A 48641-nucleotide genomic window follows, 5' to 3' on the forward strand; every position below is an offset into this window, starting at 1 on the left:
ATCCAGCTCACTTCAGCCTGCGTCAGCGTCTGCGGCGTTTGCCAGAACGGCACGATGGCGTTTTCCTTCAGCCATTCGGCCAGAAGCCTGGCGGGCGGCAGGGTGAAAGCCGGAAACAGCGTATTGGCAAGATCGCTCATCAACGCCTGCTGTTGCGGGTGGTCGCTCTTTCCTGAAATTTCCAGAAAAGGCAGCAGCAGGCGGCCGCATACCTCGCCGTGATGATAATCTTTTATCGCGCCCAGCTCACCGGCGATGCCGTGGATCACGCCCAGCCCGGCCATACTCAAACTCAGACCGCCAAGCCAGGATGCCATCATCATCTGCTCACGCGCGATGTCTCCGGCTTCGTCGTCGCTGTTCAGGCGGGGCCAGGCAGTGATAAACGACCGCATGCCGTTCAGCGCCATCTGGCGGGTGAACAGGTTGCCCTTCGCAGAAAGGTACGCTTCAAACAGATGGGTAAAGGCGTCGATGGCGCAGCAGGCCAGCACGTGGTCCGGCGCGCCGCGCAGCAGGTCGGGATCGAGGATCGCCACCTGTGGCACGAAGGCAGGATGACGCAGCGAGGCCTTTACCTTGTTATCCGTTTTATCGGTAACCACCGCGTTCTGCGTCACTTCGCTGCCGGTTCCGGCGGTGGTGGGAATGGCGATCAGCGGCAGCGTGGCGCCGGTTACCGCCGTATCGCCCACTTTTTCCAGATAACGCAGCGTGTTTAACGGATGCTGACTGAGGGCGGCAAAGGCCTTTGCCGCATCAAGCACGCTGCCTCCGCCGATGGCCACCACCCGTTGCACCCTGCCGCGCCAGCGGTCGACCCAGGCGTCGATTTCCACCGGCGACGCTTCGTGGCTGACAATCTCATGACCGACCAGCAGCGGCGTCAGGTCGTTTTCCAACGCGGCCCAGGCATCACCCGCTAAAAAAGACCTTCCGCAGAACAGCAGCGTTGGCTGCGGATCGGCGCTCAGCAACGGCAGCAGTTCGCGCAGGCTTCCACGGCCGAAAAAGGTGTGACGGTTGGCAATCATCTGACTGGCGCTCATGCTTATTATCCTTATTACGCAAACGTAAAAGAAAGGTTATAGCATAACGCCGTCGGCAAGCGCTTAAATCGCGCGGGAAGGGCAGGAGAAGACGATCATTTTGTCCTGCGGCGCGTTAATCACGCTGAAGCGCGTGTCGGAGAGGCGCTGCGCCAGCCAGCCTTCACGGGTTACGGCGGACGGGAAATAGCGTTCCCGGTCATTGCTTTGCAGCAGGCCGCTTTCCAGCGACAGTTCCGGCTCATCAACGTCAACGCTGAACGAGGTGAAGCGATCGGTGACCGTGCCTTCGATATTGCCGAGCGCCTGGCCGGTCAGCGTTTCCATTTTGCCCTGACAGGCCATACCCTTGTCGTCCGAGGCGCAGCCTGCCAACAGCAACAGCGTCAGCCCCACGCCAGCAGCGCGATATAGTGTGTTATCCAGCCTGCGCATAGCTCGTCCTGTCTGTGATCGGAGCGGTTAAGTATAGTCGCCGCTCGCAGCGTATGACATTCGCAAAACCTGCGCAATTGTGATCATTTTGTGGCATTTAACTGAATCAATTCAGCTATCGCATTAACATAACTTCGTAAAGCCGCGACTGAATGCTACAATCCGGCATCTTTTTGGCACGTACCTCCCGTTTAAGCGCTGATGACAGCCGTAAACCTGTTCTCCGGGCGGCCCGCTGGTTTTTCATAAAAACGACGGCGCGCGGGCAGGTTTTCAGAGTGGTTATATACTAATCTGCATGTGCGTGCCGCAGCCTGAACGCTGAGACGTTTTAAACCTTACTCATACCGAACCGATGCTGTGAACAACAAAACCTTCGCTTTTCTGATCGTCCCGATGTTACTGCCCGCCGTGGTCAGCTATGCGCAGGGCGATTCACTGATCGTTATTGGCCAGCCGCGTGGCCTTTCCGAACTGGACACGCCCGCTGCGGTCAGCGTGATCAACGGCGACGATCTGCGCCGGGATCGCGCGCAGGTAAATTTGTCGGAAGGGCTGAGCGGCGTACCCGGCTTGCAGATCCAGAATCGTCAAAACTACGCGCAGGACCTTCAGCTATCGGTACGCGGCTTCGGCAGCCGATCCATGTATGGCGTGCGCGGTGTGCGGGTCTACGTCGACGGTATTCCGGCGACCATGCCGGACGGGCAGGGGCAAACCTCCAACATTGATATCGGCTCCATCGATCACGTTGATGTCCTGCGCGGGCCGTACTCTGCGCTCTATGGCAACGCCTCCGGCGGCGTGGTCAATATCGACAGCGAAACCGGCAGCGCGCCGACAACCCTCAGCGCGGGCACCTGGTACGGCAGCAACGCGAGCTGGCGCAACAGCGTGAAAGCCAGCGGCGCCACCGGCGATGGCACTCACGTGGGCGACGTCAACTATCTGATCTCCGGTTCGCGCTTTACCACTCATGGTTTTCGCGACCACAGCGGCACGCAGAAAAGTCTGGGCAACGGCAAGCTCGGCGTGCGGATCGACGAGGTCAGCACCCTGACGCTGATGTTTAACAGCGTCTCCGTTGATGCCAACGATCCGGGCGGGCTGACGCGTGATGAGTGGCGGGAGAACCCGCGCCAGTCGCCGCGTGGCGATAGCTTCAACACCCGCAAAACCCTCGATCAAACCCAGCTTGGCCTGCGTTACGCGCGCGAGATGAGCGACAACGATCGGCTGACGCTGACCGCCTGGCACGGCGAACGTCATACCACGCAGTATCAGTCGATCCCGATGGCTCCTCAGTTACGTCCGGCGTATCCGGGCGGCGTTATTGTGCTTGAGCGCAAATACGCCGGCGTGGATACGCGCTGGCAACATGATGACCAGCTGGGCGATGTGCCCTTTTCTCTCACCGGCGGGCTGGATTATGAAACCATGACTGAACGGCGTCAGGGCTTCGAAAACTTTACCCTGCTGAACGACACGCCGCAGTATGGCGAAAAGGGCGGCCAGCGCCGCAACGAAAAGAACGTGATGTGGAACCTCGATCCCTACCTGCAAACCAGCTGGCGGCTGACGCCAAAATGGACGCTGGATGCCGGCGTGCGCTACAGCACCGTCAGTTTTGATGCGGAAGATTACTATATCGCGCCGGGGAATGGAGACGACAGCGGCAGTAAGCGCTATCACAAACTGCTGCCGATGGGCGCGCTCAACTATGCAGTGACCGATGCCTGGAACCTCTACTTCTCCGCCGGGCGCGGTTTTGAAACGCCCACCATCAACGAACTCTCTTATCGCTCGGTTGACGGTAGCCAGACCGGCCTGAACCTGGGGCTGAAGCCGTCCACCAGCGACACCTTCGAGTTAGGCAGCAAAACCCGCATCGGCTATGGCCTGCTCACCGCCGCGTTGTTTCAGACCAATACCGATAATGAACTGGTAGTGGCAGACAGCAGCAACGGCCGCTCCGTGTATAAAAATGCGGGCAAAACCCGTCGTCGCGGCGTTGAGCTCTCTTTTGATCAGCAGTTTGCAGAGAACTGGCGGATGCAGATGGCCTGGACCTGGCTGGACGCCACCTATCGCAATGAAACCTGCGACGACAGCGGTAACTGTACACCGGCGGGCAATCGTTTACCGGGTGTGTCGCGCAATATGGGCTATGCTTCGCTGGGATGGATGCCGGATGCGGGCTGGCACGCAGGTGTGGATATTCGCTATCTGAGCAGCATTCAGGCCAATGACGAAAACAATGCAAAAGCGCCGTCTTACACGGTAGCGGGCCTGAGCAGCGGCTACCGCTTTACGCAGGACAAGTGGTCGCTCGACCTGTCTGGCCGCGTTGATAATCTGTTTGATAAAACCTACGCGGGATCGGTGATCGTCAATGAAGGCAACGGTCGCTATTACGAACCCGCGCCGGGGCGTAACTACGGCGTCGGCGCCTCGCTCAGCTATACGTTTCAATAGAATTCATAACAGCCCCGACCGTGGTGCACGGCGAGGGTGTTTTAAGCGATTTGGCCTGTGCGCTAAATCGAAGGCGTTACATTTTGGTAAGGGAAAATATTATGTCTAAAACATCGGTTTCACGAGCGATCGTGGTACTGACGGCTGTCTTTGCCGCCATCAGCGGAGCGTATCTGCTCATTGGCGGCATCTGGCTGGCGAAACTGGGCGGCTCGGTGTATTACATCGCAGCCGGCGTGGTTGAGCTGATCGTTGCCTGGCTGCTGTTCCGTCGTCGTTCTTCCGCGCTGCTGCTGTACGCGTTGTTCCTGCTGGCTACTTTGATTTGGTCGCTGTGGGAAGTGGGCAGCGACTTTTGGGCGCTGACGCCGCGTCTCGACGTCACCTTCTTCCTCGGCCTGTGGCTGGTTCTGCCGTTTGTTTACCGGGGCCTCAGCGAAGGTAAAGCCGCACGCGGCGCGCTTGGCGCGGTGCTGGCGGTGACCGTGGTCGCGCTGGTCTACGCTGTGTTTAACGATCCGCAGGAGATCAACGGCTCGCTCAGCCCGGCGCAGGCTTCCAACGTTGCGAAATCAACGGACGGCATTGCCGCGGGCGACTGGCCCGCCTATGGTCGTACGCAGGGCGGCACGCGCTATTCACCCCTGACGCAGATCAACGACAAAAACGTCGGTCAGTTGAAAGAGGCCTGGACCTTCCGCACCGGCGACATGAAGCGCGCCACCGATCCGGGCGAACTGACCAACGAAGTCACCCCGATCAAAATGGGCAACTCACTTTACCTGTGTACGCCGCATCAGATCCTGTTTGCGCTTGATGCCGCAACCGGCAAGCAGAAGTGGAAGTTCGATCCGCAACTGAAGACCGATCCGTCGTTCCAGCACGTCACCTGTCGCGGCGTCTCTTACCACGAAACGCCTGAAGCGGCCGCCGTGCCTGCGGGCAGCCAGCCTGCGCTCTGCGCGCGCCGTATTATCCTGCCAGTCAACGACGGCAACCTGTATGCGCTGGACGCAGAAACCGGTGCGCCGTGCCCTGAATTTGGCGAAAATGGTAAGGTAAACCTGCAACAGAATATGCCGAACGCGCGCGCGGGAGCCTATGAGCCGACTTCGCCGCCGGTGATCACCGATACCACCATCGTGATAGCGGGCGCGGTAACCGATAACTACTCCACCCGCGAGCCGTCTGGCGTCATCCGTGGCTTTGATGTGAACACCGGTAAGCTGCTGTGGGCCTTCGATACCGGCGCGAAAGATCCTAACGTGCTGCCGGAAGGCGAGCAGCACTATGTGGCTAACTCACCTAACTCCTGGGCGCCCGCCGCCTACGATGCAAAACTGGATCTGGTCTATCTGCCGATTGGCGTGACCACGCCGGATATCTGGGGCGGCAACCGCACGCCGGAAATGGAGCGCTTCGCCAGCGGCATGCTGGCGCTGAATGCCACCACCGGCAAGCTTGCCTGGTTCTATCAGACCGTGCATCACGATCTCTGGGATATGGACGTACCGGCTCAGCCAACGCTGGCTGACATTACCGACAAGAGCGGCAATACCGTGCCGGTGATTTACGTTCCGGCGAAAACCGGCAATATTTTCGTGCTGGATCGCCGCACCGGTAAAACCGTGGTGCCCGCGCCGGAAACCCCGGTTCCACAGGGGCCGGCGAAGGGCGATCGCCTGTCGCCGACGCAGCCTTATTCGGAACTGACCTACCGTCCGAAGAAAAACCTCACCGGGGCGGATATGTGGGGCGCCACCATTTACGATCAGCTGATCTGCCGCGTGATGTTCCACAGCCTGCGCTACGAAGGCCCGTTCACGCCGCCGTCCGAGCAGGGCACGCTGGTGTTCCCTGGCAACCTCGGCATGTTCGAATGGGGCGGCATCTCGGTGGATACCGATCGTCAGATTGCGGTGACTAACCCGATGGCGCTGCCGTTCGTTTCTCGTCTGATCCCGCGCGGGCCGAATAATCCGCTGTGGCCGAATGAGAACGATAAAGGCGGCAGCGGCACGGAAACTGGCGTTCAGCCGCAGTACGGCGTGCCTTACGGCGTGACGCTGAATCCGTTCCTGGCGCCGACCGGTTTTCCGTGCAAGCAGCCCGCCTGGGGCTACGTTTCTGCGGTGGATCTGAAAACCAACCAGATCGCGTGGAAAAAACGTATTGGTACCGTCTACGACAGCTCGCCTCTGCCGCTGCCGTTCAGGATGGGTATGCCGATGCTTGGCGGGCCGATCTCTACGGCGGGTAACGTGATGTTCATCGCTGCGACGGCGGATAACTACCTGCGCGCCTTTAACGTCACCAACGGCGACAAGCTGTGGGAAGCGCGCCTGCCTGCGGGCGGCCAGGCAACGCCGATGACCTATGAGGTGAACGGCAAGCAGTATGTGCTGATCGCCGCTGGCGGACACGGTTCGTTTGGCACCAAACTGGGCGACTATATTGTTGCCTACGCGCTGCCGGACGACGCGAAGAAATAATTTTCAGTAAGATTGTTTAAGGGACAACATAACGTTGTCCCTTTTTTTGCTCTGGCAAAAAGAGAGGCGTAAACAAAGCCGATTGCGCTATTATCACGGCGACGATTTTTTCAGGACGAAATGATGTCGATTATCTCACCTTTGTTGGACGTGCGTGACGTGACCTGTTCTCAGGCAGGCCGCCAGCGTCTCGCCCCCGTCTCCTTTACGCTCAACGCCGGTGAACGGCTGCACGTTACCGGCCCTTCCGGCTGCGGTAAAAGCACGCTGTTGAAGATCCTTGCGTCGCTGCTTGAACCTGCCAGCGGCGCGATTTTCTTCAGCGGACGGCCCGTCAGCGAACTGAAGCCCGAAGCCTACCGTCAGCAGGTTTCCTGGTGCAGCCAGACGCCCGCGCTGTTTGGTGAAACGGTGTGGGATAACCTGGCGTTCCCCTGGCAGATCCGGCAAAAACGGCCCGAACGCGCCACGCTACAACGCTGGCTCCGCCGGGTGAATCTTGCCGACGATCTGCTCGACACGCCGGTGACGCAGCTTTCCGGCGGCGAAAAACAGCGGGTCGCACTGCTGCGCAACCTGCAATTTTTACCGCAGGTGCTGCTGTTGGATGAGGTAACCAGCGCGCTGGATGAGCAGAACAAACGGGTTATTCACCAGCTGATCGACGAGCTTATCAACCAGCACGGCATGGCGGCGGTTTGGGTCAGCCACGATCCATCGGAGATCGCGCAGGCCTCCCGCCTGTTAGCGCTCAGGCCCGTCGGGAGGCAGCATGAATCAGCCTGATATCACCACGCAGTCATTAGGAATGGCGTTGATGCTGGTGGCGATTGCGCTGGCGATCAGCGGAAAAGAGCGGCTTGGCCTGGGGCGCGATATTCTCTGGAGCGTGTTTCGCGCGGTCGTCCAGCTACTGATTGTCGGCGCGGTGCTGAAAATGCTTTTCGCGGTCAGCAACGTTACGCTGACGGTGGCGATGGTGCTGTTTATCTGCCTGAATGCCGCGCTGAATGCGCGCAAACGCAGTCAGCACAGCGATCGCGCCTTTGCCATCGCTTTTCTGGCGATTACCGCCAGCACCGTGACCACCCTGATGATTTTGACCTTAAGTCACGCGATCCATTTTGTGCCTATGCAGGTGATACCGCTTTCGGGGATGATTGCCGGTAACGCAATGGTGGCGGTTGGCCTGTGCTTCAGCAATCTGGATCGGCGTTTTTACAGCGACAAACAGCAGATTATGGAGAAGCTGGCGCTGGGCGCCTCAGTAAAACTGGCTTCGGCGGAGATTGTCCGTGACAGCATTCGCGCTGCGCTGATCCCAACCGTCGATGCCGCTAAAACCGTCGGGCTGGTCAGCCTGCCGGGCATGATGTCCGGACTCATTTTTGCCGGTATCGATCCCTTGCTGGCGATTAAATATCAGATTATGGTGACGTTCATGCTGTTAGGGACTGCCAGTCTCGCGACCGTGTTAACCGGCTATCTGACGTCTCGTCGCTTTTACACGCCGCGCGCGCAGCTCAGGATTGAGGAATAAAAAAAGGCCGACAGCGTCGGCCTTTTTACCAAAGCGGGGGACTGGCTTAGCGACGACCACCAAAGATCTTCGCAACCAGGAATCCAACGCCCGCGGCAAAGGCCAGCGCGGCGAAAGGGGAATCCTGGGTTTTGCTTTTCACGCAGTCCAGCGCGTCATCAACAGCGTAAGAGGCTTTTGCGGCGGTCTGGCGCGCTTTGCCTTTCAGCTCATGCTCTGGCGAATCGGAAGCTTTACCGAACTGCTCCTGGCCTTTACCCAGCGCTTCTTCAGCTTTATCGTTAGCTTTATCTAATAAACTCATACTTCCTCCTTCTTGATGGCATGATTTCCTCATGAACAGGATTAAGCATAGACCATCATGGCAATCTTACCGCTGCGGTAGTGTTTAAAATTATGACAGCAGTAAGAAGGAGTGACTGCGCTAGTGTGACTTCATGCCAGCGGCGGTCATCATCAGGCGAAACAGCGTAGCGACCACGCCGAGCGCCAGCACGCTGCCCGCATAGATAACCACCAGCCACATCAGGCGTTTCCAGAGTGGAGAAACCATATCACCTCCCGTCAGTGAATCAGTGATAACCCGCATCCGGCTTGATTTTCCCCCGGAAAACGTAGTAGCTCCAGAAGGTGTAAACCAGGATCACAGGAATGATAATCAGGCTGCCGACCAGCATAAAGCTCAGGCTCTGCGGCGGTGAGGCAGCCTGCCAGATGGTGATGGAGGGCGGAATGATATCGGGCCAGATGCTGATGCCGAGGCCGGTAAAACCCAGGAAGACCAGTGCCAGCGTCAGCAGGAAAGGCGCATAGTGCGCGTGGCGTCTGAGCGCGCGCAGCAGCAATACTGACACCAGCAGCACCAGCACCGGCACCGGCAGGAACCAGAACAGGTTCGGCAGGGTAAACCAGCGGTGCATGATGTCCGCGTGCTGAAGCGGCGTCCAGATGCTGACCACAACAATAATAGCCAGCAGCGCCAGCAGCAACGGACGCGTCAGCGCGGTCATTTTACGATGCAGTTCGCCTTCGGTTTTCATAATCAGCCAGCTGCTGCCGAGCAGCGCGTAGGCAACCACCAGGCCCAGCCCGCAGAACAGCGCAAACGGCGTCAGCCACAGCAGTTCAGGGCCGCTGTACGCGCGGCCGGTCACTTCAAAGCCGTTAATGAAGGAGCCGAGCACGACCCCCTGACTAAAGGTGGCTAAAAACGATCCGGCGATAAACGACTTATCCCAAAAAGGGCGGTGCTCTTCGGTGGCTTTGAAGCGGAATTCAAAGGCCACGCCGCGAAAAATCAACCCAATCAGCATCACCGTCAGCGGCACCGAAAGGGCGTCGATAATGACCGCATAGGCCAGCGGAAACGCCCCGTACAGGCCTGCGCCGCCGAGCACCAGCCAGGTTTCGTTGCCATCCCATACCGGCGCGACAGTGTTTACCATCATGTCGCGCTCGGTAGCATCTTTATTGAACGGAAAAAGAATGCCGATGCCCAGATCGAATCCGTCCATCACGATATACATCAGCGTGGAAAACACGATGATGGTAAACCAGATAATTGGGAGATCGATGCCCACGATTAGCGACCCTCTTCGTTAGTAAGTTTTTCTTTCGCTGCGGAGAGCGGACGTGCTGGCGTGTGCGTTGTGCCGGGCCCACCGTGATCGGTGCCGTCGCCTTCCCCTTGCTGCGGGCCTTTTTTGATCAGATTAAAAAGATAGATATAACCCACGCCGAACACCGATGAGTAAACCAGAATAAAGGCGAGCAGGCTCAGGCTCATATGTAGATCGCCATGCGCAGAGACCGCGTCGCGCGTGCGCATCAGGCCATAAACCACCCACGGCTGCCGGCCAATCTCGGTGGTAAACCAGCCGGCCAGAATGGCGATCAACCCGGACGGCCCCATCAGCAGCGCAAACCACAGAAACGGACGCGAGCTGTAAAGACGACCACGGATACGCAGCCACAGGCTGACCACGCCGAGCAGCACCATCAGCATGCCAAGTCCGGCCATAATGCGAAACGACCAGAAAATAATGGTGGAGTTGGGCCGATCCTCTTTCGGGAATGACTTCAGCGCCGGCACCTGCTTATCCAGACTGTGGGTCAGGATCAGGCTGCCGAGGTAAGGGATTTCCAGCGCATAGCGGGTCTTCTCCTGCTCCATATCCGGCAGGCCGAACAGGATCAACGGCGTTGCTTCGCCCGGCGGGTTTTCCCAGTGGCCTTCCATTGCGGCGATCTTCGCCGGCTGATGCTTAAGCGTGTTCAGGCCGTGCGCATCGCCGAGCATCGCCTGAATGGGCGCAACAATCAGCGCCATCCACAGCGCCATCGAGAGCATTTTGCGAATAGCGGGCGTATCATTTTTGCGCAGCAGATGCCACGCCGCCGACGCGCCGACAAAGAACGCGCTCGCCAGAAAAGCAGCGGTAGACATATGCAGCAGACGGTAGGGGAACGACGGGTTAAACACAATTTTGAACCAGTCAACCGGCACCACGATACCGTTTTCAATGGCAAAACCCTGCGGCGTTTGCATCCAGCTGTTTGATGCCAGGATCCAGAAGGTGGAGATCAGCGTGCCGAGCGCTACCATGCAGGTGGCAAAAAAGTGCAGGCCCGGGCCAACGCGGTTCCAGCCAAACAGCATCACGCCCAGAAATCCAGCCTCAAGGAAGAAGGCGGTCAGCACTTCATAGGTAAGCAGCGGGCCGGTAATGCTGCCGGCAAATTGTGAAAAGCCACTCCAGTTGGTGCCGAACTGGTAGGCCATCACCAGCCCGGAAACCACGCCCATGCCGAAGTTCACTGCGAAAATTTTTGACCAGAAGTGATAGAGATCGCGATAGTCGCGGTTATGGGTTTTCAGCCACAGCCCTTCAAGCACCGCCAGAAAACTGGCCAGCCCGATGGTGATGGCGGGAAAAATAATATGAAAGGAAACGGTGAAAGCGAACTGAATCCTTGCCAGATGAAACGCATCTACTCCAAACATGGCTTACCTCGAACTGACCTGTGCTGCTCTTTATTTTAATAACCTGCTGTTAACAAGCTGGCCGCATTTCATCGTTACAGACAGAAGAAACGCGGTAAATTAACGACGGGCGGAATAATAAGAAGGAGCGGTAACCATAACGTTATTCCGGTTCGACGGGATTTTGCCTTTGCGAAAAATTGTTTCACCGCCTCGGTAAATAATGTCTCTGTTTTGTTAAATTTAATTATCAGGGTGATAGTAATGTGTGAAATTAATGTATCCGTATGGTTTAAAAGAAGTTTGTTTTACAGCCCATAATTGTGATCATGATACCGTTTGACAGCCGGGATGCAGTTTTAAACCGTAGAAATTTTCTCTTATTGCACATACCTGACGATAAAAAATAATAAACCTTGTGGTTATGTAGCGAAAAATATTCATTTTTGCACGCGTTCCCACCTTTAACGCTCTGCCAGCCACGCAAACGTAACGGTTGCCCTGTGTTATGCCGTTTTCATAACGAACCACCGGCATAAATTGTTAAAAAATGACGGCCTGAAAACGTTTGTTTTGACATATTAAGTTACATTTAGTTGTGTTTATTAATCGGCATTCTTGTTTCATGTCAATAACCGGTTTTTCAAATAATGCTTACCAGGCGGCACGGGGGCGTCTGTTGAAAGTTTGATCCCCCTCGCAAAATGTAAATTCCGTCTCTTCAGTGCGTATCCGTTGAGCAGGGTTATCGTTAACATGTTCCCGGTAACAACTGAGCCCTGAAACTGCGTAGCCACGCTCAGGGCGAAAAATAATAGTGTGTCTGCGGCAGGCCGCAGAACATGCGCATCGGAGAAAACGTTATGCCTTTAGTCATCGTTGCGATTGGCGTGGTGCTGCTGCTACTGCTGATGATCCGCTTCAAGCTGAATGGATTTATTGCACTGATACTGGTCGCGCTGGCGGTGGGTATCATGCAGGGAATGCCGGTTACCAAAGTTATTGCCTCAATCAAAGCAGGCGTTGGCGGCACGCTGGGCAGTCTGGCGCTGATCATGGGCTTCGGCGCTATGCTCGGTAAGCTGCTGGCGGACTGCGGCGGCGCTCAGCGCATTGCCACCACGCTCATCAGCAAGTTTGGTGAGAAATACATTCAGTGGGCGGTGGTGCTTACCGGTTTTACCGTTGGTTTTGCGCTGTTCTACGAAGTGGGGTTTGTGCTGATGCTGCCGCTGGTGTTCACCATCGCCGCCGCGGCACGCGTACCGCTGCTCTTTATCGGTGTGCCAATGGCCGCTGCGCTGTCGGTAACGCACGGCTTTCTGCCGCCGCATCCCGGCCCGACCGCTATCGCTACGCTGTTCCATGCTGACATGGGCCGCACGCTGCTGTTCGGCACTATCCTGGCCATCCCCACCGTTATTCTCGCTGGCCCTGTCTATGCACGCTTCCTGAAAAAGATTGATAAACCGATCCCGGAAGGCATGTATAACTCGAAAAACTTTACCGAAGCGGAAATGCCTGGCTTTGCGGTCAGCGTCTGGACGTCGCTGGTGCCGGTGATCCTGATGGCGCTGCGCGCCGTGGCCGAAATGATATTGCCGAAAGGACATCCTCTGCTGGGCTGGGCGGAATTTTTCGGCGATCCGATCATGGCGACGCTGATTGCCGTGCTGATTGCGCTGTTCACCTTTGGCCTGAACCGCGGCCGCAGCATGGATGAGGTGATGCAAACCCTCACCGATTCCATCAAAATCATCGCCATGATGCTGCTGATTATTGGCGGCGGCGGGGCGTTCAAGCAGGTTCTGGTTGACGGCGGCGTGGATAAATATATCGCGGGCCTGATGCAGGGGAGTGCGATATCTCCGCTGCTGCTGGCCTGGTCCGTTGCTGCGGCGCTGCGTATCGCGCTGGGGTCGGCAACGGTCGCGGCGATCACCGCAGGCGGCATCGTGGCGCCGATTATCGCCACCACCGGCGTGAGCCCTGAGCTGATGGTGATTGCGGTGGGTTCCGGCAGCGTGATCTTCTCACACGTTAACGATCCGGGCTTCTGGCTGTTCAAAGAGTATTTCAACCTGACCATTGGCGAAACACTGCGCTCGTGGTCGGCGCTGGAAACCATCATCGCCGTGTGCGGGCTGGTGGGTTGCCTGGTACTACAGCAGTTTATCTGATCCTCTAAACCGGCGCCTGTTGCGCGCCGGTTCTCTCCCTTATCGCTCTCTTTATGCTTCCTTTCGCTGTGGCTATTGCGCTTAATAATGCATCGCAAGTATACTATCACCTTGAAAATGCTTGATTTTTTGACTAAAGCCAAATTTCTTATTCGATAAAAAAAACCTTTCATGGCACCAGAGGATCTTCTTCTGCCGGCCGTGGGCAACCTGTTGTTTTTCCTTAACGTCGTTCGGCGTTAGCGGTTTGAAATCCTTTATCTTTATATCTTGTTGATGGCAAGCGACTTTGGGGACATGCAGTATGGAAAGTGAACACAGCAGCGCGCCTGAGCTCTCTATGGAGGGGATCCCCCAGCCGATTCTGGCGCTGGGGAAACGGCTGGCCGATACCAAATTTCAGATCGATGTACTGGGCAAAAACGGCTGGGCCGACCTTACCGCCAATCTGCATGGCCTGGAAGCGAGCGGTGAGTGGAGCGGCCCGGACGATGCGCTGACTTTTTTCAGTAAAATTGTTCCGTTTGCCAGCCTGCCAGCACAGACGGAGCCGCTGGGCATTTTTCAGGTGCCCGTGGAGCGCGTAATCAGCCGCAGTGGTCAGTGGTGGCCTGAACACCTTAGCGCCAGCAGCGAAGCGCGACTGGTTGAGCATCTGCAAAGCCCTTCCGCCGCGGAAAGTACCTCCTACTATTTTATTCCGGCACTGGGCGTGCTGCTGGCCGCGCAGGGACAGAGCAGAGTGAACTACTGTCGCTATCGGCATATTCCTTTGCTCACCGCGCGCGTCACCCTGTTGACCTATCCACCGGCGGATCGTTTCCGGCTCTATCACGTCAGCCAGGGAGAAACACGTCAAAGCTGGGTGGTGCTGAACGATCGCTATCTCCAGCCGGTGCTCTGGCCCCGTATTACGCTGCCAGCGCTGACAACCTATGGCGTGCATGCCGGTAGCTGGCCGCTGACTTTTCCGCCGGTCAGTCGGGTTTTTGACGCGCTGCACGATCCCTCCGCCGAACAGGACTTTCTGCTGCGCAGTATTGATCTGCACGCAGTGGAACAAACCATGCGCAGCGAGCAGGAGGCTGCCAGAGAGGCGAGGCTGCCGGTAAAAATGGCGCTCAGCGATATGGATATCAGCAACATCTGGCCGATTGGCCTGACGCTGACATTCTTCTTTTTGCTGTCGATGGTGATTGCCGGCCTGACGGCGGGCACCGGCTGGGCTGGCCATATCAGCCTGCTGACCTGCGGCATGACGGGCAGCCTGCTGCTGTTTATGGCGCTGCCGGTTTTTCTTGCGAACCGACAGCTACGCCGCAGCGTGACTTTCGTTGAGGCGAAGACCCTCGGCGAGGAAAAAGAGCAGTAGCCCGCAGGCTACTGCACGAGATGATGGCTGATGGCGTACTTCACAATATCGGCATTGCTGGCGAACTGCATTTTGTCCATCATGCGCGATTTATAGGTGCTGACGGTTTTGTTGCTGATTGACAGCGCCTCGGCGATGGCATTGATGGTTTCGCCATGTGCCAGCATCAGCAGTATCTGCCGCTCGCGCGTGGTGAGCGTTTCATGCAGCGCACGATTCCCGTTCTGGTACTCGGCAAAGACAATTTCCTGCGCCAGATCGTGATCGATGTAGCGTGAACCGGATGCCACGCTGCGGATCGCGGTCAGCAGTGCGTCAGGATTTTTGTCTTTGGTAATGTAGCCCAGCGCGCCGCAGTTAAGCACGCGTCGCGCGATCTGCGGCTCATTAAACATACTGAGAACCAGAATCGGCAGATTTTCATACTGCGCATGAATGCGGTTGATTAAATCCTCGCCGCTGATGCCGGGCATGGAAATGTCCAGCAGCAGCAGATCGATGCCGCCCAGCCGCAGGCGCTCCAGCACTTCGCCGCCGTCCCCGGCCTCGCCGACCACGTCAATCATCTTGTCCAGTGCAAAAATCTGTTTCAATCCTTCACGCATTAACGCGTGATCGTCGGCAATGACTAACCGTATAACTTCACTCATCCTGTTTCCCGGTTCACTATTGCGACGGTAAAGTCACAGCATAGCAGTTCAGTGTGACGGATTGGCAACCAGCGGCAGCGTGAGTTCAAGCTGGGTGCCTTCGCCGGGTGTACTTGAGATGTTCACTTCACCCTTGAGCATGCCCACGCGCTCACGGATGCCGAGCAGGCCAAAAGCATCGTGACGCACCGACTGCATCTGAAAGCCGCGACCGTTATCACGGATCTGAATCACGATGGCGTCCCGCGTGGTCTGCACGATAATGGACACCCTGGTGGCCTGCGCATGTCGCGAAATATTGGTCAGCGACTCCTGTACGACCCGGAAAACCGCCGTCACCGCCTGATCGCCCAGCGTCACCGGTTTTTTATCGGGAACAATCAGCATACAGCTACAGCCGCTGTTCTTCACAAATTCATCGCGCAACCATTCCAGCGCGGGAACCAGCCCCATATTCAGCATATTTGGCCGCAGACGGGTAGAGACGTCGCGCACTACCTGAATGGTGCTGTCAATCAGCGTCATCAGGTAGTCAACCTGCTGGCTAACCTGCTGCGGATCGTGGGGCTGCATGCCGATGACCGACAGGCCGGCGCGCAGGCTGGTGAGATGCTGCCCCAGCTCGTCATGGATTTCACGCGCGATGTGTTTGCGCTCATCCTCGGTTTGCTGCTGCTGATTGCTGGCCAGCAGCCGCAGCTGTTGATGCGCGGCGCGAACCTGATTTTCCACGTCGCGCAGCCGGGTGATATCACGACCGACCGCCAGAATGGTGGTCACCTCGCCGTTCAGATTAAACTCGGGCACGCAGCGAACGTGCAGCACCATGGTGCGATCGTCATAATTCGCTTCCAGCTCAGCCTCGCTTTTTTCGCCGCTGGCCAGCGTGTTGGAAACCAGCCGGAAAAGACGCATGCCGGTTTCATCAAAAGGAATGGTATCGGTCAGATGCCAGCCATGCGCCTGCTCCGCCGTGCAGCCAACCAGCTCAAGCACCAGCGGATTCACGTACAGACACCGCAGATCGGTATCGAAACGGGCCATCAGATCAGGGGAGTTTTCAACCAGCGAGCGGAACTGCTGCTCCTGTTGCAGATAGCGCTCGGTACGCTGCTTAAGCTCGCGTACGTCACGCACCACGCACAGCACCATGTTTTGCTGCTGATGCACATAGGCGCTGGAGCTGACCTCGACCGGAATGATTTCGCCGCTTTTCATGCGGTGCTGAGAAGTGAAGCGGATACCTTCCGGGCGCTGGCTGAGTTTCCACCACAGCGCGGCCACGTCAGGATCCAGCAATTCCTCCTCCACGTTGGAATACGTAAGACGGATCAGTTCCCGGTATTTATAGCCTAACATTTCGCACGCTTTATTATTAATATAAGCAAGCCTGGCGTCAGGACCAACTAAATAGAGAGCATCATTAACTTTGTCAAGGGCAAAGTCGGGGAGGATTGAGCGGCCATCCTGTGAGTTTCTATTCACATTAAGGCTGAATATTTCAGGCGAATGCATTTTTCTCTCTGAAAACGGAAAAGTAAATTTACCATCTGTATTATTACCGCTTAGTGTGCCATTTGAAAACTGAACCATTAAGCGGTAATTACAGCAAATAATTTCCCTGATGACCATTAACATTCATCTGAAAATTGATCCAACCCTCAGATAAATATTTTCATCGAATTCAGACTAAAAAATTAGCTTAATTCAGCTAATCGTGCTTCTCAGCGACTCGCGTACGCGCGACAGACGAGATTTTACCGTGCCAAGCGGAATATCCAGCGTAGAAGCCACGTCCTGATAGCTGCCGTTGCGCTCTACAAGAATGGTCAGCATTTCGCGGGTGTCGTCAGGCAGTTTATCAATGGAGCTGGCCATAACGTTAAGCAACTGATCGTTGGCGATAATATCGCTGGGATCGCAATCCTGAACCAGCTCCAGCGGATTGTCCTCATTCAAACTGTCAAACAAAAAACGGTTGTGATGCGTTTTGTAGTAGTTACGGATCAGGTTGGCGGCAATGCCGAACAGCCAGGTTTCCGGACGTGACGCGCCGAGAAATTTATGACTGTTGCGCAACACTTCCACGCAGGTCATTTGTGCGATGTCTTCAACATCTTCACGGTTAGAAACGCGCTTGCGAATAAAATTATGTAGCTTACGATTTTGCTGACAAAGAATTTCCTGCCACAAAATAACCGTGGGTGCTTCAGGTGAAAATGACAATTCTACGGATGAAGTTAACATAGTAACGCTCCTGAAATTAATTAACAGCCTGCAAGGGTCATATAGCAAGGAGCGTGCCAGCCGATAAAAAATAGCGCGAGGCTGATTATTACTGGCTTTTATTTTTAACTTAAGAATCATCTGAGACAAAAAATGACCGCCGGGTCAGATTAACTGTGCAACTTTTTACACAAAAAGAATTGTCGCTTAAATCTGTCCTTTTAAATGCATCTTTAGTTTATTTTTATCCGGGAACTTATTGCTCTCTTTGTCCACGTAACATAACCACGAAAACAACGCAGAGGCCGCGATGATAAAAGTTCAGTCCTCCTTGCAGTTTCAGCAGGCCATGGCGAAAAGTCTGCTCAAACAGGACAGCCCGTTATCTACCGCTGCGGGAAACGAGACGCGTCCGCGTGCGGTCAATACCCAGTCGCCGGCGGGCATCCCGCTCGATTCACTGGAAGAACTCGGTTCGCTGTTCAGTGAAAAAATGGAGAAAAAAACCAAGGGACTGAACCGCCGACAAATCAACACGGCGCATTTGCGCAGCAATCGTAAGTCGGTAGAGCGAATCGAGAGCCTGATCGAGCTGTATCAGATGCTGGACGATCAGCAGCAGGATCGCCTGGAAGCGCGTCTGGGCGAGATGAGAAGCGCGCTGGGCAAGCCGGGCGAGCAGAGTGCGGATTCGCTGGTAGACGCCGCAGAAGGCGATCCGGCGCGCTGCGACCTGATGCTGCGCATGGCGCTGCGCGAGGCCGATCGTACGGGCGATCACCAGCTCGCGGCCGCGGCCAGCAGCGGGCTTGATAAGCTGCATGAAGCGTTCGGCGGCGAAGTCAAGGCCGGTCTGAATACCGCGAAAGCCATTGCCAGCTTCACCACCGATCCTGATGAAAAACAGTCAATTCGCAATCTCTATTATAAAGGCATCGTCAGGCAACAGTCCGCCGCCGCCATTTTCGACAGCCTGCTTGAGCGCTTTGGTTACGAGCAGATGGTGCCCGGCCTGCGAACGCTTCAGCGCGCGCTGTCGGAAGACATCGCCGCGTTTACGCCGTCGCTCAAGTCCAGTTCGCTGCGCCGCATCCACCTTGGGCTGGCCGAATCGAGACATGTCGGTCAGTTGATTACGCAGAGCACCGAGCTGCTCGACCGTCTGCGGTCGCGCGGCAAGATTCCCGTGGTCGCCGCAGGCGGCATCGATATGGCGCGGCGGGTGCTCTCCTTCGCGGCAAACGGCATGGAAGTGAATGATTTAAAAAATATTGGCAACGACTACGCTGGCCAGCATCCCGCCGCACAGATGATATTTTTCAACGGGCTGCTGCCGCTGGTGAATAAGCTTCCTCTGCCGCTCTGGAAAGACATCAAATGGCGCGGATCGGCACTGCAAAAACTGGGTGTCGCCATTGATGTGTTGGTGAAGAAAGAGAACAACGCGGCAGCGAAAAGCTAGCAGGAGACGGGTATGAACGGCATTTTTTTGATTCTAAATCGTATCGCGCTTGGCGCCATGCAGCGCTCCGAAATTATCGGCGCCATGTTTGCCATGGCGATCGTGTTTATGCTGATCATCCCGCTACCGCTGGGGCTGATCGATACGCTGATTGCCGTGAATATCTGTATCTCCTCGCTGCTGGTGGTACTGGCAATGTACCTGCCCAAGCCGCTGGCGTTCTCCACCTTCCCGGCGGTGCTGCTGCTGACCACCATGTTTCGCCTGGCGCTGTCGATTTCAACCACGCGTCAGATCCTCGTGCAGCAGGACGCCGGACACATCGTTGCCGCCTTCGGGACGTTCGTGGTAGGCGGTAATCTGGCCGTGGGGATGGTCATGTTTTTAATCCTCACCGTGGTGAACTTCCTGGTCATTACCAAAGGTTCGGAGAGGGTGGCGGAAGTGGCTGCGCGCTTCACGCTGGATGCGATGCCGGGCAAACAAATGTCCATTGACAGCGACCTGCGCGCCGGAATGATTGACGTAAATACGGCAAAACGCCGCCGTGTCGATCTGGCGAAAGAGAGCCAGCTGTTTGGCGCAATGGACGGCGCAATGAAATTTGTGAAAGGTGATGCCATCGCCGGACTGGTGATCCTGTTTATTAACCTGATTGGCGGTTTCAGCATCGGCGTAATGCAGTTGGGAATGCCCGCCGGCGACGCGATGCACACCTATTCGGTACTGACCATCGGCGATGGCCTGATTGCGCAAATTCCGGCGCTGCTTATCTCGCTTACGGCCGGCATGATCATCACCCGCGTCTCTTCGGATAGCGACCCAAACACCGTCGATAACAATATAGGCCGCGAAATCGCCGAACAGCTGACCAGCCAGCCGAAAGCCTGGATCCTTTCCTCCATTGGCATGTTTGGCTTCGCACTTCTGCCGGGCATGCCGACCGGCGTCTTTATCATTCTGGCGGTGCTGACGCTGGCCACCGGCAGTTTTCAGGTCTGGCGCGCCCGGCGTGAGCTGATTGCCGGTCAGCCGCAGATGGAAAATGAAGTGATTCCGCCAGAGCTGAACGGCACCGAAGATCTGCGCCAGTTCAATCCGACACGTCCTTATCTGTTGCAGTTTCACAGCAGCGCAAGGGGCACGGCGGAAACGCTGGATCTGGTGCAGGCGATTCGCCGGATGCGTAACAGCATCGTCTATAACTACGGCTTTACGCTGCCCGCATTTGATATTGAGTTCCAGGATCAGCTGCCCGCCGACGAGTTCCGCTACTCGGTTTATGAAATCCCCAGGGTAGTCGGCACCTTCAACGTGCCGCTTCAGGCGGTGAACCGCCGCGAATATGCCCACCTGGCAGAGGAAGAAGGCGTGGTGGAAGGCAGCGAAGCGCGCCGTGAAAGCGAACTGCTGTGGCTGCCGCCCGATCATACGCTGCTGCAAAACGAAGACGTGCCGCGTCAGAATTTCCACGATGTGCTGATGCAGCGGATGGAAAACGCCATTCACGCCAGCGCACCGCATTTTATCGGCCTACAGGAGACGCGGGCGCTGATGGGCTGGCTGGAAGCGGAGCAGCCGGAGCTGGCGCAGGAGCTTCAGCGCGTCATGCCTATCGCGCGCTTCTCCAGCGTGTTGCAAAACCTGGTATCAGAACGCATCCCGCTGCGCTCGGTGCGCGCGATAGCCGAAGCGTTGATTGAGCACGGTCAACATGAACGCGATATCAGCCTGCTGACCGATCTGGTGCGCATTTCGATGAAAGAACACATCTGCTACCAGTACAGCCAGGATGATGGTCTGCACGTCTGGCTGCTGACGCCGGAACTGGAAGAAGATCTGCGCGACGCGCTGCGGCAAACGCAGAGCGAAGTCTTTTTTGCCCTCACGCAGGAGCAGAACATGGCCATTCTGGCGCACCTGCGTAACGCTTTTGCCCCTGGCAATCCGGCTTTTGCCGTGCTGCTGGTGGCGCAGGATCTGCGCAGTCCGCTGCGTGGCCTGATTCAGGATGAGTTCCATCAGGTACCGGTACTGTCGTTCGCTGAACTACAGTCGAACCTGTCGATAAATGTGGTGGGTCGACTCGATCTGGAAGATTCAGCCGAATCCTTTGATGCTTAGGGAGCTGATTATGTTTGAGTTACGCGTGCTTACGGGCCGTCACCAGGGGGCGGCGCTACCCGTTATGGGCGGTGAATGGACGCTCGGCCAGGGCTTCGATGCCGATCTGTTGCTGACCGACAGCGGCGTGGCCGCACATCACGCCACGCTTTTTTTTGCCGACGAACGCTGGCAGCTTCGCGCGGCGGAAGGAAAGCTGTATACCCCCGACGGTAAAGAGAGCGAGCTGTTCGATCCGCTGCCGCCTGACCAGCCGTTTGCGCTGGGTGACGTGTGGCTGAGCCTGTCGCCTGCGGAACAACCGTGGGAAGCGATGACCGCCGCGCCGCAGCCGCTGGCTGACGCGGCGCCAGCAACTACTACTGCGGCGGTGCAGGAAGCGGCGCCTGCGCCGTCGCGCACCTTCTCGCGCGGCGTGCAGGTGCTGTCAGTAAGCCTGATCCTGCTGCTGAGCTTCACCATTATCAGTTGGATCCTTCAGCCGACCGTCGCGCAAACGTCGACCACCGGTTCGAATCGCCAGGTGCTGGAAACGCTTCAGGAAGTGCGCCCGCCGCTGCTGGCAATGCTGCGCGATCGTGGCCTGACGCCCGGCGTGAAAATTGATATGGGCAAAGGGAAAATGGTGCTCAACGGCGAACTGAATAAAGACCAGTTGCAGATTCTGGAACGGATGCTGGTGCGATTTCAGGCGCAGTACAACGTCATTCCTAAACTGGTTAACAATACGCGCCAGTACAATGCGAAGCTGCCGTTTCGCATCGTGCAGATTACTACCGGCAAACGCGCCAACGTGGTGACCGATACCGGAGAGCGCCTGTTTATTGGCGATCAAAAGGATGAACTGCGCCTGGTGGCGATCACCTCATCGGAGGTGGAATTCGCCGGACGCGATCATATCAAGGTGAACTGGTAATGCAGGCGCAGCTTGATGCATGGTTTGACGCGCACCAGCAGCGTCTGGCGGGTTTCGCGCCGGTGGAGATTTTTGGCCGTATTACCGGTATCAGCGGCATCCTGCTGGAGAGCAGCCTGCCCGGCGCGCGTATTGGCGATCTCTGCCGCATCGAGGGGAAAAACAACACCCGCGTACTGGCGGAAGTGGTGGGTTTTAATCCTCAGCACACGCTGCTTTCGGCGCTGGGCCAGCTTGATGGCATCGCACAGGGCGCGCGCGTGACGCCGCTCTATCTGCCGCACAGCATCCGCGTTTCTGACGATCTCCTGGGCAGCGTGCTTGACGGCTTTGGCCGGCCTATTGAGGCAGGCAGCATCAGCGCCTTTGCGCAGCCGGAAGACCGCCACCGCGACGGCGTGAAAACGGTACTGGGCGACGCGCCGCCGCCGACCGAGCGCCCGCGCATTGATACGCCGCTGCCCACCGGCATGCGGGCGATTGACGGTCTGCTGACCCTCGGCGTCGGTCAGCGCGTCGGCATTTTTGCCGGGGCGGGCTGTGGTAAAACCACGCTGCTGGCGGAACTGGCGCGCAACACGCCCTGCGACGTGATCGTCTTTGGCCTGATTGGCGAGCGTGGACGCGAACTGCGCGAATTTCTCGACCACGAGCTGGACAGCGAACTGCGCAGTCGTACGGTGCTGCTCTGCGCCACCTCTGACCGCAGCAGCATGGAGCGCGCCCGCGCGGCCTTTACCGCCACCGCCATTGCCGAAGCGTTTCGCGACGAGGGTAAGAGCGTCCTGCTGATCCTTGACTCGTTGACACGTTTTGCCCGTGCCCAGCGTGAAATTGGTCTGGCGCTGGGTGAACCGCCGGGGCGCGGCGGCCTGCCGCCGTCGGTGTATACGCTGTTGCCGACGCTGCTTGAGCGCGCCGGCCAAACCTCGACCGGCGCTATTACCGCGCTCTATTCGGTGCTGATTGAGCAGGATTCGATGAACGATCCGGTGGCCGATGAGGTGCGATCGCTGATTGACGGCCACATCGTGCTGACGCGAAAACTGGCGGAGCGCGGGCACTATCCGGCCATTGACGTACTGGCCAGCCTGAGCCGAACCATGACGAACGTGGTGGAGCGACAGCAGGTCAGCGAAGCCACGTCGGTTCGCCGACTGATGGCGGCCTGGCAGCAGGTGGAGATGCTGATCCGCCTGGGCGAGTACCAGCCGGGCAACGACAGCCTGACCGATGCCGCCGTGGACGCGCAGGACGCCATTAACGGCTATCTGCAACAGGCGATGCGCGATCCTTCCACGTTTGACCAGACCTGTTCTCAACTTTCCGAGGTAAGCCGCTATGCGCCGTCACGCTAATCCAGAACCAGAAATTGAAGCCGATGCCGCTGCCATTGAGCTACAAAAAACGTTGAATATGCTGCTGCCGATCCGCCGCCAGCGCCTGAATCGCAGCGAGCGTCAGCAGCGCGAACAGGAGAGGGCGCTTCAACAGGTCATTGATAAAACGGCCGAGGGTGAGGTGCGGCTGACGCAACGCCAGCAGGATTATCAGCAGATCCGCCAGGGATTTGATGGAAAAAATCGCGGTATCAGCCAGGCAAAGTTCCGTCTCGATCGCGCGCTGGAAAGCGAACATCAGGCGCTTGAGCGCGTGGATAACGAACGGCTTGGCCTGCATCAGCTGGCGGTTGAGCAGCGCGAACGGCAGAGTAAAGTCGAGCAGGCGCAGCAGGAGACGCGCCTGCGCATGCGCGAAATGGAAAAACTGGAATATCTGTTGCAGCAGGAGGTGTTGGGATGATTCGTTCGCTTGCTCAGGCGGCTGTACAGCAGCGGATTAAAGAGGCAAATCAGCAGCAGGCTCAGCAACAGGCCGGTCGTAATCGTGCAGAAGCGCAGCTGGCCCGGCTGCGCACCAGCGAACAGCGCCGTGAATCACGCGCCACGCTGGCGCCGCAGCCCGCTCGCAGCCAGGACGAGGCCGCGCCCGCGCGCAGCACAGCGCGCAGCGAGTCGAAACGCCCGCAGCAGGAAGACAACGCGCTGTTCAGTGCGTTGCTGGATGAGAGCGATGACGTAATGACGCCGCTGTTGGCCTTTGGCGAAAGTGGATCGGGCCAACAGGGCTTTGGCGAATTAGAAGAGACCGCGACACAGGGCGGCCCACCGGCAATGGCGCTGTGGCAGGAGATTGAGCCCGCGCTCAGCGCCGCGCTCCACGATGTGCCGCCGGGCGAGATGATGCTCACTCTGATGCTGCCGAAGCTGGGCAACGTTGATGCCCATATGGCGGCGCTGCCCGGCGGCGGGTGGGATATTGCGCTTCACCTGCAACCCGGCGCCTGGCAGGCGTTGCTGCCGCACCAGGAGCGGTGTCGTCTGTCGCTGCGCCAGCGAATGAACAGCCGCGTTCGCCTGCGTTTCGAGCGTCGTTCGCCGGATGAGCAGGAGCAGGCAGGATGAGCACATTATTGCGTAACGTCAGCGCCAGCGAGGCGAGGGTCAGAGAGCGGCTCGGTGGCGGCCTGTTTTATCACTATACGCTGGACGGCGAGCCCGGCGTTTTACGGCTGGCACTGGCGGAGGATCGGCACCCGACCGACCTTACCGCTTTTCGCTGCGAGGCAGGCGCCTTCGCGCTCTCTGAGCCGGAACCTGTTCTTGCGCTGATGTCCACCTGCCCCGGTTTTGCCGCCGCGCCGCAGACGCCGGAGCAGGCGTGGTACTGGCCGTGGTGGAATCAGCAACTTTCTTTCGAACTTCTTGCGCTATTCGGCCACTTATCCGTAGAGACGGAAAATGCCGGGACGGGCGATTTCCTGTTGTCGTTAACGCTGGAGTGGGGCACACAGCGCGCACAAAGCCTGCTGGCCCTCTCTTCAGCGAGTTTATCACTGCTTTTGGATAAATCAGGTTGGCAGCAGGACGCGTCACCGTTACCGGAAAGCATGATGCTTACGCTGCCGATGATTATCGGCGAATTAGTGCTGTCGCCTGCCGGGCTACAGTCCCTGCGCTGCGGGGACGTGGTGCTGCCGGATACGCAGTGGTTCACCCCTGACGGACGGGGAACCCTCCGAGGCAACGGCTGGCACCTGCAAGGCGAATTGCAGATGCAGCCCGGCGAGATGGCTCATTTTTATCTTAGCGAGACGGAGAGAATTAACGTGACCCTGACACCTGACGAGTTTGAGCACGACCACCAACATCATTCCGATCCTCAATGGGATGACGGGGCGGCCGGGGGCACCGCGGATTTTACGCCGTTGCCACTCTCCCTTTCCGTTCGCTGCGGCCAGTTAAAGCTGACGCTGGGCGAATTGTCCACGCTGACGCCCGGCGCGATGGTGATGATTGAAAACGTCACGCCGGGCGAAGCCGTGCTCTGCCACGGTGACTATCCACTGGCGAAAGGTGAACTGGTGGACGTGGAGGGCAGGCTCGGTTTGCAAATTACGCACGTGCTGCCGGTCAGCAAAAACCCGATGAACGGGGGCGCCTGGTAGCCGTATGGATTCACTGTCGATGAACCCGATGACGCTGGCCCTGTTTCTTGGGGCGCTGTCGCTGGTGCCGATTCTGATGATTGTCTGCACCTGCTTTTTAAAAATATCGATGGTGCTGATGTTAACGCGTAACGCCATGGGGGTGCAGCAGATCCCCCCGAATATGGCTATTTATGGTATTGCGCTTGCCGCCTCGCTGTTTGTCATGGCGCCGGTATTTAATGACATAAGCCAGCGGGTGAAAACGGTGCCGATTGACACTCAGTCCGCAGAAAGGCTGGATTATACCGTCAGCAACGCCGCCGAACCGCTGAAGCGCTTTATGGTGAAAAACACCGACCCGGATATCCTGATCCATCTTCAGGAAAACGCGCAGCGCATGTGGCCGAAAGAGATGGCAGACAGCGTTTCGCATGAAAGCCCGCTGCTGCTGATCCCCTCTTTTGTGCTCTCGGAATTGCAGAACGGTTTTAAAATCGGCTTTTTGATTTTCATTCCCTTTATTGTTGTCGACCTGATTGTCTCCAACGTGCTGCTGGCGTTGGGTATGCAAATGGTGTCGCCGATGACCATTTCGCTGCCGCTGAAAATTTTACTGTTCGTGCTGGTCAGCGGCTGGACACGACTGCTCGACGGCCTGTTCTACAGCTATTTATGAGGGAACGATGGATATTTTGACGCTGTTTCGCCAGGCAATGCTGTTAGTGGTGGTGCTCTCTGCGCCTCCCCTGATCGTGGCCGTTATCGTTGGCGTCATCGTGTCGCTATTGCAGGCGGTGATGCAGTTGCAGGATCAGACGCTGCCGTTCGCCATCAAGCTGGTGGCGGTGGGCGTGGCGCTGGCGCTCTCCGGCCGCTGGATCGGCGTCGAGCTGATTGAACTGGCGCAGAGCGCATTCGCCATGATGCCAAACGTAAAGTACTGATATGTGGAATAACCTCCTGCACGACGGCTACTACTTCATTCTTGCCCTTGTGTTGTCGATGGCGCGTATCTTCCCCTGCCTGCTGCTCTCACCGGTCTTCTCTTTCAACGCGATCAAAGGCGGCCTGCGTTCCGCTATTGTGCTGTCGCTGGCGCTGTTTCCGGCGCCGATGATCCAACAACAGATAGCCATTAACGACCCTTCGATGTTTCTGATGGCTGCACTGGCGGTAAAAGAGGTGATCATCGGCGTCATAATTGGCCTGCTCATGGCCATGCCGTTCTGGCTGTTTGAGTCGGTTGGCGCGCTGTTCGATAACCAGCGCGGCGCGTTGATGGGCGGTCAGCTCAACCCGCAGTTGGGGCCGGACGCCACGCCGCTGGGCTTTTTGATGCAGCAGACCGTTATTCTGCTGCTGGTGGTCGGGCTGGGCCTTTCAACGCTGACGCAAATTATCTGGGACAGCTACAGCCTGTGGCCGCCGATGCAGTGGCTGCCGCTGCCTTCAGAAGCAGGTTTTAACGTCTATCTCGATCTGCTGGGCGGGATATTCACGCATATCGTGCTGTATGCCGGACCGCTGGTGGCGCTGCTGCTGCTGGTCGATTTCAGCGTGGGCATTTTGAGTATCTACAGCCCGCAGCTTCAGGCGACGGTGCTGGCGATGCCGGTAAAATGCCTGTTGGGCATGCTGTTTTTCGTTCTCTATTTTCCAATTCTCAATTATGTTGCCGACGAGCGCCTGTTCGACCTGAAAGATCTGGTCCCTCAGCTTACGGATATATTGGGTAAAGGGAGCCGGTAATGGCAGAAAAAACGGAAAAGGCCACCTCCCAAAAACTGAAAGAATCGCGAAAAAAAGGCCAGGTCGGGCAAACGCCCGATATTCCTAAGCTGCTTATCTGTATTGGCGTAATGGAGACAATTTTTGCGCTGGCCGAGGGGGGAATGCAGCGCATGCAGGCAATGATCATGCTGCCGCTGAGCCGTCTGAGCGATCCTTTTGGTCATGCGGTGCAGGAAGTGGTGCTGGATGGGGTGATGGTGCTGCTCTATTTCTGCGGCATCGTCTGCGCGCTGATTTTTCTGCTGCGTATCATTGGCGGCTGGGTGCAGTTTGGTCCGCTGTTTGCTACCGAAGCGCTCGAGCCAAAATTTGAAGCGCTCAATCCTGTCGGTCAGATAAAAAACATGTTTTCCGCCAAACAGTTCACGACGCTGCTGACCAGCGTGCTGAAATCTATCGCTATTGGCGTGGTGTTTTATCTGGTCATCAAACCGGATCTGGGCCCGCTGGCGCAGCTGGCATACAGTGATAACCTCAACGGCTTCTGGTTGTCAGTGCTGGCGCTGTTTAAGAAGATCGTGCGGGAGACGCTGGTGCTGCTGCTGGTGATGAGCCTGCTCGATTTTGGCCTGCAAAAGTATTTCTTCCTCAAGCAGCAGCGCATGAGCCATGAAGACATCCGCAACGAATATAAGCAGAGCGAAGGCGACCCGCACATGAAAGGCCATCGTAAATCAGTGGCGCATGAAATCCTTAATGAGGCGCCAAAACCGCTGAAGCGCGACGTGACCCTGGAGGATGTCGATATGGTATTGGTCAATCCTACGCACTTTGCCGTCGGGCTCTACTATCGTCCCGGCGAGACGCCGCTGCCGCGGATGGTATTTAAGTCCGAGGGGTATGAAGCACAGGATATTATTGAGGAGGCGCAAAACCGCAATATGCCGGTAATCCGTTTTGTCTGGCTGACGCGCACGCTGTTCCGCACCGTAGAAGAGGGCGACTATATTCCACGCGAAACGCTAAAGGCCGTTGCTCAGGTTTATCGTCTGCTGAAGGAACTGGAAAATCAGGAGCTGGACGGCATCGTTGAGATTGAAGATTAACGACTTAGTTTTTGAGCCGAAAAAAAAACGAAAATTAAGAGATTTTTTTGGAACCATCCGGTGGGTTCTCCCACTTAATAATCGAATGCATGAGTATTCATATATCAACTTCGAGAGGATATTAACATGGGTTACGATAGCGTCGGCACATCCCTTGGTGGTGCTTCCAGCAGCTTACAGTCTAATAAAACTCAGCTTGAGCAAAGCCAGAGTGGCTCAGATTACGCCTCTGATATGGCTGGTATCATGAAGCAAACGCAGCAGGATAACCTGCAGAAAGCAGAAATGGACCGTCAGTTGGCGAAATCCAACGGTCAGGCAAACAGCGCAACAACCGCTGCTTCTGCGGCGAACCAGAACAAAATTACGTATTAATCATTCATACGTACTGAATATCGAATTTAAAAAAGGGCCGTATGGCCCTTTCCAATTATTTAAACGGTAAACGTTGCCGTATGATTGTTGATACCAACAGATACCCAGGATAAGCGGAGCGTTATATGTCATATAAAAGCTTAAGTTCACCCGGTGATGCCCAGTCCGATTATGCTCAGCAAATGGATAATATCCGGCTGAAAACGCAGCAGGATATGTTGGAAAAAAACCAAACGGATTTTGAAAACTTACTGACAAATACTGTTGCCAGTGCGTCATCGCAGGAAAATACGGCAATTACCCAAAGTAAACTGCAATTCTGATTACCCTGACCCTTCTGACAGCGTACGCACACAGCTCTACCTCTAATCGCAGCGCCGCTGACAGGTCAGCCCCTCATACTTTCTCCGTTAACATCAGCAGACACGACAGGCATTCTCTGCGGCGGATAACAGGCTATCCGACGCAAAGAATGCGTTGAAACCTCTGCATTTCATTACTTCACCGTTGTGATTTTTCTGTCAGCGTTTATGGCCGGGATGAGGCTTCTTACGGGGAACGATAGCGCTACTGCAAATTCAGCAGCGAACTCAGCATGCTGATTAAGGCATAGGGATCGTCATCAGACGAGGGATGACAGCACACAGCAAGTGAACCATCCGCCTCAATACTGATAAAGCAGCCATCATAGCGGTCTGGGTGTTGAAAGCGCCAGGTGAGTACCTGGCGTAGCAGTGAGTCGCTCAGAAAAGAAGGCAGGATGCGGAGCGTTAGCGTGGGTTGCGGCTGCGGCGAAAAAGCCAGTTCGCTGCCGGGTCGAAACGTCTGGCAACAGCCTTCGCCGCGCTGCCAGGCCGTCAGGAAAGCCACAATCCCCTCGCTCATTCGTTAACCGACGCCTGCGTATAGTCGAAGGGACCATTACGCATATCCGGCTGCCACCAGATCGTCATCGCGTGATCGTCCGATACCGGACGACAGGAGACATCGTTACAGCCGGGCAGTCGTGGGTTGGCGCAGGCGGCCAGCAACATGGCCAGCGCCAGCACACACAGCGGTTTTTTCATCTTCTCTCTTCCTTTCTTCATTAGCGCGACAGCATGCGGGTTGACGATGTACTGACGGCGGCCGGTGCCGGCACGTAGCCATCCTGCGATTTCAGCAGCGAAACGCGGGACGGTCGCGCCGGGATCTGCGTGTCATAGGCCACGTAAACCTCGGTGGATTCGCCTGGCTTCAGGCGGGTATGTGGCCAGGCCGACACGGCCAGCGTACGATCGCTGCGGCAGGAAGCCTCGTCGAAACGTGCCTCTTTACCGCTGGTGTTGGTCAGCACGCCCACCGCAATCTGCATCGAGCTGTTGCCATACCACTGGTGCCTTGCGCTGCTGCGGAAGGTGAAAGGTATGTTGCACAGTGAGCCCAGATTCAGGCCGTTCTGGCTGGCGCTCAGTCCGCCCGGCACGCGGCCTTCCGCCAGATCCTGCATCGCGCTTTCAATGGTCCGTTTCATGTCGCCAAACTGATGGCGACGACTGATATCGCGCAGCGTATCATTGACCTGATCGCGGTTTTCCGCGTCAACATAGCGCGAAGGATCGACCTGGTCGCCGATCAGATGCGGCGTAATAATAAACAGCCGCTCGCGCTGCGTTGCGGTGCGATTATTCGAGGTGAAAAGCTTACCGATCAACGGGATTTTACCCAGAATCGGTATCCGCTCTTCATTATCGCCGCTTTCTTTAGTGTGGAATCCACCCATCACCAGCGAGCGTTTTTCCTGCACCAGCGCCTGCGTGCTGATCACGCCGTTTTCCGTGCCCTGGGCGCTGCCGTCGGTATTTTGATTCAGCTTGCCGTCTTCCACGTCCACCACCAGCTGCACCGAGGTTTTGCCTGGCGTATCGCCGATGGAGCGCGGCGTTACGCGCAGGCTGGTGCCAGCGGTGATCTCGCGGATATCCGCCACGCGCTCGCCAATTGCGGTAATGAAAGCGGTATTGCTGAAGTCGATAACGGCCGGCTGATTTTCCAGCGTCAGTACCGAAGGGTTGGCAATAATAGAGGCCGTGCCTTCACCCTCCAGCGCCTGAATATCGGCGAAAAAGCGGTTGAAGTCGGTGACGAACAGCGTGCTGGTGCCGCCCAGCATGGACGAGCCGCCGGTGACGTTGCCAAAGCGGCCCGACCAGTTGGAGGAGAGTCGTGCCAGTTCGTTGCGATCGATATCAATAATCACCGCGTCAATTTCCACCAGCTTCTGCGGCACGTCAATCATCTGCACCAGTTGCTGATATTCGCTGCGCAGTTTTTTATTGTCGCGCACCAGCAGGGTATTGTTACGCACGTCGGCGGAAACTTTACCCTGCAATTCGGCGCCGTCCACCCGGCTTTCATCTTTATTACGATTCAGACGGGTGTTGCGGCCTATCATTTGACTAAGGATGTTGCGACTTTGACTTTGCATGGCCTGATAGGCACTGTCTTCGTTGCTGTTTTGATTATCCTGCGTCAATGTCATGCCACTTGCTGAACCGCCGGCATTTTGCCCTAACAGCTCATTGAGCATGGTCGCGACACCGGGAACCACCAGCGTCTGATCGCGGAATTTTATCGTGCGATCCGCCACATCGGCATATTTCAGCGGAAAAGCCATCATTTGTTTATCTTCTTTCGGCTCTTCCGGCTCCGATTTCTTACTGAAATCGGCGATCATGTCGACATATTTGGGCGGCCCGGACACCAGTACCACGCCCTCATCCGGCAGTTCGCCCCAGCCGAAACGCGGCTCAAGTAGCCCCACGCCTTCAAGCGCCTGTTTGATATCCGGCGCAGCATCTGCGCTGATTTTCAAACGGCGAGAGGTCTGTTCTGATTGCGGGCTGACGTAGAGCGTATTGTTATAAACGAACCACTGAAAGCGATATTCCAGCGCGAGGCGATTGAGGAAGGCTTCGGCGGAATCGGAGCGGAGACGGGCGGTCACAAACGTATCCGGCAGACCGGTAACGTTGGCATCCACACCATGGCTGCTGGCAAAGTCCTGAAGAATGACGCTGAGCGGCGTGTTGTCTGCGGAGTAGGCGTAAGCGCCATCTTTCCAGTCGTCGGGGGTATTCGCGTAGCTGTGTGAAACAGATAATCCAATCGCCACTGCCAGTAAGAGTGGACGAAATGGTCGTAAAGTGGTCAGCGTCTTGCGCACGCTTCTCTCCTTGTTATACGGACATCTTAACGCGTTGCTGCGTTAACACACTTAGCAGGGTTTCCTGCCAGACTTCACACTGATTGCAGATGCTTTCCAGCAGAGACAAAGCATAGTCGGTCTGATCGTTCTTAAGGCGCACTATCAGGTTCAGCGTCTCATTCTGCGGATTAAAGCAGAGCGCCGCGGCATTAGCGGTAAAATGCACCAGCGCAGGGGCGGTAAGACGCAGCGCGAGTTCAATCACCTGCAAGCTGATCTCAACGCCGAGGGTTAATTCAACAAGATAAAACCAGCCGCCGGGCCGGCGCTGTAGACTGACGGGCATATCATCAATCAACAGCGCCAGCTCGCCGCTGGTTTTCTCTAACTGTTGCTCAATCAGCGCGGCAACATCAGTTGATGGCATCAATGATCGCCTTGCGCATACCGTGCTTGAACTGGGTATACTGCGAATTCGCCCAGTTGGCGCCGGAAACGTTCATCATTTCATTCTGGAAGGCGTAAATGTCGCTAACGTTTACCGATCCATTCTGGCTGTCTTGTGCGAACTGATACATATCATTTCGCGCATGGTTCAACTGATTGCTTAAACGGCGTTGGATTGCATCGTTGTTGCTCATCGTGTTATCTCCTGTGAGGGTCTGGAGTTGAGTGGCGCGAAACGATGCACGGTTCCCGTTGCCGGAAAAAATGTTAACAGACAAGGAACGTTCGGGAAAGAGAAGGTTAATTAGCCGGTAATAATGCGTCGAAAATGTGTTTCCAACTGAGGTGAAGTTCACCGCGCCCGGTGGTGAGGATTAACGCATCATCATCCAGTGCTGCGTCAGTACTGACTTCCCATGTCAGTTGTGGATGTGCCGCCAGCCATTCTTCAATGGCGGACTGCTGAGCCGGGGCGCAAATCAGCGTGGCAGCGCCCTGGCGACCCTGTGCTTTGACTAACTGACTGAGCATTGCCTGCAAGCGAGCCGCATCGGGCTGTTCATCAAGCAACTGACTCATTGCCTGGGTGAGCAGCGCTTCCGCCCTGGGCATCAGCGCATGCTGCCACTGCTGTTCCTGCTCCTGCCAATGGTCAAAAAGCTGCTGTGCCTGCGTGATAAAATCCTGTTGCTGTTGGCTCATCTGCTCTTCCAGCGCCTGTTCAACGCGCTGACGAGCCTCATCAAGCAACGCACTCGCCTGGCGTTCAGCCTGTGCGATACGCTCCAGAGCCTGCTCTTCAGCACGTTGAACCACCGTCAGCGCCTGCTGATGTTCCGCAATCGCTTCACGCGTCAGCACGTTACTTTGCGATAGCTGCGGGTCACTCAGCAGGATTATTTTCTTGCGGATCCACATGTAGAGCACTCTCCGGTTGCTGAATTTGCCAAATTACCGCATCCCATAACGCGGCCAGCCGGGAGGCCGGTAGCGCAACGGCGGGATACTCATCGACTTGCATTGCCCACCCTCGGGGAAAAAGCAGGCGCAGCCGTGGCCAGCTCTCCGGCGACAGACCGCGCAGCAATAACAGGCTGCCCGTTGTCCAGGGATGAAAACAGTCATTGCTCAACCAGTTGTCACAGCGCAGCGCCTTTGTCAGGCGCCGGCACCAGATCAGATTGGCCGAGGTGAGCATCTCCGGCGCTGACTGTGGCGCGCAGATCCCGGCCAGCAGCCCCAGCGAATGCGCGCGCGCGTCGGCAGGCAGGTCGATAAAGGCGAGCAGGCGTGCCTGCGGAGCCGGTGGCAGAGCAGGGCGAATGGCAAACCCCGTGGCGACTGCCTGCGGATGCTGCCAGCAAAGCCGCTGCTGCTGTTCCGGGAGCAGAGCAAAGAAACTGTTTTCCTGCCAGCTGGCATCCGCCTGCTGCCAGTAACCCTGGTGCCACCAGTGCAGCCAGCGCCCGGCCTGCTCTTCACTCCACTCCATCGTTTACTTGCCTGCCGCCGTTGCGGGTTTTGTCTTGCCCGCCTTCAGCTTTTTGCCAGGCTTCAGGAACATAATGCCGAAAGCAATCATTAACATAATGGCAAACAGCGAAAAGACCCATTTCACCGTCGAGTACTCGCCCGGCGTCAGCTGGAACGGCCCCATTTTTACCACTTCGATACGATCCTCGTAGGTCTGCGCCGGAACAAACACAATGGCCAGATCTTTACTGGTTTTGCCAGCCAGGCCGGGAATGCTGGTGGCGACCATCTGGCGAATACGCGGCTCAATACTGTCGGGATCGAGATTGTTGTGGTATTTAATAAATACCGAAGCCGAAGCGGGCTGCATCGGTTCGCCCGGCGCCAGACGCTCAGGCAGCACCACATGCACGCGCGCCACTACCACGCCATCAATCTGCGCCAGCGTCGACTCCACTTCCTGGGAAAGCGCGTAAATATAGCGCGCGCGCTCTTCCATTGGGCTGGAGATGACGCCACTCTTCTGGAATACCTCGCCCAGGTTAGTACGCGCCTTGCGGGGAAGACCGGCAGAATCAAGAATCTTTACGCTTCGCTGAATATTTTCTGCGTCTACCGACACCGATATACCGCTTTTATCAATCAGTTTTTCCGCCGCAATCTGATGCTGATTCAACTCCGCAACAATATCGTTGGCGTCATTCTCAGCCAGTCCGCTGTAGAGCACGGTTTTATCGCCGCAGCCCGTAAGCAGCAGCATCAGCGACAGCAGCGGCAGCCATTTCAGCAGAAAGTTTTTCATTTTATTCGCTATTGTAAGTTGGTCAGTTTATCAATGCTTTGCACGCCTTTAGAGACGATCTTGGCATTCATTAAGTTTTCAATGTAATAGTCGGATAAGGCAGCGCTGGCCTGATTAAATTCGGCCATATTGGAAGATCGGGACGCCGTTTGTAACTCTTTAAGCGTCTCTTTTCGTTGTTGATCGTTGTTATGCATTGAATCAGCCAGACCTTTAAACATATTCGTCACATTTCCTGGCGCTGAGACTTTTTCGACCTGTGGCTCCTCCTTCAACTGGGCAGAGAAGAAATCAATATCGGTTTGTTCAGGTTGTAGCAGTGCTGATTGCCCGGAAAAATCGTTTTGTGCCAGTCCTGAGTCTGATGATGATATTTTCATAATTATTCGCTCATGCTGATGAAAAGAGTGAAGAAAGAGTGCAAGTCAATGGCTGTGCGCGGCTGAAGAGATCGTTATTGCGTTTCAACCTGTGTTGCAGTGGAGCCGTTGTCCCTGTTGGTGTGGCTACACCAAACCTCATGCTGCTGACGGCTCCTCTGAGGTGGATCTCACACTGCATTCCTGTGATTAAGTGGCAGCGAAATGTGCAGGGTTCCAAAATTATTTTTTATCCCGTTCCCCCCGGCGCTGGCTCAGGCCACGATGTTCAGTATTTTGATACGGTGATAAAGCGTGCGGCGAGGAATGCCCAGTTCGTGAACGACGTTATCAATTTTGTGCCCGTGACGATCCAGGCACTCTTTTATCAAACTACGTTCGATACGGCGCAGGCGATCTTTTAGCAGCGTTGCTTCGCCATCCATGGGGGAAATATCACGCAGCGGCGGCAGGCGCAGCACATGGCGCTCCGCAGCGGCTTTCAGTTCGCGGATATTTCCCGGCCAGCTATGCAGCAGCAGCGCTTCATCCAGCGGCAGCGAGCGCGGCGGCACCGACTGCTTTAACCGCATTGCCGCTTCCTGCGTAAAACGGCGAAACAGCGGAATGATCAGCTCCGCGTGCGCGCGCACGGTCGGCGTTTCAATTTTTATGGTGGAGAGGCGGAAGAAGAGATCGCTGCGAAAACGGCCCTGTTCCACCAGTTCTGCCAGCGGCGTCTGTGAAGCAGCAATCACACGCAGATCCAGCCCAACAGGCTGCGTCGATCCCAGCCGCTGTATTGAACGTGTTTCCAGCACGCGTAGCAGCTTGGCCTGGAGAATAAGCGGCATGCTGTCGATTTCATCAAGGAACAGAATGCCTTTGTCCGCCGTTTCAATGTAGCCTGCACGTGAGTGACTGGCGCCGGTATAGGCACCGGCCATCACGCCGAATAATTCGCTTTCGGCGAGGTTTTCCGGAATGGCGGCGCAGTTAACCGGCACCAGCGGTCCTTTCGCGCCGGATAGCTGATAGATGCGGCGGGTGAGGGTATCTTTCCCTGTGCCGGTTTCTCCTTCCAGCAGCAGATCCACTTTTAACGGCGCCAGCGTATTTACTATTTGATGCAAATGCGCATGAATATCCGGCGCAGCGGCGTCGTTTGCCGCCGTTGGGATGCCCGCATCACAGGCGGTTAGAGAACTTTCCTGACGACGACCGGTAACATCACGGCAGGTAATCTGGCCTTTTAGCTGTTTTTCACTACCCGTAATCATATGCTCTCCTGTCTTCCCTCAGACGAATTATGAAAATTCAATGCTTGACCTGATGTGAAATAAGAGATGGAGCGGTGTCTGGTTCGGATTGCTCCGTAAAACGACACTCAATTTTCGTTTACTATTTACCACCCTCGCACAGGCCGCCTATCAGTTTCATCTGAAGTTGTTGTGGGGATCTCCTACGGGCAAGGTAGGGATATCCCTACAAAAATTCGCTATCCTGCTGATTAAATAATGTAAATAAGTGCATTGTTTCGATTACTAATCGTAAAGAAAGTGTGATGAAGATTGCGGAAAATTTTCCTTTAGATCGCCCCGATGGAACTCTCTTCCCTCTCTTACCACCCATTAACCGAGAAGAAAGCTGCGACAAAACGCTCCCATCACGGCGAATTGCTCGCAGAAATATGCATTTCAATCAACGGAGGTCTCTATGGGTGGTATGAAAATTGGCGGCGGTAACGGCGGCATGTTCAGCGGCAAGACGGGTGGAGATATGCCGGGTCCTGATGTGTCTGGTAAAGGCAGACAGGATATCGGCCCTAACGGCGCGCGCAACAATGGTTCGCAGGGCGGCGGGAGTATCGGCGGCAAGGCGCTCGACTATGGCTCTAACATGCTTTCTCAAACGACTGGCAAGAGCGACGGATTGAGTTTCGGCACGCAGCCGGGAAGTAATTTATTCTCCGCCAAATCCAGCAAGGGTAGCGAAGGCAGTCAGGGCGCTGATGGTCAGGCTGACAACAACGTCATGAGCAATATCACACAACTGCTGAATGCCATCGTGCAACTGCTGAAGGGTCAAAGCCAGGGCGGGGAAAAAGCCGGTAACGGCGAGTCGAACGCCCCAACCGAGGGCAGCAAGACTGAGGGCAGCAACGGAACGCAAGGCAGCGGCGATATCATGACTCAGCTGATGGAGATGATTAAGAAGATGCTGGGCCAGGAGGGTGAGGGCAGCAAGACCGGCGAGGCGACCAGCGAGCAGCAGCCCAGCAGCGAAAGTACTCAGAATGCTTCCGGCGGCGATACGCTGACCCAGTTAATGGATATGATCAAGAAATTGCTGGGCCAGTCTACGGAAGGCGGCGAGTCTACCGGTAAGTCAGGCGGTGAAGGATCCACGCCAGCGGCGGCACAGAATACCAATGACAATCAGGAAGGTGGCGTTACTGGTAAGCTGGGCACCGCGCTGCAAATGCTGGGTCTGGGCACTCTTCTTTCTGCCCTTCAGGGCGGTGCTGGCGGCGCGCAGGGTGGAGAGAGCACCAAATAATTCTGCTGAACATACTGCAAAACAGAGGGGGCTTCGCGCCCCCTTTTTTAGTGCCTGCAACCTGTGACGATCAGGCTGGCAGCGCGCCTTTGCCGGTGGCAATGGTATTGGCAAAACCCATGACTTTATCAACGTAGGTTGAATCACCCGTGCCGGTTTTTGAAATATCGCTGAGGTCGGCGAGATTGACGTTATTTGGCCCTGAGTTATAAGCACGCAGCGCCGCGCCCATGTTGCCGTCAAAGGCGTTGAGTTGTTCTTTCATGTAAAGAGCACCTGCCATGACGTTGTCGCGAGGATTGTTCGGACTGGCGTTAGCGCCAAGCAGATCGGGATTTTTGCTTTGTAAATCGGCAAACGTATTGCTGTTCACCTGCATCAGTCCCGCATCCTGCAAGCCGTTGCCGCCGTTCACCGTGCTGGCGCCCAGATTACCGCGTGACTCCTGCCAGATTTGCGCGGCCAGCAAGTTAGCAGGCACGCCGGTTGATTGTGCAGCGTGTTGAATATCAGTTTCATAAGGTTTCAGAGACTCGGGCAGATGTAAATCGCTGCCGCTGCTGGTAGATATTGCCGGTGAATTTGCCGTGGTTTCGGCGGTGGCAGGCGGTGTGACGCTTTGTGTGTCCTCAGCGGAGAGCACCGGCATGTCTGGCGCGCTGTCCGGCGGTGAAGCCGTTGCTGGCGTATCGCCGGCGTCTGCCTCCGAATTGCCCGCTGGCGTTTGCGTGCTGCCTGCACCGCCCGCCTGCGCGTTACTGTCCGTATTTCCGCTCTGCTGGCCCTGCATAATTTGTTGTAGCAGCGGCATCAGCGCCTTCATGATTTCAGCGACCAGCTGCGCTATCCCCTGAGAAAGTTCGCTATTTTGTCCCTTATCCAAACCATCCGTCTCCGGGTTCAGAAGGCTTGCCATCGAGGTTCCTTTGCTACCGGACTGGCTAAAATCAATGAGATTACTACCTTTTGCGGCTGGCTGCTCCGCAGCGCTTTTCGGGCCTGACAAGAACGATTTTTCGTCCAGTAAACTGAAGTCCAGCCCTGATGAGGCAGAATTAATGAATGAATTGGAAACAGGTGTATTCATGTTTTTTTCCTGTAAACAAGAGGCAAACGAGGGCGAAAAAAGAGCATTCGCTGAAAATGAGTGGCTGCTTTATCAGCCGGGTTCCCGCAGTAGAACGCAAACAGGATTTTTGACACAGGAAAAGGGGAACCCTTGAGGGAAGATGCGTGCAGGCAGGCATAGCCAGCGCGACTCAACATCAAGGCAATACGCTATTTAAAAGGTTTATTTACCAGAGGGGAAAGGTTTCACCTGTATGGCGATTGCCTGAGGATAAGGGCCTCGTGAAGAGGCCCATGGACTGTCAATGCTGATGCGTTACATCAAAGCCGGCGTCAACCATCCGCTCCCGAAAGGCGTTGGCGATGGCCCGATTACCACCGGTAACCGGGTAAACAACATTGTTGATGACATCGTCAAGGTCATGCTCATCAAACTCCTGCCGGGTAAGCTGCGCGCCGCCCTCATCGTTAATAGCGATTGAACCCTGAATATGATTGCCAGCATGCTCAGCTTTCAGGCTGTATCGGCCCATGCTGCTGTCTATCGTGCTCATAAAGTCTCCTGTCATTAATCAATCGTATCAGTGACGTTAAAGCAAATTATCCACATTCATTTTAGCCAGGGAAAAAGGCGCTAACTAAGAATTTTCTGCAAAAAAAGATAAATCGTGATCGCAATCCCGAAAAAATATTATTTTAAATTATTATTATTTTTCAGGTACTTGCAATAATTTCTTTCTGTCAGGAGACGATAACTAGCTGGCGCGAATACAAAAATCCTGTCGTACAAGGCGAGTTAACAGCGAAGCCGCGAATCGTCTTCTATACTCAAATAACGACACCGTTTGTTCACTAAATGTATTGAGGAAAATGGAATGAAAATTATTCTTTGGATTATTGCGATTATTTTTATTGTCGGGCTGCTGACACTGACTGGCGTATTTAAGGTACTGTTCTGATCAATCGTGAGGTGGCGGATTTCCCGTCACCTTTCACTTTTTGCGTGCTTTTCATCTCTTCCCATCTGACTATTTATCTCCCGACCTGGACGCCCCCGCGTGGTTTTTCCTGCTGAATCATCTCCCTCATCGTTGTTAAACGACATATCCATTAACGTTAGTGGCTTATTACAATTAAAACAAACGGCACCATGATGCGTACCATGTCGTTTTGCGCAAGGTGTAAAAATGAAGCCCCTACATCCGCACTTACTGCATTTCAGTACCACGTTTGCTGCTCCTGCACGTTATGAGATTTATCGTAACGGCAGTTATACTATCAGATAATTCTTTAAAATCGATAAGCTACGTTAATTAGTATTGGCTCTAAACTATCAGGGCAATTGATCTGGATCAAGGCAAGCAACGTAGGCATATATTTTAAAAGGCTTTTTTTTAAGCATTAAAAAGAAGTGAATATTTGCACAAGAGGCTGTATCAATGATGATTATAAATCAATGAGTTATGTAGAGAACCAGCAATAGCACTGATTATCAGCGTATCAGGCTCTGCCTTTCTCGCCTGATGAGTATCCTCTTCTTCGTTATGCGGCGTGGATCGTGGGGCAAGAATAAAAAAAAGCGATATTTATCACTTTTTCATCATCGGTTACTGGACAAAAGCCTCGGCAATTGCTGTACTAACTCCCGACACAGTTTAGTGTCCATTTTTCATGTAAAGGTAATATTGATGTCCAAGATTAAAGGTAGCGTTAAGTGGTTTAATGAGTCCAAAGGATTCGGTTTCATTACTCCTGAAGATGGTAGCAAAGACGTGTTCGTACACTTCTCTGCCATCCAGAGCAACGGTTTCAAAACTCTGGCTGAAGGTCAGCGCGTAGAGTTCGAAATCACAAACGGCGCCAAAGGCCCATCTGCTGCTAACGTTGCCGCTATTTAAGTTATCAGACAGAATTCTAAAAACCCGCCGCTGGCGGGTTTTTTTTCGTTCGTATTCAGTCGCCGGCAGCGTGATCGGTCCACTCATTTATCTCTCTGCCGCTTGCCAGCACCAGCGCATCTGCAATGGCATTAATCTGTTCCGGCTGCATCATGGCCGTACTGACGCGTATAAACTGAATGCCGCCGCTGCGACAGCGTTCGCCCGGCAGCACGGCGATGCCGCGCGCGGCCAGGGTGATCATCGCAAACTGTTCCGACTCTACAGGAATAAAAATACTCAGTCCGTCACGCTCCGGCAGCGTCAGGCCGCGTTGCGCAAGCGCTGTCAGGAGCGCTTTTCTGCGCGTGGCATAGATGGCTTTGGCGTGCTCAATCTGCTGTTGCGTTGCAGGATCGTTTAACATCCATGCCACGGCATGCTGCAAAATGCGGCTGGTCCAGCTTGCGCCGAAGTTGCGCCATGACTGAATGCGTTTCACCAGCGCCATCGGCCCGGAGAGCACGCCCAGGCGTAAATCCGGGCCATACGCTTTAGAAAATGAATGAACGTGCAGCGTACGATCGGGAAAATAGCTGCCCAGGCTGTAGATCGCCTGCGCGGCCAGATCGCCAATGCCGTTATCTTCAATAATCAGCGTGCGGCTCTCTTTTAATACCTCTGCAAGCTGCTGGCTGCGGGTTTTGCTTACTGTCTTACCGGTTGCTGAATGCGTACCCGGCTGATAAATCATTGCCGTCGCCCCTTTTTTTAATAATATCGCCAGCGCGCCGGGCAGGGGGCCTTCCTCATCGCAGGCCAGCGGCATCATTTCCGCACCTACGTTATCCAGCATATCCAGCAGCCGGGTGGCGGTGGGATCTTCGATAATCACGCGATCGCCGGGCGTTATCAGCGTCTGGACAATGCAGTTCATGGCGTCAAAGCCGCCATCCGTCGCCAGCCAGGCTTCGGCCGCGCAGGGCCAGCGCGGCCTGATGGCTGCCAGCAGGCCCGGTGCAATCGCATCGCGCTGATAGCTGTTAAGCTGCGCGCACTGAACGCCTTGCAGCATCGCTTCACGCAGGTCGGGAAGCAGGGCAGGATCGGGTGACGCCATCGCCAGATCGGCGCGAATAGCGCTGCCGTAGTTACCGATTTTTTCGAAACGCACCGGACGCGGCGTGACGTTATCGCCACACACCCACACGCCGCTGCGCCCTTTACCGGCAATGACTTTCTGCCGCTTAAGCTGGCCCCATGCCGCCGAAACCGTGGCCGGACTCACACCCAACCGCTCGGCCAGATCCCGCACTGCCGGGAGATGTGCGCCAACCGGGATTTCACCTTCACGAATTAATACGCCGGTGGCCGCCGCAATCCCTTTCACAGAGGTGTCCGTAATTCGCGCAGCAAGCCAGTTTACGTCAAGAGGCAAAGTCATAAGAAATCCATTTGTTCAGTAACAAAGAAAATATTGTACAGATATTATTATCGATCTAGTATCAAATTTAAGCATTATCTGTGCATATTTTGTGCTTATGACATGAGCTAAAAAAAGAGGCAAAAATGGTCACAATCAGGCTGGCGGTGCGCGACTGGGATTATTTTACCCCCCTTGCGCTGGGCGATATCAAACCGCAGGGTTTCCATCTTGAGGTGGATCGCGTGGGTACGCTGGTAGGCGATTTAGCGACCAGCACGCAATACGATGCGGCTGAGGTTTCCTTCAGCCGCTACGCGCAGGCCAGAGCGAAAGGGGATGATTCTCTGCTGGCGCTGCCGCATTTTCTTATGCGTGGCTTCCGCCAACGCTGCATCATCACCACGCAGGACAGCCCGGTCACATCGCTTGATGGGCTGAAAGGCAAAAAGATTGGCGTCACGGGCTGGCAGGATTCGGGCAACACCTGGACCCGCGCGCTGCTGTATGAAGCCGGCGTGCGCATTGAAGACGCTTACTGGTTTGCAGGACGACTGACCGCCGAACACCCGATTGTCGATCGCCTGAGCGGTTTTGGTCAGCCGGGCCGTATCGAAGCCGCGCCGGGCGAGCATCCGCTGATTGACCTGCTCAGGGCCGGCGAGCTGGATGCGGTGTTTACGCCCTTTATGCCAGCCGGTTTCTTTTTAAAAGACTCCGGGCTGCGCCAGCTACAACCGGACTTCCGCCAGGCGGAACTGGATTACTTTAATCGGGTGGGTTACATCCCTGGCCACCATCTGTTGGCTTTCAGGTCTGACATCGCCAACACGCATCCCGGCCTGCCGCAGGCGCTGAGTGCGCTGATTGAGCAGTCCGCTGCTCTGTGGCTTGAAAAGCGGGAGAAGTACGCCGACACCACGCCCTGGCTATTTGATGATTTGCGACGCACTGCGCAGGATTTGCCCGCTAACTGGAATCAGAACGGTTTTACCGCTAATAAGAAGATGATTGCCGACTTCGGCAAAGCGCTTTATGACCAGGGCCTGACCGCGCAGTGCCTCACGCCTGACGATCTTTTTCCCATGCAGAGCGAAGGAGCATCACGATGAAAGTTGCATTAGGGCAGTTTGCGGTCAGCCGCGACTGGCAGGAAAACAGTGCCACCTGCACCCGTTTGATGGCGGAAGCACAGACGGAAGGTGCCGATCTGCTGGTGCTGCCGGAAGGCATCCTGGCGCGTGATATTGCCGATCCGGATCTGGTTCTGAAAGCGGCCCAGCCGCTGGACGGCCCCTTCCTCACCGCGGTCTGCGCCGCCAGCCGCGGCAACGCGCTGACCACCATGATGACCGTGCATGTCCCCGCTGGCGATGGCAAAGCGCTGAATGTACTGGTGGCCATTCGCAATGGCGAAATCATCGCCCGTTACGACAAACTTCATCTTTACGATGCCTTCGCCGTACAGGAGTCGCGCAACGTGACGCCGGGCAATCAGGTGCCGCCGCTGGTTGAAGTGGCAGGCATGAAAGTGGGCCTGATGACCTGCTATGACGTGCGTTTCCCCGAGCAGGCCCGCCGCCTGGCGCTGGACGGCGCCGAGGTGTTGGTGCTGCCCGCAGCATGGGTAAAAGGCCCGCTGAAAGAGAAGCACTGGGAGGTGCTGGTTACCGCGCGCGCGTTAGAAAATACCTGCTATGTGGTGGCCGTCGGCGAATGCGGCCCGCGCAATATCGGCAACAGTATGGTCGTTGATCCGATGGGTGTCGCTATTGCCAGCGCAGCCGAAGCGCCAGCGCTGGTCTTCGCCACGCTGGAGGCGACGCGCATCGCACAGGTTCGCGAGGTGCTGCCCGTATTGCAAAATCGGCGTTTCGCGCGTCCTGAGTTAAATTAACGTGACCACACCGGGGAAACTGACCATGACCATAAAAACAACGGCTGCTGCGCTGGTTCTGGGTTTAACTGCGGGTTTTGCTCAGGCTGCCGATGCGATCCCGACACAAAAAGTTGACCAGGCGCTGCACGATCGTCTGCCTGAAGAGATTAAAAAAGCGGGCAGGATGATCTCCGTGAATAACGGCTCTTTTCCGCCCTATGAAATTGTAGAAAGCCCGACCTCAATGAGCGGTGCTTCTGCCGATTTAACCGAGGCGCTGGCGCAGCTGCTGGGGGTGAAAATCGAACACGCCACCGTCAGCGGGCTTTCCGGCGTACTGGCCGGTATCAAGTCTGGTCGTTATCAGTTGGCAATTGGCCCGGTTGGCGATTATCCCGATCGCCAGCAGAAAAACGACTTTATTGATTTTGTGCAGGAGTTTGTGGTGTTTGCCGTGCAGAAAGGCAATCCGGCGAAGATCAACTCGCTTGACGACACCTGCGGCAAACGCATTGCCGTGATGGCTGCCGGCTCCGCCGAACAGGTGATCCGTAAGCAGTCGAAGGTGTGTACCGATGCGGGCAAACCCGCGGTGACCGTGCAGTCATTTACCGATCAGCCTTCGTCCATCCTTGCCGTGCGGTCAAAGCGCTCGGATGCCTTTTTCTCCTCTCAGGCACCGCTGATTTACTTTGTCGAACAGGCGCATGGTCAGCTTGAGCTGAGCGGGAAAGGGCAGAAAAACGGCTTCGGTGATATTTTCCAGGGCACCGTGGTGCCAAAAGATTCCGCGCTGGGAAAAGTCGTGTTGGATGGCTACCAGGCGCTTTTTGATAATGGCACCTACGCCGCGATCATGAAGAAGTGGAAGCTTGAAGGCAACATGATTAAAGCACCTGGCGTCAATCTGGCGAAGGGGGAGGTAAAATGAAAAAAAGCGTCGCGAGCAGGACAAACGCACAGCATCGCGATGTGGCGCTGGCCCGTAACGCGCCGCGCTATGGTCGCCTGATCTCCTGGATTGTGGTGCTGCTGATTGCTGCTAACTTTCTCTGGCTGGTGGCGACCAATCCCAATTTTGAGTGGCATGTGGTGCTTGAGTGGTTTACTGAAGGCTCCGTTCTCAAGGGGCTTCAGGTTACGCTTGGCTTGACGGTGGTGTCGATGATCCTTGGCACGCTGCTGGGGCTGCTGTTGGCGGTGGCGCGCCTTTCGGAAAATCGCCTGCTCAGCGGTTTGTCGGGTCTCTATATCTGGTTTTTTCGCGGTACGCCGCTGCTGGTGCAGCTGATCTTCTGGTACAACATGTCCACCCTGTTCCCAACGGTGACGCTGGGTATTCCGTTCGGCGGGCCGACCTGGGCCACCTGGAACACCAACGATCTGATCACGCCGCTGACGGCAGCGATAGCCGGGCTGGCGCTCAATGAGGCGGCCTATATGGCGGAGATTATTCGCGCCGGGCTGCTCTCAGTCGATCAGGGGCAGGTGGAAACAACGCAGGCATTCGGGATGAGTCGGGCACGCGCGCTGCGCCGCATTATTATCCCGCAGGCGATGCGATCGATTATTCCGCCTAGCGGTAACCAGTTGATTAGTATGATTAAAGCCACCTCGCTGGTGAGCGTTATCGCGATGGGTGACCTGCTCTATTCTGTACAGTCCGTCTACAACCGCACCTTCGAAGTGGTGCCGATGCTGATGGTGGCGGTGATCTGGTATCTGCTGATTACCTCGGTTCTCAATGTCGGCCAGTCCGCTATTGAGCGCTACTATTCGCGGGGTGTTCGTCGCTCGGTTTCCAGCGCCCGCCGTCGCGCGCCTGCGGTCAAGGCGGCACCCATCGTTAATCGTCCTTATTTCCCCAGGGAGGATGTATGAGTGAGATGCAGCCGCTGGTCCAGGCGCGAAACGTGCAGAAAAACTATGGCGACAATGCGGTGCTGCGTGGCATCGACCTGGATGTGATGGCCGGTGAAGTGGTGGTGATCCTCGGGCCTTCCGGCTCCGGGAAATCAACGTTGCTGCGCTGTATCAACCATCTTGAGGATCTGAACGCGGGTTCCATTATGGTCGGTGACCACCAGGTGGGATACGAGTTGCGCAACGGCCAGCTACATCGCCTTTCGCCGCGCAAGATCGCCCGCCAGCGTCAGGAAATTGGGATGGTGTTCCAGCAATTTAATCTTTATCCACACATGACGGTATTGGAAAATATCATCGAGGCGCCCGTTGGCGTACACAAGCGCCCGCGAGATGAAGCCATCCGCGAGGCGACGGAGCTTTTGGCGACGGTGGGCCTGAGCGATAAAGCCGATGCGTGGCCGCAACATTTGTCGGGTGGTCAGCAGCAGCGCGTAGCCATCGCTCGTGCGCTGGCAATCCGGCCAAAACTGATGCTGTTTGATGAGCCGACGTCGGCGCTGGACCCGGAGTTGGTCGGCGAGGTGCTGGCAACGATGCGCACCCTGGCCGATCGGGGGTTAACCATGGTGGTGGTAACGCACGAAATTGGCTTTGCTCGTGAGGCGGCGGATCGGGTGGTGTTTATGGATGGCGGCGTCGTCGTAGAGCAGGGGCCGCCGGAAGAGGTGCTGGTCAATCCTCGTCATCCTCGCTTTCAGGCTTTCCTGAGTCGCTTTATCTGATATTATCTGCGGGCTAAATATTACTCTGTTACAGATTATGATTGTATCAGGCGCCATTCCGCGCGTTAATAGAGCTTACCGTAAGCGACTCGTTGCGGGTCAGGTTTGAAGAGAAGGTATTTATGGAAGGTATCAGTATTGCTAAGCTGCTGATTGTCGGCGCGCTGATCGTTTTATTGTTCGGCACAAACAAGCTGCGTTCGCTCGGTGGCGATTTAGGATCAGCCATTAAAGGCTTTAAAAAAGCCATGAGTGAGGACGATACGTCCGCAAAAAGAACGCCTGCTGCTGATGAAAAGCCTGTTGAGCAGGTCGTTCATAAAGATTGATCGCCTCGCGAAGCCATAAAAAAAACGGATGATTGCTCATCCGTTTTTTTTGCGCGCCACGTTACTGTAAACAGATGTAACGCGCTACTTAACTTCCAGACCTTTTGCCTGCATATCCGCATGATAGGAGGAGCGCACAAACGGGCCACAGGCGGCGTGCGTAAAGCCCATATCCAGCGCGGCCTCTTTCATTTCATCAAATTCCGCCGGACTGACGTAACGCTGCACCGGCAGATGGTGACGGCTTGGCTGGAGATACTGTCCGAGCGTCAGCATGGTCACGCCGTGACGACGCAGGTCGCGCATCACCTCAACAATTTCCGCATTCGTTTCGCCAAGGCCCACCATCAGACCGGACTTGGTTGGAATATCAGGATGCGCCTCTTTAAAGCGCTCCAGCAGCTTCAGCGACCAGTCATAGTTCGCACCGGGGCGAACCTGACGGTACACGCGCGGCACGTTTTCCAGATTGTGGTTAAACACGTCCGGCGGCGTGGCGGTGAGGATATCCAGCGCGCGATCCATTCTGCCGCGGAAGTCAGGCACCAGCGTTTCAATTTTAATCGCCGGGTTTTTTACGCGAATAGCAGAAATGCAGTCGGCAAAGTGCTGTGCGCCGCCGTCACGCAGATCGTCGCGGTCAACGGACGTGATAACCACGTAGCGCAGGCCCATATCGGCGATAGTTTGTGCCAGTTTTTCCGGCTCGTTGTTGTCCGGCGCGACGGGGCGGCCATGCGCCACGTCGCAGAACGGGCAGCGGCGCGTACAGATGGCGCCGAGGATCATGAATGTCGCGGTGCCGTGGTTAAAGCATTCGGCAAGATTAGGGCAGGAGGCCTCTTCACAAACGGAGTGCAGACCGTTTTTGCGCATCGCGGCTTTGATGCCCTGGATACGACTGGAGTCCGCCGGAAGTTTGATTTTCATCCACTCCGGTTTACGTAAAACCTCCGTTCGCTCCGTGACCACCGTTTTAACCGGGATCAGCGCCATTTTGTCTGCGTCGCGGTACTTTACGCCGCGTTCCATCTGTATAGGTTTACTCATAATCTTGCATAGTCCAGGTTGGTATGCGCTCAAAAAAGCCGCATCAAACGCAATGAGTTATTAAACTTTTTTTGATAAAAGCGTCAAAATTATATCATTCCGGGCGACGACTTTCAGCCACGGAATGTAACGGATTTGTAAATCCGCACGTGCGGTCACCAAATGGGCAGGCGGTTATCGCTCTGCCAGCTCAGCGAGGGTATTTCCAACAGACGCGCGAAATGCTCAACCAGCAGCGGACGCACCGCTTCCGTCGTCACGCCGGGACGCAGCGCGCTCAACTGCGTCATCTCCAGTCCGGCGTAGCCACAGGGATTGATGCGCAGAAAAGGCGTCAGATCCATATCCACATTTAACGCCAGCCCGTGAAACGAGCAGCCGTTGCGTATGCGTAGCCCCAGCGAGCAAATTTTCTTTTCGCTGACGTAAACACCAGGCGCATCGGCGCGGGCGGCGGCGTCAATACCGTAGTCCGCCAGCGTATTTATTACCGTTTGTTCAATCGCGGAAACGAGCTGGCGAACGCCTACTTTACGGCGCTTCAGGTTGATCATCACATACATCACCTGTTGACCGGGGCCATGATAGGTCACCTGACCGCCGCGGTCGCTTTGCATCACGGGAATGTCGCCGGGCATCAGCAGATGTTCAGCCTTACCGGCCTGGCCCTGGGTAAAAACGGGATGATGTTCAACCAGCCACAGCTCGTCCGGCGTGGCATCGTTACGGCGATCGGTAAAGGCATGCATCGCCTGTGAGACGGCATCCCAGGGCTGAAGGCCAGGTTGACGAACAATTAAGGTATCTGGCAGCAAAACGGGCAGTCCGTTGAGAAGTGAAAATTGCGTCAGCTAAGAGCGACGCGCGGTCGCTCTATACGCCATACTCTCTTACAGCACCATGCGGACAATTTCAATTTTGCCCAACTCTTCAT

Annotated in this window: 53 protein-coding genes; 29 read left to right on the top strand and 24 right to left on the bottom strand. The window is 55.9% G+C overall.

What is annotated here, in order from left to right:
• Both GS12_RS10295 and GS12_RS10300 read right to left on the bottom strand, forming a co-directional pair.
• A partial coding sequence (locus tag GS12_RS10295) for an iron-containing alcohol dehydrogenase (RefSeq protein WP_034946594.1) occupies positions 1-1049 on the bottom strand: 1049 nt, incomplete at its 3' end.
• 63 nt (positions 1050-1112) lie between these two features.
• Positions 1113-1484, bottom strand: a complete 372-nt coding sequence (locus GS12_RS10300; protein ID WP_034913203.1) for a hypothetical protein — start codon at positions 1482-1484, stop codon at positions 1113-1115.
• A gap of 396 nt (positions 1485-1880) precedes the next feature.
• On the opposite strand from GS12_RS10300, the gene pqqU reads away from it, so the two are divergent.
• From pqqU to fetB, 4 genes are all read left to right on the top strand, one after another.
• Positions 1881-3959, top strand: a complete 2079-nt coding sequence (gene pqqU, locus GS12_RS10305; protein ID WP_051937405.1) for a TonB-dependent receptor PqqU — start codon at positions 1881-1883, stop codon at positions 3957-3959.
• Between the two features lie 101 nt (positions 3960-4060).
• Entirely contained in the window at positions 4061-6451 is a 2391-nt protein-coding gene (locus GS12_RS10310) for a glucose/quinate/shikimate family membrane-bound PQQ-dependent dehydrogenase (RefSeq protein WP_162834962.1), read from the top strand.
• A 123-nt stretch (positions 6452-6574) separates the two neighbouring features.
• On the top strand, positions 6575-7237 hold the full coding sequence (fetA, locus tag GS12_RS10315; protein ID WP_034913205.1) for an iron efflux ABC transporter ATP-binding subunit FetA: 663 nt from the start codon (positions 6575-6577) through the stop codon (positions 7235-7237).
• Positions 7224-7991, top strand: a complete 768-nt coding sequence (gene fetB / locus GS12_RS10320; protein ID WP_034946597.1) for an iron efflux ABC transporter permease subunit FetB — start codon at positions 7224-7226, stop codon at positions 7989-7991. Before fetA ends, fetB begins: the two co-directional genes overlap by 14 nt.
• A 46-nt stretch (positions 7992-8037) precedes the next feature.
• Here fetB and GS12_RS10325 read toward each other — a convergent pair whose 3' ends face one another.
• The 4 genes from GS12_RS10325 to GS12_RS10335 form a co-directional block, all read right to left on the bottom strand.
• Entirely contained in the window at positions 8038-8295 is a 258-nt protein-coding gene (locus GS12_RS10325; RefSeq protein WP_034913209.1) for a CsbD family protein, read from the bottom strand.
• A gap of 120 nt (positions 8296-8415) precedes the next feature.
• Positions 8416-8580 carry a DUF2474 domain-containing protein gene (locus GS12_RS23320; RefSeq protein WP_072016875.1) on the bottom strand — a complete coding sequence of 55 codons (165 nt, stop codon included), beginning with the start codon at positions 8578-8580 and terminating at the stop codon, positions 8416-8418.
• Positions 8564-9571, bottom strand: a complete 1008-nt coding sequence (gene cydB / locus GS12_RS10330) for a cytochrome d ubiquinol oxidase subunit II (RefSeq protein ID WP_034913213.1) — start codon at positions 9569-9571, stop codon at positions 8564-8566. Before cydB ends, GS12_RS23320 begins: the two co-directional genes overlap by 17 nt.
• A 2-nt stretch (positions 9572-9573) precedes the next feature.
• Positions 9574-10995 carry a cytochrome ubiquinol oxidase subunit I gene (locus tag GS12_RS10335; protein WP_034946600.1) on the bottom strand — a complete coding sequence of 474 codons (1422 nt, stop codon included), beginning with the start codon at positions 10993-10995 and terminating at the stop codon, positions 9574-9576.
• Between the two features lie 842 nt (positions 10996-11837).
• Here GS12_RS10335 and gntT point away from each other — a divergent pair.
• A complete protein-coding gene (gntT, locus tag GS12_RS10340; protein WP_034918992.1) occupies positions 11838-13154 on the top strand; it encodes a gluconate transporter in 1317 nt (438 codons plus the stop codon).
• A gap of 304 nt (positions 13155-13458) precedes the next feature.
• Positions 13459-14526 (top strand): hypothetical protein, encoded by a 1068-nt coding sequence (locus GS12_RS10345; protein WP_052118417.1) that lies wholly within the window; start codon positions 13459-13461, stop codon positions 14524-14526.
• 8 nt (positions 14527-14534) lie between these two features.
• On the opposite strand, the gene GS12_RS10350 is transcribed toward GS12_RS10345, so the two are convergent.
• The 3 genes from GS12_RS10350 to GS12_RS10360 all read right to left on the bottom strand — a co-directional run bounded on the left by GS12_RS10350 (position 14535) and on the right by GS12_RS10360 (position 17423).
• Positions 14535-15176: a response regulator gene (locus GS12_RS10350; RefSeq protein ID WP_034913221.1), complete on the bottom strand. Its 642-nt coding sequence runs from the start codon at positions 15174-15176 to the stop codon at positions 14535-14537.
• Positions 15177-15224: 48 nt separating this feature from the next.
• The gene (locus tag GS12_RS10355; protein WP_235421127.1) at positions 15225-16661 is read right to left on the bottom strand and encodes a PAS domain-containing sensor histidine kinase; all 1437 of its coding nucleotides are present in this window, start codon (positions 16659-16661) and stop codon (positions 15225-15227) included.
• A gap of 222 nt (positions 16662-16883) precedes the next feature.
• Complete coding sequence (locus tag GS12_RS10360; protein ID WP_051937036.1) at positions 16884-17423, bottom strand: RNA polymerase sigma factor; 540 nt, start codon at positions 17421-17423, stop codon at positions 16884-16886.
• Positions 17424-17712: 289 nt separating this feature from the next.
• On the opposite strand from GS12_RS10360, the gene sctW reads away from it, so the two are divergent.
• The 13 genes from sctW (at position 17713) to GS12_RS10425 (ending at position 28929) form a co-directional block, all read left to right on the top strand.
• Positions 17713-18864: a type III secretion system gatekeeper subunit SctW gene (sctW, locus tag GS12_RS10365; RefSeq protein WP_052118418.1), complete on the top strand. Its 1152-nt coding sequence runs from the start codon at positions 17713-17715 to the stop codon at positions 18862-18864.
• Between the two features lie 12 nt (positions 18865-18876).
• Positions 18877-20988, top strand: coding sequence for a type III secretion system export apparatus subunit SctV (sctV, locus tag GS12_RS10370; RefSeq protein ID WP_034946603.1), 2112 nt, complete (start codon positions 18877-18879; stop codon positions 20986-20988).
• Positions 20989-20998: 10 nt separating this feature from the next.
• On the top strand, positions 20999-21904 hold the full coding sequence (locus GS12_RS10375; protein WP_034946642.1) for an FHA domain-containing protein: 906 nt from the start codon (positions 20999-21001) through the stop codon (positions 21902-21904).
• A complete protein-coding gene (gene sctN / locus GS12_RS10380; protein ID WP_034913228.1) occupies positions 21904-23262 on the top strand; it encodes a type III secretion system ATPase SctN in 1359 nt (452 codons plus the stop codon). Before GS12_RS10375 ends, sctN begins: the two co-directional genes overlap by 1 nt.
• Complete coding sequence (locus GS12_RS10385; RefSeq protein ID WP_034913231.1) at positions 23246-23707, top strand: hypothetical protein; 462 nt, start codon at positions 23246-23248, stop codon at positions 23705-23707. The genes sctN and GS12_RS10385 overlap by 17 nt, the downstream gene beginning before the upstream one ends.
• Complete coding sequence (locus GS12_RS22990; RefSeq protein ID WP_052118420.1) at positions 23704-24369, top strand: type III secretion system HrpP C-terminal domain-containing protein; 666 nt, start codon at positions 23704-23706, stop codon at positions 24367-24369. Before GS12_RS10385 ends, GS12_RS22990 begins: the two co-directional genes overlap by 4 nt.
• Positions 24366-25412, top strand: a complete 1047-nt coding sequence (sctQ, locus tag GS12_RS10395) for a type III secretion system cytoplasmic ring protein SctQ (protein ID WP_052118421.1) — start codon at positions 24366-24368, stop codon at positions 25410-25412. The genes GS12_RS22990 and sctQ overlap by 4 nt, the downstream gene beginning before the upstream one ends.
• Before the next feature lie 4 nt (positions 25413-25416).
• Entirely contained in the window at positions 25417-26070 is a 654-nt protein-coding gene (gene sctR, locus GS12_RS10400) for a type III secretion system export apparatus subunit SctR (protein ID WP_034913234.1), read from the top strand.
• A gap of 7 nt (positions 26071-26077) precedes the next feature.
• Entirely contained in the window at positions 26078-26338 is a 261-nt protein-coding gene (sctS, locus tag GS12_RS10405) for a type III secretion system export apparatus subunit SctS (protein WP_034913236.1), read from the top strand.
• A 1-nt stretch (position 26339) separates the two neighbouring features.
• Positions 26340-27143, top strand: a complete 804-nt coding sequence (gene sctT / locus GS12_RS10410; RefSeq protein WP_034913239.1) for a type III secretion system export apparatus subunit SctT — start codon at positions 26340-26342, stop codon at positions 27141-27143.
• Positions 27143-28231, top strand: coding sequence for a type III secretion system export apparatus subunit SctU (gene sctU / locus GS12_RS10415; protein WP_034946606.1), 1089 nt, complete (start codon positions 27143-27145; stop codon positions 28229-28231). Before sctT ends, sctU begins: the two co-directional genes overlap by 1 nt.
• A 126-nt stretch (positions 28232-28357) precedes the next feature.
• Complete coding sequence (locus GS12_RS10420) at positions 28358-28606, top strand: hypothetical protein (RefSeq protein ID WP_034913246.1); 249 nt, start codon at positions 28358-28360, stop codon at positions 28604-28606.
• 125 nt (positions 28607-28731) lie between these two features.
• Positions 28732-28929, top strand: coding sequence for a hypothetical protein (locus GS12_RS10425; protein WP_034913250.1), 198 nt, complete (start codon positions 28732-28734; stop codon positions 28927-28929).
• Positions 28930-29173: 244 nt separating this feature from the next.
• Here the strand turns inward: GS12_RS10425 and GS12_RS10430 are convergent, their stop codons facing one another.
• From GS12_RS10430 to GS12_RS10475, 10 genes are all read right to left on the bottom strand, one after another.
• The gene (locus tag GS12_RS10430) at positions 29174-29491 is read right to left on the bottom strand and encodes a hypothetical protein (RefSeq protein ID WP_034946609.1); all 318 of its coding nucleotides are present in this window, start codon (positions 29489-29491) and stop codon (positions 29174-29176) included.
• The gene (hrpT, locus tag GS12_RS10435) at positions 29488-29673 is read right to left on the bottom strand and encodes an HrpT family type III secretion system protein (RefSeq protein WP_034913255.1); all 186 of its coding nucleotides are present in this window, start codon (positions 29671-29673) and stop codon (positions 29488-29490) included. Before hrpT ends, GS12_RS10430 begins: the two co-directional genes overlap by 4 nt.
• A gap of 20 nt (positions 29674-29693) precedes the next feature.
• Positions 29694-31799 carry a type III secretion system outer membrane ring subunit SctC gene (gene sctC, locus GS12_RS10440; RefSeq protein WP_034919007.1) on the bottom strand — a complete coding sequence of 702 codons (2106 nt, stop codon included), beginning with the start codon at positions 31797-31799 and terminating at the stop codon, positions 29694-29696.
• A 25-nt stretch (positions 31800-31824) separates the two neighbouring features.
• Complete coding sequence (locus GS12_RS10445; RefSeq protein ID WP_034913257.1) at positions 31825-32220, bottom strand: hypothetical protein; 396 nt, start codon at positions 32218-32220, stop codon at positions 31825-31827.
• Positions 32207-32434 (bottom strand): HrpF protein, encoded by a 228-nt coding sequence (locus tag GS12_RS10450; protein ID WP_034913260.1) that lies wholly within the window; start codon positions 32432-32434, stop codon positions 32207-32209. The genes GS12_RS10445 and GS12_RS10450 overlap by 14 nt, the downstream gene beginning before the upstream one ends.
• Positions 32435-32540: 106 nt before the next feature.
• Entirely contained in the window at positions 32541-33158 is a 618-nt protein-coding gene (gene sctL, locus GS12_RS10455; RefSeq protein ID WP_034946612.1) for a type III secretion system stator protein SctL, read from the bottom strand.
• A complete protein-coding gene (locus tag GS12_RS10460; protein ID WP_052118422.1) occupies positions 33124-33732 on the bottom strand; it encodes a hypothetical protein in 609 nt (202 codons plus the stop codon). Before GS12_RS10460 ends, sctL begins: the two co-directional genes overlap by 35 nt.
• 3 nt (positions 33733-33735) lie before the next feature.
• Positions 33736-34515, bottom strand: a complete 780-nt coding sequence (gene sctJ / locus GS12_RS10465) for a type III secretion system inner membrane ring lipoprotein SctJ (protein WP_034913262.1) — start codon at positions 34513-34515, stop codon at positions 33736-33738.
• 8 nt (positions 34516-34523) lie between these two features.
• On the bottom strand, positions 34524-34895 hold the full coding sequence (locus GS12_RS10470) for an EscI/YscI/HrpB family type III secretion system inner rod protein (RefSeq protein ID WP_034913264.1): 372 nt from the start codon (positions 34893-34895) through the stop codon (positions 34524-34526).
• Positions 34896-35149: 254 nt separating this feature from the next.
• Positions 35150-36154: a sigma 54-interacting transcriptional regulator gene (locus tag GS12_RS10475; RefSeq protein ID WP_082212574.1), complete on the bottom strand. Its 1005-nt coding sequence runs from the start codon at positions 36152-36154 to the stop codon at positions 35150-35152.
• 436 nt (positions 36155-36590) lie between these two features.
• Here GS12_RS10475 and GS12_RS10480 point away from each other — a divergent pair, with 436 nt between their 5' ends.
• Positions 36591-37433 carry a hypothetical protein gene (locus GS12_RS10480; protein WP_034913266.1) on the top strand — a complete coding sequence of 281 codons (843 nt, stop codon included), beginning with the start codon at positions 36591-36593 and terminating at the stop codon, positions 37431-37433.
• Between the two features lie 70 nt (positions 37434-37503).
• On the opposite strand, the gene GS12_RS10485 is transcribed toward GS12_RS10480, so the two are convergent.
• A complete protein-coding gene (locus GS12_RS10485) occupies positions 37504-38349 on the bottom strand; it encodes a lytic transglycosylase domain-containing protein (RefSeq protein WP_160279913.1) in 846 nt (281 codons plus the stop codon).
• A gap of 34 nt (positions 38350-38383) precedes the next feature.
• On the opposite strand from GS12_RS10485, the gene GS12_RS24600 reads away from it, so the two are divergent.
• Positions 38384-38656 carry a hypothetical protein gene (locus tag GS12_RS24600; RefSeq protein ID WP_160279914.1) on the top strand — a complete coding sequence of 91 codons (273 nt, stop codon included), beginning with the start codon at positions 38384-38386 and terminating at the stop codon, positions 38654-38656.
• A 147-nt stretch (positions 38657-38803) separates the two neighbouring features.
• Here the strand turns inward: GS12_RS24600 and GS12_RS10490 are convergent, their stop codons facing one another.
• Positions 38804-39055 (bottom strand): hypothetical protein, encoded by a 252-nt coding sequence (locus GS12_RS10490; protein ID WP_034913271.1) that lies wholly within the window; start codon positions 39053-39055, stop codon positions 38804-38806.
• A 321-nt stretch (positions 39056-39376) separates the two neighbouring features.
• On the opposite strand from GS12_RS10490, the gene GS12_RS25380 reads away from it, so the two are divergent.
• Positions 39377-39460 carry a small membrane protein YohP gene (locus tag GS12_RS25380; protein ID WP_445084017.1) on the top strand — a complete coding sequence of 28 codons (84 nt, stop codon included), beginning with the start codon at positions 39377-39379 and terminating at the stop codon, positions 39458-39460.
• Between the two features lie 729 nt (positions 39461-40189).
• Positions 40190-40399: a transcription antiterminator/RNA stability regulator CspE gene (gene cspE / locus GS12_RS10495; protein WP_004156612.1), complete on the top strand. Its 210-nt coding sequence runs from the start codon at positions 40190-40192 to the stop codon at positions 40397-40399.
• A 55-nt stretch (positions 40400-40454) separates the two neighbouring features.
• Here cspE and GS12_RS10500 read toward each other — a convergent pair whose 3' ends face one another.
• Positions 40455-41822, bottom strand: coding sequence for an aminotransferase-like domain-containing protein (locus GS12_RS10500; RefSeq protein WP_034946614.1), 1368 nt, complete (start codon positions 41820-41822; stop codon positions 40455-40457).
• Positions 41823-41947: 125 nt separating this feature from the next.
• Here GS12_RS10500 and GS12_RS10505 point away from each other — a divergent pair, with 125 nt between their 5' ends.
• The 6 genes from GS12_RS10505 to tatE all read left to right on the top strand — a co-directional run bounded on the left by GS12_RS10505 (position 41948) and on the right by tatE (position 46657).
• Positions 41948-42913, top strand: coding sequence for a substrate-binding domain-containing protein (locus GS12_RS10505; RefSeq protein WP_034946617.1), 966 nt, complete (start codon positions 41948-41950; stop codon positions 42911-42913).
• Positions 42910-43698 (top strand): deaminated glutathione amidase, encoded by a 789-nt coding sequence (locus tag GS12_RS10510; protein ID WP_034946620.1) that lies wholly within the window; start codon positions 42910-42912, stop codon positions 43696-43698. Before GS12_RS10505 ends, GS12_RS10510 begins: the two co-directional genes overlap by 4 nt.
• A 25-nt stretch (positions 43699-43723) precedes the next feature.
• Entirely contained in the window at positions 43724-44611 is an 888-nt protein-coding gene (locus tag GS12_RS10515; protein ID WP_034946622.1) for an ABC transporter substrate-binding protein, read from the top strand.
• Positions 44608-45561 (top strand): amino acid ABC transporter permease, encoded by a 954-nt coding sequence (locus GS12_RS10520; RefSeq protein ID WP_034946625.1) that lies wholly within the window; start codon positions 44608-44610, stop codon positions 45559-45561. The genes GS12_RS10515 and GS12_RS10520 overlap by 4 nt, the downstream gene beginning before the upstream one ends.
• Positions 45558-46328, top strand: coding sequence for an amino acid ABC transporter ATP-binding protein (locus GS12_RS10525; protein ID WP_034913284.1), 771 nt, complete (start codon positions 45558-45560; stop codon positions 46326-46328). Before GS12_RS10520 ends, GS12_RS10525 begins: the two co-directional genes overlap by 4 nt.
• A 122-nt stretch (positions 46329-46450) precedes the next feature.
• The gene (gene tatE / locus GS12_RS10530; RefSeq protein ID WP_034946628.1) at positions 46451-46657 is read left to right on the top strand and encodes a twin-arginine translocase subunit TatE; all 207 of its coding nucleotides are present in this window, start codon (positions 46451-46453) and stop codon (positions 46655-46657) included.
• An 84-nt stretch (positions 46658-46741) separates the two neighbouring features.
• Here tatE and lipA read toward each other — a convergent pair whose 3' ends face one another.
• Positions 46742-47707: a lipoyl synthase gene (gene lipA, locus GS12_RS10535; RefSeq protein WP_034946631.1), complete on the bottom strand. Its 966-nt coding sequence runs from the start codon at positions 47705-47707 to the stop codon at positions 46742-46744.
• A gap of 155 nt (positions 47708-47862) precedes the next feature.
• Positions 47863-48522, bottom strand: a complete 660-nt coding sequence (lipB, locus tag GS12_RS10540) for a lipoyl(octanoyl) transferase LipB (protein WP_034946634.1) — start codon at positions 48520-48522, stop codon at positions 47863-47865.
• Positions 48523-48641: the final 119 nt, after the last annotated feature.

This window comes from Erwinia oleae (genome assembly GCF_000770305.1).
In the GTDB taxonomy this organism is placed as follows: Bacteria; Pseudomonadota; Gammaproteobacteria; order Enterobacterales; family Enterobacteriaceae; genus Erwinia; species Erwinia oleae.

Excerpts from the sequence above, each read along its gene's own strand:
- GS12_RS10300 (WP_034913203.1), bottom strand. The coding sequence starts at position 1,484 with ATGCGCAGGCTGGATAACACACTATATCGCGCTGCTGGCGTGGGGCTG.
- pqqU (WP_051937405.1), top strand. The coding sequence starts at position 1,881 with ATGTTACTGCCCGCCGTGGTCAGCTATGCGCAGGGCGATTCACTGATC.
- GS12_RS10310 (WP_162834962.1), top strand. The coding sequence starts at position 4,061 with ATGTCTAAAACATCGGTTTCACGAGCGATCGTGGTACTGACGGCTGTC.
- fetA (WP_034913205.1), top strand. The coding sequence starts at position 6,575 with ATGTCGATTATCTCACCTTTGTTGGACGTGCGTGACGTGACCTGTTCT.
- fetB (WP_034946597.1), top strand. The coding sequence starts at position 7,224 with ATGAATCAGCCTGATATCACCACGCAGTCATTAGGAATGGCGTTGATG.
- GS12_RS10325 (WP_034913209.1), bottom strand. The coding sequence starts at position 8,295 with ATGAGTTTATTAGATAAAGCTAACGATAAAGCTGAAGAAGCGCTGGGT.
- GS12_RS23320 (WP_072016875.1), bottom strand. The coding sequence starts at position 8,580 with ATGCGGGTTATCACTGATTCACTGACGGGAGGTGATATGGTTTCTCCA.
- GS12_RS10335 (WP_034946600.1), bottom strand. The coding sequence starts at position 10,995 with ATGTTTGGAGTAGATGCGTTTCATCTGGCAAGGATTCAGTTCGCTTTC.
- gntT (WP_034918992.1), top strand. The coding sequence starts at position 11,838 with ATGCCTTTAGTCATCGTTGCGATTGGCGTGGTGCTGCTGCTACTGCTG.
- GS12_RS10345 (WP_052118417.1), top strand. The coding sequence starts at position 13,459 with ATGGAAAGTGAACACAGCAGCGCGCCTGAGCTCTCTATGGAGGGGATC.
- GS12_RS10350 (WP_034913221.1), bottom strand. The coding sequence starts at position 15,176 with ATGAGTGAAGTTATACGGTTAGTCATTGCCGACGATCACGCGTTAATG.
- GS12_RS10360 (WP_051937036.1), bottom strand. The coding sequence starts at position 17,423 with ATGTTAACTTCATCCGTAGAATTGTCATTTTCACCTGAAGCACCCACG.
- sctW (WP_052118418.1), top strand. The coding sequence starts at position 17,713 with ATGATAAAAGTTCAGTCCTCCTTGCAGTTTCAGCAGGCCATGGCGAAA.
- sctV (WP_034946603.1), top strand. The coding sequence starts at position 18,877 with ATGAACGGCATTTTTTTGATTCTAAATCGTATCGCGCTTGGCGCCATG.
- GS12_RS10375 (WP_034946642.1), top strand. The coding sequence starts at position 20,999 with ATGTTTGAGTTACGCGTGCTTACGGGCCGTCACCAGGGGGCGGCGCTA.
- sctN (WP_034913228.1), top strand. The coding sequence starts at position 21,904 with ATGCAGGCGCAGCTTGATGCATGGTTTGACGCGCACCAGCAGCGTCTG.
- GS12_RS10385 (WP_034913231.1), top strand. The coding sequence starts at position 23,246 with ATGCGCCGTCACGCTAATCCAGAACCAGAAATTGAAGCCGATGCCGCT.
- GS12_RS22990 (WP_052118420.1), top strand. The coding sequence starts at position 23,704 with ATGATTCGTTCGCTTGCTCAGGCGGCTGTACAGCAGCGGATTAAAGAG.
- sctQ (WP_052118421.1), top strand. The coding sequence starts at position 24,366 with ATGAGCACATTATTGCGTAACGTCAGCGCCAGCGAGGCGAGGGTCAGA.
- sctR (WP_034913234.1), top strand. The coding sequence starts at position 25,417 with ATGGATTCACTGTCGATGAACCCGATGACGCTGGCCCTGTTTCTTGGG.
- sctS (WP_034913236.1), top strand. The coding sequence starts at position 26,078 with ATGGATATTTTGACGCTGTTTCGCCAGGCAATGCTGTTAGTGGTGGTG.
- sctT (WP_034913239.1), top strand. The coding sequence starts at position 26,340 with ATGTGGAATAACCTCCTGCACGACGGCTACTACTTCATTCTTGCCCTT.
- sctU (WP_034946606.1), top strand. The coding sequence starts at position 27,143 with ATGGCAGAAAAAACGGAAAAGGCCACCTCCCAAAAACTGAAAGAATCG.
- GS12_RS10420 (WP_034913246.1), top strand. The coding sequence starts at position 28,358 with ATGGGTTACGATAGCGTCGGCACATCCCTTGGTGGTGCTTCCAGCAGC.
- GS12_RS10425 (WP_034913250.1), top strand. The coding sequence starts at position 28,732 with ATGTCATATAAAAGCTTAAGTTCACCCGGTGATGCCCAGTCCGATTAT.
- GS12_RS10430 (WP_034946609.1), bottom strand. The coding sequence starts at position 29,491 with ATGAGCGAGGGGATTGTGGCTTTCCTGACGGCCTGGCAGCGCGGCGAA.
- hrpT (WP_034913255.1), bottom strand. The coding sequence starts at position 29,673 with ATGAAAAAACCGCTGTGTGTGCTGGCGCTGGCCATGTTGCTGGCCGCC.
- GS12_RS10445 (WP_034913257.1), bottom strand. The coding sequence starts at position 32,220 with ATGCCATCAACTGATGTTGCCGCGCTGATTGAGCAACAGTTAGAGAAA.
- GS12_RS10450 (WP_034913260.1), bottom strand. The coding sequence starts at position 32,434 with ATGAGCAACAACGATGCAATCCAACGCCGTTTAAGCAATCAGTTGAAC.
- sctL (WP_034946612.1), bottom strand. The coding sequence starts at position 33,158 with ATGTGGATCCGCAAGAAAATAATCCTGCTGAGTGACCCGCAGCTATCG.
- GS12_RS10460 (WP_052118422.1), bottom strand. The coding sequence starts at position 33,732 with ATGGAGTGGAGTGAAGAGCAGGCCGGGCGCTGGCTGCACTGGTGGCAC.
- sctJ (WP_034913262.1), bottom strand. The coding sequence starts at position 34,515 with ATGAAAAACTTTCTGCTGAAATGGCTGCCGCTGCTGTCGCTGATGCTG.
- GS12_RS10470 (WP_034913264.1), bottom strand. The coding sequence starts at position 34,895 with ATGAAAATATCATCATCAGACTCAGGACTGGCACAAAACGATTTTTCC.
- GS12_RS10475 (WP_082212574.1), bottom strand. The coding sequence starts at position 36,154 with ATGATTACGGGTAGTGAAAAACAGCTAAAAGGCCAGATTACCTGCCGT.
- GS12_RS10480 (WP_034913266.1), top strand. The coding sequence starts at position 36,591 with ATGGGTGGTATGAAAATTGGCGGCGGTAACGGCGGCATGTTCAGCGGC.
- GS12_RS10485 (WP_160279913.1), bottom strand. The coding sequence starts at position 38,349 with ATGGCAAGCCTTCTGAACCCGGAGACGGATGGTTTGGATAAGGGACAA.
- GS12_RS24600 (WP_160279914.1), top strand. The coding sequence starts at position 38,384 with ATGAGATTACTACCTTTTGCGGCTGGCTGCTCCGCAGCGCTTTTCGGG.
- GS12_RS10490 (WP_034913271.1), bottom strand. The coding sequence starts at position 39,055 with ATGAGCACGATAGACAGCAGCATGGGCCGATACAGCCTGAAAGCTGAG.
- GS12_RS25380 (WP_445084017.1), top strand. The coding sequence starts at position 39,377 with ATGAAAATTATTCTTTGGATTATTGCGATTATTTTTATTGTCGGGCTG.
- cspE (WP_004156612.1), top strand. The coding sequence starts at position 40,190 with ATGTCCAAGATTAAAGGTAGCGTTAAGTGGTTTAATGAGTCCAAAGGA.
- GS12_RS10500 (WP_034946614.1), bottom strand. The coding sequence starts at position 41,822 with ATGACTTTGCCTCTTGACGTAAACTGGCTTGCTGCGCGAATTACGGAC.
- GS12_RS10505 (WP_034946617.1), top strand. The coding sequence starts at position 41,948 with ATGGTCACAATCAGGCTGGCGGTGCGCGACTGGGATTATTTTACCCCC.
- GS12_RS10510 (WP_034946620.1), top strand. The coding sequence starts at position 42,910 with ATGAAAGTTGCATTAGGGCAGTTTGCGGTCAGCCGCGACTGGCAGGAA.
- GS12_RS10515 (WP_034946622.1), top strand. The coding sequence starts at position 43,724 with ATGACCATAAAAACAACGGCTGCTGCGCTGGTTCTGGGTTTAACTGCG.
- GS12_RS10520 (WP_034946625.1), top strand. The coding sequence starts at position 44,608 with ATGAAAAAAAGCGTCGCGAGCAGGACAAACGCACAGCATCGCGATGTG.
- GS12_RS10525 (WP_034913284.1), top strand. The coding sequence starts at position 45,558 with ATGAGTGAGATGCAGCCGCTGGTCCAGGCGCGAAACGTGCAGAAAAAC.
- tatE (WP_034946628.1), top strand. The coding sequence starts at position 46,451 with ATGGAAGGTATCAGTATTGCTAAGCTGCTGATTGTCGGCGCGCTGATC.
- lipA (WP_034946631.1), bottom strand. The coding sequence starts at position 47,707 with ATGAGTAAACCTATACAGATGGAACGCGGCGTAAAGTACCGCGACGCA.